The organism is Pseudomonas sp. M2(2023) (genome assembly GCF_030263955.1).
Lineage (GTDB): Bacteria > Pseudomonadota > Gammaproteobacteria > Pseudomonadales > Pseudomonadaceae > Aquipseudomonas > Aquipseudomonas asiatica.
In genome coordinates, this window is sequence record NZ_CP127114.1 from 2955715 (window position 1) to 3013207 (window position 57493).

The following is a 57493-nucleotide window of genomic DNA, read 5'->3' on the forward strand; positions in this document are numbered from 1 at the left end:
AAGAATATTACGCCATCGCTCCAGCTACATTTGATGCCTTAATGGACGACCCTGATTCGGCGCTGGCTTTCGTGATAAAATGCCGCAAAAGACAACTCGACGAATTACTGATCATCAAGCCAGGAAAAAATCGGGGCACGGCCATCTAGTGCCACATAGATAAATGCTGACGAAATCCGACATTGCATGAACGTTTGACCCTACCAACAAATGAGTGGCGCCCTCTTACGCTGCGGTGAAGTGGTGCAGTTCCTTATCCCAATCAGGACTGACCATGAACACCGAAACACTCAAGCAGAAATTACTCAAGCTTCGCTTGATCATCGACAGCCTGAAGGCGCAAGACCCTGCCGCGATGAAGCTGAGCGTCGAACTGGAGCTACTGCTGAAAGCCGCAGGCCAATAGCCCCATGCCTCCAAGTGAACACCGCCAAGAATCAAGCACATATCGATACAACTCATGCACATCACGTGGACCGAAATCCATTCCGTGGAACGATGCAAATAACCTGTACCGGAAATAACCTTTCAAACTAATATGAGTAGGTGAGAGATGAAACCAGCCACACCACTGGAGTATGTAGATAAAGCAATTGCGCTGGCGATTGACCGACAAATCGCATTCCTGGCTTTACGGTTTACGCGACTATAGTCGACCAGTTAAATTACATCAGGGCAGTTTTCGACGGTACCGAAAAGGATAAATCCAAGCTGCACAGGCTAACGATTGGAGCTATTGCATCGAAGGAGTTCGAGGAAAATGCCCCGGAGCTGGCCAGGGTATTGAAGGACGCTTACTACGTGGCCATTCAGTCGGCCCGCGGCTTGAAGATTCAACTACCTGATTGAACTCGGCCACTAGCGAGTTCATACCTTGGTTGATTACGAAGAGTACTATTGGACCGAACAGGCACCGTTCGATGCCTAGCTGCAGCGGCCGAGCACCGCCCCTGCGATGGTCAGCAAGGGCCGGAAACGCCAGATGGACCATGAGTTGATCTACCCGCAAGCGCCAATCGAGGTCGAGCGCGCAGACTCTCAATGCGCCAAGCTATGGCATCCAAAAACATCGCGGGTAAAATTGCCGATGCCCTCACTGCCATCGCCCCCACGTTCAACCTGCCCAAGCTCTGCGAATGAATACACGCTCCTCACAAATGTCACCCGGGCTTACGCCTCTCAAGATGAGGCTGCTGGCCGTCGGCATGTTCATCGCATTGCTCCTGGTAGGGGCCATCTCGCTTTATGCCTATACCAACTACCTGTTCCCGCTGTACGGCAGGCTGCTTCGTGGCGCTCCGGTCGTGGAAACACCGTACCTCGCGTTCGGCCTGCTCATGGCCCCACCGGCACTCGCCATCCTGCTCGTTGGCAGCGCGATCTGCGCCTGGACCGGCAAGAAGTTCGACCCACCCCCTGCATCCCGGCTGCACCGCTTCCAGGCGTTGATGTTCGGGATATCGATTAAAACGCTGATCCATGTCGTCCCAGCGGTGATGATTCTGACTACGGGGGCTTTGCTGGCCAGGGGTTATACGCCCTGCTCGAAGCTGCTGATTTCGGGTTCTGCCTGGCAGTTGTACTGGGTCAATGATGATCGGGTGTGCTTCAAGCCGGATCACTACATCAACGACAACTGGCCATGCAAGGTCATCGACGGCAAGGACGTTTGCATCCAGCTCGATGGGCGGTGAGTTGCCTACCTTGACCAGGCTCAAAGCGAGTACGGCGGAGAAAACCGACAAGGTGACAGTTGATAAGCCGCAGAAACCTGGAGACGGGGTGACGTGGACGTACAGCGGCGCACCTCTGGGCTATGCATACTCGGGCATTAAATGGACAAGCACACACTGAAAATTACAGCCAGAGTGCTTCGCGAAAAGCTTGAAATTATCAAGGACCAAAATCCTGACGCCATGACCATGCTCAACCTACTTCGCGACCTGCTATTTTGCCGGGCTGCAGTTGACGCGTTAAGCGCCATTACCTGATCAAAGGTGCTATCACTCACTGCCAAATAGCAGCTCGTCCATTTCATCCCCCTGAGGCGCGAGTTCAAACAACCGGCTTGCCAGTTCACAAATGTGCCGCGACCAGGCAACCTTGGCCACCCACTCCGGCGGCATGCCCGACACCCCATACAAGGCGCCGGCGATCTGCCCCGCCGTCGCCGCCACGCTGTCGGCATCATCGGCAAGGTTGGCAGCCAACAGAATCGCATCCCTGAAGTTGTCCGTATTCCACACAGCCCAGAGCGCCGCTTCCAAAGTATCGACTACATACCCTGACGAGCGAATCTGCTCACGGGTTTTGTGCTTGTACTCCCCGGCATTGATGATCAAGGCCCGGGGCTGCAGGGGGCGCACCTTCGGCGACAACGCCTCTTCCTTGTCCGCGCCATTGAGCGCCAGATGCAGCTGTGCCCCGAACAACTTGCAGCACTCCGAGACCTCGATCGCGCGATGGGTCACGCTGCTCTGCGTCACACTCTCCCACCAGGTTGCCAACAGCGAGTGGCGTCTGAAAATGGCCGTAGGCGCGAGCCGTATCAACGAACCATTGCCCGCTGTCGAGGCTTCGAGATTGCCCATCCACGCAAGCCCTTGGGCCTCCCACCCTTCCAGGGCTCGGCGGGTGACATTGCCGATGTCGAAGCAGCGGCCATTGGCGCTATTTTCACCCTGCCGGTACCAGCGCACCATGGCATCGGCAAAGGTCGCGAAATCGAACTTGCCTTGGCTTGCGTAGGTGTCTGCCAGGCACAGGGCCATGCTGGTATCGTCGGTCCACTCACCCGGCGCGAGGCGGAACGGCCCACCGCCGACCATGTCGCTGACCTGCCCCTGATCGCGGCGCTGGAACTCCAGAGTGGTGCCTACCGCATCGCCAATCGCCAGTCCCAACAGTGCACCCTGAGCGCGGTCTAGCGCCTGGCCTGGTGTCAAGGTACAGGATCGGTCGTTCAGCCAGGCAGGCTTTGTCCGCGGCAGCCTTGGTGCGTCGGCCTCCGGCATGTAGGCCATGCGTTGTTGCAACTGCGGCGATGTTCGGGGAGCAGATCGGCGTAACGCTTTGCATAGTCGCTCAGGATTGCATCCGGGCTTCTCAGGTCGATCATGCTGATTCCTTGCAGTAGGTTGCTCTCGTCCATGCGCTCATTTTGCTTGACCTGCACTACCCCGGCAACGACCCGAGCAAGTCGCCGACCATGAGGATGGCACCGGCTACGCCGGTGTTCGCGGGTGAACCCGCTCCCACAGGGGCCGTGCAGGCATCACGGTTTTGGCTGAGGCAATTGTTGCTGCAGGCAGGGCACAAACCCTGGGGCCGGCGCTCCCACAGGGATCGCGCACGTTTTCAAGGTTTTTAGCGAGACCGTTGCCTCTGCAGGTGCGGCATAGGCCCGGGGCCGACGCTATTTCCGACGGAGCGCGCGAGCTTTCAAAAGTCACTATCCAAACGGATGGATCGCGCTTGATAACACCCTTTCCGCGCGGCACATTCCGTCGCATTGCCATCATCCTGAGGCGCCTCGCCAATACCTCCGCGAGAAAGCGGTCAGCGCAAAAAATGAGACCGGATTCACTTTTTGCAAAAAACTTTTGCCAAGGATTTTTATCGCATTCCCGCCCCTCGCACACCCACGTTTTCGGGCCTGAACCCCGATTTCCCGTGCCCGAAACCCCTAGTCAACATCACGACGCCATCATTGCGTCACATCACAAAACAGGGAAAAAATCGCCCCCCTCGCGGGAACTTCTTCCGCAGCGAGGTGCCCTACTCGGCATTGCTGGCAACACGATATTCATGTGCCAGCACTCAGGTTTGCCGCCGTCGAGAGGCGCAATTTCAGGTCCACGCCATTGGCGTTTCAGGACGATCAAGCAGGCACATGGACGATCCACCGATGACACAGACATTCGATGTCGAAGCACTGATCAAGCTGCGTAGCCAGACGCGGGCGATCTCCGATGCGCTGAAGGCGCAGGCGGCGGATTACCTCGCCACCGTGGCACCGCTGATCCGTCCGCAAACTCTGTTTGGCGAATACCTGCAAGGCGCCCAGCGCAGCAGCGGGCGCGAAACCCAGGGCCACTTCCAGGCCCTGGTCGAACTCTACGAACGTATCGGCTCGGCCGCGCCGTTCCAGCTGGTCACCGAGCTGGAAGTACCGCTGAACCTGATCAGCACCACCCCCGAACTGTTCCCGCTGGAATACGACAAGGCCCTGGAACACAGCGGCCAGGTCATCCGCATCACCAGCCCGACCCGCTGGGTGGTGGGCTTCCACGCCTTCGACCTGGCGCGGTTTCGCAACGTCATCAAAGACCCCAACCGCAGCAGCGCCGAGCTGTACCGCTTCGTGGTGCACTACCTGGTGCTGTTCTACTGCCTGAGCAAGTCGCCTGGCCTTGGCCGGCTGTTCGAGGGCCTGCGCTACAGCCTGAGCTTCGAGCGCCTCAAGGGCTTTGGCGACCTGCCGTTCTGCGTCATCAGCTCGCCGGTGCGCTCTGAACTGCCCGACGACTCGGTCATCCGCAGCAGCACGCAGATTGCCGGCAACACCAGCTTCGAAGAGCTGGTGGGCCGCGACAACATCCTGGAAATGAACGACGAAATCCGTCAGCGCCTGCTGCTGACGATCGAAGGACTGTAACGCGCTGCGCCCGGTCACGGGCCGCGCATTGTTTCGCAGCGAATTGCTCGCACTGGAGAACACGATGGCGAAGAAGGAAAGCACTCAGCACAAACTCGACCGCGTTCGCGCGCCTCGGGTCCATATCACCTACGACGTGGACATCGGCGATGCCATCGAGAAAAAGGAGCTGCCCTTCGTCGTCGGCGTACTGGGCGACTTTTCCGGCAACCCGCTGGAGCCGCTGCCCAAACTCAAGGACCGCAAGTTCGTCTACATCGACCGCGACAACTTCAACGGCGTGCTCAAGGGCATCAAGCCGCGCCTGACCTACCGCGTCGACAACACCCTGGCCAAGAACGGCACCCAGCTGGGCGTGGAACTGAACTTCAACAGCCTCGAAGACTTCGAGCCACAGAACGTGGTCAAGCAGGTCGAACCGCTGCGCAAACTGCTGGAAGTGCGCAACAAGCTGGCCGACCTGCGTAACAAGATGGGCGGCAACGACAAGCTCGAAGAGCTGCTGATGGACGTGCTGCAGAACACCGAGAAGCTCAAGACCCTGGGCAAGGAATTCGGCCGTGAAGCCGAAGTGAAAGACCCATCCAGCAGCGATCGCGCCTGAGCAGGAGCCCGAACATGACCGACAAGCAAACCGCACCGCAACAGGCCGGCGACCTGGTCGAAGTGGAAAACTTCGCGCCACAGGCATCGTTGCTCGACAGCATCATTTCGCAAAGCCGCGTGGCCCGCTCCGACACCGAGCGCAACCGCACCCGCGACCTGATTGGCGAACTGGTGAACCAGGTGCTCGAGGGCGAGATGACCCCGAGCAAGGACCTGATCGCCGTGCTCGATTCGCGTATCGCCGAAATCGACGCGATGCTTTCCGAGCAGATGAACGAAATCATGCACGCTCGTGAGTTCCAGCAGCTGGAAGCCTCCTGGCGCGGCCTGAAGTACCAGGTAGACCAGACCGAGACCAGCACCACGCTGAAGATCCACCTGCTCAATGCCTCGAAGAAAGACCTGGTACGCGACCTGAAGGCCGCCAGCGAATTCGACCAGAGCGCACTGTTCAAGAAGGTCTACGAAGAAGAGTACGGCACCTTCGGTGGCGCGCCTTTCGGCATGCTGATCGGTGACTACGAGTTCAACCGCAACCCCGAAGACATGTACCTGCTGGAGGAGATCTCGCACGTCGCCGCGGCCGCCCATGCCCCGTTCATTTCGGCCGCCTCCCCCGAGCTGTTCGGCTGGGACTCGTTCACCGAAATGTCCGGCCCGCGTGACCTGGCAAAGATCTTCGACACCGTCGAATACGCCAAGTGGAAGTCGTTCCGCGCCTCGGAAGACTCGCGCTACGTCGGTCTCACCCTGCCGCACGTGCTCGGTCGCCTGCCGTATGGCCCCGATACCACCCCGGTGGAGGAATTCAACTTCGTCGAAAGCGTCGATGGCCGCGACCACAACAAGTACCTGTGGATGAACGCTGCCTACGCCCTCGGCACCCGCGTTACCGATGCCTTCGCCCGCTACGGCTGGTGCGTGGCCATCCGCGGCGTGGAAGGTGGCGGCCTGGTCGAAGGTTTGCCAACCCATACCTTCAAGACCGACGACGGCGAAATCGCCCTCAAGTGCCCGACCGAAATCGCCATCACCGACCGCCGCGAAAAAGAGCTGTCGGACCTGGGCTTCATCCCTCTGGTGCACTGCAAGGGCACCGACTATGCCGCGTTCTTCGGCACCCAGTCGGCGCAGAAGCAGAAGCAGTACAACACTGACATTGCCAACGCCAACGCGCGCCTGTCGGCCCAGCTGCAGTACATCTTCGCCACTTCGCGCATCGCCCACTACATGAAGGCCATCATGCGCGACAAGATCGGCAGCTTCGCCTCGCGCATGGATGTCGAGCGCTTCCTCAACCAATGGCTGGCCAGCTACGTGCTGCTCGACGACACCGCCAGCCAGGAAGCCAAGGCCAAGTTCCCGCTGCGCGAAGCCCGCGCCGAGGTGTTCGAAGTGCCGGGCAAGCCAGGTGTGTACAAGGCCGTGACCTACCTGCGCCCGCACTACCAACTGGATGAGCTGACCGCTTCGCTGCGCCTGGTTGCCGAGCTACCACAGGGCGCGCGCGGCTGACAGGCCGGTGTGTACAGGGATGACACATGAGTAACCAGGCCCGCCTGCTGCCCTCGCTGCTCGACCGACTGCTGGACGACCGTCCGTACCAGTCGGCCGAGCCAGCCGTGCAACGCACCTGCTCGTTGAGCGAGTACAAGGCCAGCATCGTCCGTGACCTGGAGGTACTGGTGAACACTCGCCAGAGCCTGGTCGCCGAAGAGCTGGAGGGCTACAGCCAGCTCGGTGGTTCCATCCTCGAATACGGCATGCCCGACTTCATCAGCCGCAGCGTGCTCGACCCGCATGATCGGCGCCTGATCCAGCAGCAACTGGAACGGGCGATCAGCACAGGGGACCGACGTTTTCGCCGTGTCCGCGTGCAGCTGCTGGCCCAGCAGAACGGCCACCGTATGTTGACCTTCCGCGTGGACGCCGTGTTGCGTCTGCAGGACATCAGCCGCCAGGTGTCATTCGACGCCGTGCTGCAGGTCAACACCCAGGAATACAAAGTGCAGAACCTCAACTGATGCTCGACGAACTGCTGCCCTACTACGAAAAGGAACTGTCGCACCTGCGCTTCCTCGGCCAGGAGTTTGCCGCGCAGTACCCGAAAATCGCTTCGCGGCTGTTGATCGAGGGCGACAACTGCGAAGACCCGCACACCGAGCGCCTGATCGAGGCGTTCTCGTTCCTGTCTGCGCGGGTGCACAAGAAGCTCGATGACGAGTTTCCGGAAATCGTCGAATCCTTCCTCGAGGTGCTGTACCCACACTACCTGCGCCCTACCCCATCGATGTCGATTGCCGAGCTGAGCCTGGGCAAGCACGAGAAAGTCACCGAAGCCTACCGGGTGGCGCGTCATACCGAGATGCATGCCAATGCCGTGGAAGGTGTGGTGTGCAAGTTCCGCACCTGCTACCCGGTAGAGCTGTGGCCGATTGCCGTGCAGCAGGCCTCGTTCGCCGAACTGGAGCGTTCGGCCTTCAACGGCCACAGCGCCGACCTGGTCGCACGCCTGCGCATCCGCCTGGCAGCCACCGGCGATGCCCTGTTCGGGCAGATGGAACTGGACCGCCTGCGGTTCTTCCTCGACGGCGAGGCGACCCTGATGCTGCAGTTGTACGAACTGCTGTTCAACAACCTGGCAAAGGCCACCCTGAGCTTCCAGGACCAGGGCCGCAGCCGCGAAGTGGCCTTGCCGGCCGATGCCCTGAAAGCCGTGGGCTACGCCCGTGACGAAGGCCTGGTGGACTACTCCGAGCGCTCGTTCCTGGGCTACCGCCTGCTGCACGAGTACTTCACCTTCCCCGACAAGTTCATGTTCTTCGACCTGAACGGCTTTGCCCGCATTCTGCAGGGCAAGGCCATCGAGCAGGTCGAGATCAACTTCTATTTCTCCGACTACGACCTCAGCGAGCGCCTGGCGCGGCTGACACAGAACATCGGGCGCAACAACTTCAAGCTCAACTGCACACCGATCATCAACCTGTTCCGCCAGCAAGCCGAGCCGATCAAGCTGACCCACACCCAGCACGAATACCCGGTCACTCCCGATACACGGCTGCACAACGCTGCCGAAGTCGTCTCGATCGACCGCGTACGGCGGGTGCGCAAACTCGGCGGCATCGACCAGGTCGCCACCTGCCACCCGTTTTTCGAACCCCGTGGCGAGCAGGACCCGCACAGCAGCTTCTGGGTGGCGCGCCGGCGCATCCAGGGTGACGCCACCGCCATGAGCATCCGCGTGGTCGACCGCGACCTGGAGCTGATCGACGCCAGCAGCGACACCCTCAGCATCGGCCTTACCTGCAGCAACCGCGATGTACCGCTGATGCTGCCGTTCGGGGGCGAACGTGGTGACTTCAACATTCCCGCCAACTCGGTGATCAAGGATATCCGCTGCCTGCGCAAGCCCACCGCCACGGTGCGTGTGCCCCTGGGCAAGGGCCTGATCTGGCGGTTGATCGCCCACCTGTCGCTGAACCATATGTCGCTGGTCAGCCAGGGCCGTGAAGTGCTGCTGGAGCTGTTGTCGCTGTACAACTACCGCAATGTTTCCGCCATTCGCAAACAGATCAACGGCATCAAGGCGATCAGCAGCGAGCCGGTGGTCGCACGCATCGGCCACCCGCGGCCGAACTTCGTACGTGGCGTCGGCATCACGCTGACCCTGGATGAAAGCCAGTTCATCGGCAGTGGCGTGTACCTGTTCGGCATGGTGCTGGACCACTTCTTCGGCCAGTACTGCTCGATGAACAGCTTCACCCAACTGACCCTGCGCACCCAACAACGAGAAAAGAGAGTCGTCCAATGGCCAGCACGCACCGGCGATCAGCCCCTGGTCTGATCGATCAGGCCCGAGCCGAGCCGCACCGATTCGAATTCTTTCAATTGGTGCGCCTGCTCCGCCTGCACTACAGCCGTACCGGGCGCATGGACCTGGCAACCCGGCCGCACGAAGACCCGCTGCGTTTTCGTACCCAGCTGTCGCTGGCGTTCCCGGCCAGCGAGGTCAGCGACCTGCACTTCGAGCGCGAAGGCAAGGTGTCGCCGGCCGGCTTGCCGCTGTCGGAAGTGCAGGTCACCTTCATGGGCCTGGTCGGGCCGTCAGGCGTACTGCCGCGCCCGTATACCGAGCTGCTGCTGGAGCGCCACGTGCAGTATCGCGACGATGCCGCCCACGCGTTTCTCGACATCTTCTCGCACCGCATGACCACGCTGTTCTACGAGGCCTGGCAGAAGTACAAATTTCATATCGAGCACGAACGCAATGGCACTTCGGGCTTCGATGGCTACCTGCTCAACCTGGTCGGCCTCGGCCCGCGCGCGCAGCAACTCAAGTTCGAGCAGCAACCAACCGCGCTGCGCCGCGAGCTGTTCAGCTACTTTGCCGGCCTGCTCAGCCAGAAGCCGCGCAACGCGCTGAACCTCGAACGCATGCTCGGCTTCTATTTCTCGCTGCCGATCAAGGTCCGCCAGTTCGCCGGGCGCTGGCTGCACCTGCAGCCCGAACAATGCACCCAGCTCGGCCGCCGCAATGTCCAGCTCGGCCACAGCGCCGTAGCCGGCAACCGGGTCTGGGACTACCAGTCGTGCATCCGCATCGAGCTGGGCCCGCTAAGCCTGGCCGATTACCAGCGCTTCCAGCCGGGCACCGCGTGCTACCGCAAGCTGGTGGAGCTGGTGCGCTTCTATATAGGCGCCGAACTGGATTTCGAAATTGCCCCGCGCCTCAAGCGCGAGGCGGTGCCACGCGCCCAGCTGGGCCGCAGTGGCAATGTCGCCCTGGGCTGGCTGGGCTGGCTCAAACGCCCTGGTCGTGACGCGGAGCCTTCGCGTTGCGCCGTCTTCCACATTCCTTACGATGGGGTCGCCTTGTGAACCTGAAGTCTCTGTTCGCCAAGCTCAACGAAACCAGCCGCACGGCCACGGAAAGCGCGGCGGCCCTGTGCCTGTCGGAGCACCATTACGACGTGGAGGTGGAACACCTGCTGCTGCAGTTGCTCGACAACAGCGACAGCGACCTGGCGCCGATCCTGCGCCACTACGAAGTAGTCGCCGAGCGCTTGCAGGCGCAGCTGGTCACGGCCCTGGGCACCTTCAAGAAAGGTAATACCCGCACCCCGGCGCTGTCGCCGCACATCACCCGCATGATCGAGCAGGCCTGGCTGCTGGCGTCGATCGAATACGGCGTCGGCCAGGTGCGCAGCGCTCACCTGCTGCAGGCCCTGCTCGACGATGCCGAACTGCGTCGCGTGGTGATCGCCTCGGCGCCGGAGCTGGAGAAAATCAACGCCGATGACCTGCGCCTGAACCTTGCCGCGCTTGTAGAAGGCAGCGCCGAGTCCAGGCAGGCCAGCCCGCTGGCCAGCCCGGCAGCGCCAGTGAACAGTGCGAGCAAGGCCGGCGGCAAGACTCCGGCGCTGGACCAGTACACGGTCAACCTCACCCAGAGCGCCCGCGAAGGCCGCATCGACCCGGTGCTGGGCCGCGAGTTCGAAGTAAGGCAGATGGTCGATATCCTTACCCGCCGTCGGCAGAACAACCCGATCCTCACCGGCGAAGCCGGGGTCGGCAAAACCGCCGTGGTCGAAGGCCTGGCCCTGCGCATCGCCCAAGGTGACGTGCCGGCGGTGCTCAAGGATGTGGCCCTGCACACCCTCGACCTGGGCCTGCTGCAGGCCGGCGCCGGGGTCAAGGGCGAGTTCGAGAACCGCCTCAAGGCAGTGATCGAAGAGGTCAAACGCAGCCTGCACCCGATCATCCTCTTCATCGACGAAGCCCACACCCTGATCGGTTCCGGTGGCCAGGCCGGGCAGAACGATGCCGCCAACCTGCTCAAGCCGGCCCTTGCCCGTGGCGAGCTGCGCACCATCGCCGCCACTACCTGGGCCGAATACAAGAAGTACTTCGAGAAGGACGCGGCCCTCGCCCGCCGCTTCCAGGTGGTCAAGGTGGAAGAACCCGACGAGGACAAGGCCATCCACATGCTGCGCGGCCTGCTCGGCAAGATGCGCGAACACCACAAGGTAGCAGTGATGGACGAAGCGCTGGTGCAGGCCGTGCGCCTGTCCAACCGCTACATCACCGGCCGCCAGCTGCCGGACAAGGCGGTCAGCGTGCTCGACACCGCCTGCGCGCGCATTGCCCTGGCGCAATCGTCGCAACCTGGCGCCCTGGAGGACTGCCGCCGCCAGATCGACAACCTGCAGGCCGAGATCGCCGTGCTCGGCCACGAAGCCGGCAAAGGCCACGACCACACTCGCCGCCTGGGCGAGCTGCAGGCTGCCCTGCAGGCCGAGCAGCAGCGGGAGCAGCAGTTGAACACGCAGTGGCAACAGGAGCTGGAACTGGTCGAACAGCTCAAGGCGCTGGACGCCGCCAGCGAGGCCGATGCCAAGCAGCTCAACGCCCTGCGTGCCGAACTGGCCCGCGTGCAAGGCGACCAGCCCCTGGTCCATGCCCTGGTCGACAGCGGCGCCATCGCCCAGGTCATCAGCGGCTGGACCGGTATCCCGCTGGGCAAAATGCTGCGTGACGAGATCGACACCGTGCAGCGCCTGCCGGCCCTGCTTGGTGAGCGCGTGCTGGGCCAGGACCACGCCCTGCACGAGATCGGCAAGCGCATCAAGATTTCCCGCGCGCGCATGGAAGACCCGAACAAACCGATCGGTGTGTTCCTGCTGCTCGGCCCCAGCGGCGTCGGCAAGACCGAAACCGCGCTGGCCCTGGCCGATACCCTGTACGGCGGTGAACGCAACCTCATCACCATCAACATGTCCGAGTACCAGGAAGCCCACACCGTTTCGAGCCTCAAGGGCTCGCCTCCCGGCTATGTCGGCTATGGCGAAGGCGGCGTGCTGACCGAGGCGGTGCGTCGCAAGCCGTACAGCGTGGTGTTGCTCGACGAGGTGGAAAAAGCCCACCCCGACGTGCTCGAACTGTTCTTCCAGGTATTCGACAAGGGCGTGCTGGACGATGGCGAAGGCCGCGAGATCAATTTCCGCAACACGGTGATCATCCTCACTTCCAATACCGGTACCGAGCGCATCATGCAGACCTGCCTGAACGCCACCGAGCTACCGACGCCCGCAGCGATCGTCGAAGACCTGCGTGACCAGCTCAACCATGTGTTCAAGCCGGCCTTCCTCGGCCGCCTGAGCATCGTGCCGTTCTACCCGGTGCAGGACCAGATCCTCGAGCGCATCGTCGCCCTCAAGCTCGAACGCATCGCCAAGCGCTTCGCCCGCAACCACCAGGCCGAGCTCAGCTACGACCAGGCGTTGGTCAAGGCCATCGCCGCGCGCTGCACCGAGGTCGACAGCGGTGCGCGCAACATCGACAACATCCTGTCCCAGACCCTGATGCCCGAGCTCGCCCAGCGCGTGCTCGAGCGCATGGCCCAGGACACGCCGATCCAGCGTCTTGCGATCGAGCTGGGCAGCGATGGCGATTTCGCCTATCGCGTGGCCTGACGAGTACACGGAGGTTTTGCCGTCATGCAACACAAGCACACCGCCCTCAAACGCCTGACCACAGCGGCCTTGCTAGTGGCGCTGGCCGGCTGCGGGGTCACCGACCGTATCGGCAAGCGCATGGAAGACAGCTGGGCGGCCGACATGCTGGCCGACAGCGAAAAGGTCATCCTGACCTCCGACGGCGGCAACCAGCTCAACCCCGATGCCGAGGGCAAGCCGCTGTCGGTGGTGATGCGCGTGTACCAGCTGACCGACCTCGAACGCTTCGCCGCGACCGATGCCGAGACCCTGTGGGACACCCCGGAAAAGGCCTTGGGCAACACCCTGGTGGAAGCCCGCGAGATCACCCTGCTGCCGGGCATCGGCCAGATCGACCAGTGGCCACTGGCCAAGAGCGCTCGCTACGTCGGCGTGGCAGCGTTCTTCCGCAACGAACAGGACGCGCGCTGGAAGGTCGCCTTCGACGCCAACTCGCTGCGCAAGGACGGTATCTGGTTCTCTTCCGACGGCCTGCGGGTGCTGGTGGACAACACCGAAATCAGCGCCATGCGTGGCGTCGACGTACTGAACAAACCGCCGACCGCCGACCAGCTGGCAGCCGCGCAGAAGGCCCGGGACAACGCACCGACGCTCACCGACAAGGTGCAGGACGCCGTGCTCGACAAGGCCAGCGATGCCGCCGGCAAATCGGCACAGAACACCATGGATTCAACCTTCAACTCTTTAGTGGATAGCGTCAAATGAGCAAGCAGAGCCGGGTGATGTGGTCGGAAGGCATGTTCCTGCTGCCCCAGCACTTCCAGTACCAGGATGAGTTCCACCAGCACCAGCTGGCCGAGGCGACCTTGCGCACCACCCCATTCCATTGGGGTGTGCAGGTACTGCAGGTGGATGAGGACGCCCTGGCCAACGGTTCGCTGCAGCTCAAGCGACTCAAGCTGGTGTTCCCTGACGGCAGCCTTTACGACGCACCGCAGCACGACCCGTTGCCGGCTGCCCGCGACCTCAAGGACCTGCTCAAGGCCAACGACCTCAAGGTTCATGCTGCCTTGAAGCTGCCCGAGCCATTCGGCCTGAACTATGTCGAGGATGGCCAGGAACACAAGGCCGCGCGGCGTTTCCGCAAGCAGTTCGATACCCTGCCCGACCTCAATGAAGGCGAGCTGGAAAACGAAATCACCAGCCTGCGCCTGAACGTGGTGCTGCTGGTGGACGGTGACAGCCTGGACGGCTACAGCCACTGCCCGCTGGCCAGGCTGACCCGCAACAGCATGGGCGGTTTCAATCTCGACCCGCATTTCGTCCACCCCACTCTGCATCTGGGCAGCCACGAGACCCTGGCCGGCATCGGCAAGCGCCTGCTCGGCGCCCTGCAGGCCAAGAGCAAGGCCCTGTCCGGCCGACGCCGCGAACGCGCCGACCAGATCGCCGAGTTCGGCTCCAGCGACGTAACCCTGTTCTGGCTGCTGAACACCGTCAACCGCGCCCACCCGCAGCTGGCCCATCTGCTGGCGCACCCGCGCCTGCACCCCGAGCGCCTGTACCTGTTCCTTGCCGACCTGGCGGGTGGCCTGCTGACGTTCACCCTGGACACCCAGCTCAGCGACATCCCCGAATACGACCATCACGACCCGGCCGCGTCGCTGGTCAAGCTCGACGAGATGATCCGGGTGATGCTCGACAACGTGGTGCCCAACCAGTGCATCGTCATCAACCTCAACCAGACCAAGCCGTCGTACTGGCAGGGCCAGTTGCACGATCCACGCCTGACCGAGGCCGACTTCTATATCTCGGTCCATGCCGACATGCCTGGTGCCAGCCTGCTGGAGCTGGTACCGCGGGCATTCAAGGTCGGCTCGCCGGAAGACATCGAGGTGGTGGTCAACAGCGCGATGCCCGGCGTCACGCTCAACCATGCCGCACGGCTGCCCAACGCAATTCCGGTGCGCCTGGACAACCAGTACTTCGCCATCGAGCCGCATGGCCATGTCTACGAGCGAATGATGAATGCCCAGACCATCTGCTTCTACGCGCCCAGCGCCTTTACCAACCTCAAGCTTGAACTGATGGCGGTGCTCAAATGACCGAAGCCGTATTGCAACAGGGCGCCGTCGCGGCCGCCAACGACAAACCGACGCTCAAGGACCTGGTCCAGGACTTCATCAGCATGGCCCTGATCGTGCGACGTGGTCGTCAGGTCACCTCGGTGCCGGCCTTCGAAGCCAGCGTGGAACGCTTCTTCGCCAACCTGGAACGCGACGCCCGCGCAGCCAACTACAGCGCCGAACAGGTCAAGGACACCCAGTACGCGCTGTGTGCCTTCCTCGACGAGAGCGTGCTGCGCGCGAGCGACAACCAGCTGCGCCAGCACTTCGAGCTGCAGCCGCTGCAGTTCCGCTACTTCGGCGTGCACCTGGCGGGTGAAGGCTTCTTCGAGAAGGTCGATGCGCTGCGTGCCGACGTCAAGCAGAACATCGATGTACTCGAGGTCTACCACCTGTGCCTGGCCTTGGGCTTCGAGGGCAAGTTCAGCCTCGGCCAGAAAGACCAGCTGCGCTACCTGGCCAATACCCTGGGCCAGGATATTGCCCGCTACCGCAAGGCGCCCAAAGCACTGTCACCGGACTGGGCACTGCCCGACCAGGTGTCGCAGATGCTGCGCCACGAGGTGCCGCTGTGGGTTTACCTGGCGCTGATCGCGCTGGTCTGCGTCGCCGTGTACCTGACGCTGGACTGGTTGCTGGACAAGGACGTCGCCGCCCTTTCCGAACAAATCCGCCAGCTGTTCAGTGCCTGAGCAAACGTCAGGTAGCCGAGTCAGGAAGACATGAAAACATTATTGCGCCTTTTGAAGAATTTCTGGTTTCTCCTGCTGCTGCTGTGGCTGGCGAGCCTGTTGACCTGCTGGTTGGTCGCCCCGTTGCTGCCATGGCTGCAACAGCACCTGCCCGAAGCACTGGCAATCATCAGCGCCTGCTTCCTGCTGGTGATCGTGCTGCGCCAATACCAGCGCATTCGCGCCGAGCACAACCTGGAGAACCTGCTGCAGATCGAGGTTGATCGCTCGTGGAATGCCACTGGCGAGTTCCGTGACCAGCAGGTGCTGCGCGAACGCCTCAAGCATGCCATTGCCATGTTGCGCACCGACCGCTCCGCTGGAGGCGGTGGCAAGGCGGCACTGTCCGATTTGCCCTGGTACCTGGTGGTTGGCATGTCGGCAGCCGGCAAGACCTCGCTGCTGACCCATTCCGGCCTGTCGGCCAGCATTGCCACGGCCAACGACAGCGAAAGCGGCACCCAGCACTGCGACTGGTACTTCAGCCCCGACGCGGTAATGATCGACACCGCCGGCCGCTATTTGCGTGATGACCAATCGGCCAGCGAGTTCTCGGCCTTCCTGCGCATGCTGCGCAAGCAGCGCGGCAAGGCAGCGATCAATGGCCTGGTAATGGTGGTCAGCCTGCCCGAGCTGCTGGCGGCCAACAGCGACGAACGCAATGCCCTGGCGGCCCAGCTGGTGGCGCGGGTGGAAGAGTATGCCGAGTGCCTCGACGCCAACCCGCCGGTCTACCTGATGCTGAGCAAGACCGACCAGTTGCCGGGCTTCAGCCAGGCGTTCGACGGCCTTGACCTGCATGAACGCCAGCAACCGCTGGGCATGACCTTCGGCCTGTCGGAAATCCGCAACAACGGCCTGCAGGCCGTGCTGCAGACGCGCCTGGGCAACCTGCAGAACCACATTCGCCAGCATGTCGACGCGCAGGTGATCGCCCTCGGTGCCGAAGCCGACAGCACCCTGCTGAACTTCCCGCAATATTTCGCCGCACTCAGCGGTGTCCTCGAGCAGTTCCTGGAGCACTTCACCCGCGGCCATCGCGGCGGTGCCCCGCTGCTGCTGCGCGGCCTGTACTTCACCAGTGCCCTGCAGACCGGGCAGCAGCTGGGGCAGGTATACGAAGACGTCATCGCCGACGAATTCGCCCTGCAAGCCGCCTACGATGAGCACACCGAGAACGTCGGCAAGGCCGCGGGCAACCGCAGCTACTTCATCACCGACACCTTCCGCCAGGTGATCTTCCCCGATCGCGACCTGACCCTGTACCAGTCGCGCCTGGGCCGCCAGGCTGCGTTCAGCCCGCTGCTGCTGGGCCTGGCCGCCGCCACCGGGTTGCTGTTCATCGGTTGGCAGGCACTGTCGTTCACCAATAACCGCCAATGGCTGGACAGCCTGCGCGGGCAGCTGGCGCAGATCGAGCAGGCAGAAGACCGCGAGCAGCAGCTGGCCGCAGGCAAGGGCCTGGAAGTGCTGCGCGAACAGATGGCCCGCGTCGAAACCCATCGCCTGCAGGGTGTACCACTGCCGTTGGGGGGTGGCCTGTACCATGGCGAAGCCATCCACCAGGTGACTCGCACCGCCTACCTGGCGCAACTGCGCAGCCAGGCGCTGGAGCCGATCGCACGCAGCCTGCAAGTGCAGATGCGGGCCTTCAACACCTTTGCCAACGGTATCAACCAGGAGCTGGAATTCACCCCGGCCCCGACACCGAAAAAACGCAACGGCAAGCCGCTGGCCCCGGCCATTGCAGCCAAGGCCCAGGCTGCGCTGGGCAACAGCCGCGCCGGTGCCTATGCCGCCAAGGTCAACCTGGCCACCGCCAGCGATGCCGCCGAGCTGTCTGCCACCACCGGTGGCCTGTCACTGTCCGAAGAAATGCTCGGGCGCCTCGACGAACAGCAGGTGGCCTCGATCATCGATGCCTACAACACCCTCAAGCTGTACCTGTTGCTGACCGAGCCCCAAGGCCATCCGGACCCGGCCTTCGTCGCTGCCAACCTGCCCCAGGCCTGGACCAACGCCGCCACCGAAGGCACTCCGGCCGACGCAGCCGTGATCGCAGAAAATGCCCCGCTGTACGTACAGTTGCTGGAACAAGGCCAGGCGCCGTCGTTGCCGCGTAACGAACAGCTGATCAACGAAACCCGGCAAAACCTCAAGTCGTTCATGATCTCCAGCTCGCTGGTCGATCGCGAGTACCTGCGCCTGCAACTCGAGTCGAGCCGCCAGTTCCCGGCCCTGAGCCTGAACGACCTGGTGCCGCAACCGGGCCGCGCGTTGCTGTATGGCTCTGCTGGCGTACCGGCAATCTATACCCGCCAGGGCTGGGATACCTTCGTCAAGCCGGAACTGATCAAGCTGGTGTCGGGCAACCTGCGCAACGAGTCGGACTGGGTGCTGGACGGTGAAGGTGGCGATGCCATCGTGCAAAAGGCCAACTTCGTGCGCGAGTTCATGACCCGCTACAAACGCGACTACACCCAGGCCTGGTACAAGATGGTCAGCAGCGTGGGGGTACGCCACTTCGCCGACCTGGCCTCGGCCACCCAGCAGCTGGGGCTGCTCAGCGATGTGCAGAACTCGCCGGTAAAGAACCTGCTGGCTGCGGTCAATGACAACACCCAGTGGGACCTGCCGGTCAAGCACGCCATCCCGGCCCCCGGTAGTACCCGCGATGACGGCTTCTGGAGCAAGGTCTCCGGCCTGCTCGACACCAAGGACGCCCTGCCCGCCAATGTCGCCCCGGCCCTGCCGGCGGTGGACGACGGCAGCCTGGCCAAGCGCTTCGAACCGGTGGCGCGGGTATTTGCCGTAAACAACGCCGAAGGCGCCGACAGCACCATCATGGACCGCTACCTGGCCGCCTTGCGCAAGCTCAAGGTACGCATGAACAACATCCAGCGTTCGCAGGATGTGGGCAAGAGCAGCAAGCAGCTGATCAGCGAGACCCTGGAAGGCCAGCCGAGCGAAGTCACCACCGTGCGCAACTACGTGGAAAGCAGCGTCGACACCAGCCAGGACGGCCTGTCGCGCTCGCTGCAGGGGCTGTTCAGCCTGCCTATCCAGTATACCTGGGCGACCCTGCGCGACCCGGCCGGCCAGCAGATCGCCAAGGCCTGGGCCCAGCAGATCGCCAAGCCTTGGGAACAGGTCATGGCACACCGCTACCCGATTGCCGGCAGCAGCCGCAACGAGGCGTCGGTAAAGGACCTGCAGCGCTTCGTCGACCCCGACAGCGGCCTGCTGCCGGCCTTCAAGCGCAACGAAATCGGCAATCTGGCCGGGGGTGAAGGCCTGGGTGTGGGCGACGGCAAGGCACCGGCGCTGGTCAACCCAGGCATGCTCAACAGCATCGACAAGGCCAGCTCCGTGGGCCAGGTGATCGCCAGCCTGTCGGACCGTGACAACGGCTTCGAAATCATGCTGGAACCTTCTGCCAACTTCACCGACATCGTGTTCACCCTCGATGGCCAGGAACAGCACTACCGCAACGGCCGCAGTAGCTGGAACCGCTTCGCCTGGCCGGGCACCAGCAACGCTCCGGGTGCCCGCCTGGATGTGGTCACCCTCAGTGGCGCGCGGGTCACCGTGTTCGACTTCCCCGGGCGCTGGGGCCTGCTGCGCATGAACGAAAGCGCCCGGGTCGAGGACCTGGACGGCATTCAGCAACGCTTCAGCTGGAACACCGCCAGCGGCCGCGTGAGCCTTGTAGTGCGTAACTTCGGTGGGGTGAAACTGACTGACCTGGGTGATGTCAAGGCGCTGAGCGCCCTCAACGACAGGGGCGCCCAATGATCGGTTGCTTCGGCAAGCTGCCGTCGAGCGCAGACTTCGTCAGCCTGCATGGCGCGGCGGAAGAAGTCTGCGAGTTCGACGCCTGGCTGCAGTCTGCGTTGGCGGCCATGCGCCACCGCGAAGACTGGCAGGCATTGTTCGACGCACTGCCGATGTGCTTCTTCAATTACCGCGCGAGCAACGGCAACTGGCTGCTGGGTGGCCTGCTCAGCTCGCGGGATGCCAGCCAGCGACGCTACCCGTTCTTCATCTTCCAGTTGCTCAAGGGCGAGGGAGCCACGATGCTGGTGAACCCGTTCACCCTCGGCGAGCTGTTCAGCGCGCAGATCAAGCCGATGCTGCACCAGGCGGTGCAGGGCGCTGACTGCGCCAGCCTGTTCGAACGCATCAAGGCCCTGCGGCCGCTGCAGGCCCAGGACCTCGACCTGTTCCGCCAGGTGCACGCCAAATTCCTCAAGGATTTCAGCTTGGCCGATGTCGCCCGCGCCCTGCTGCGCTCCTGGCCGGACTTCAAAAGTGACAAGGCGCTTGCGCTACTGCAGGCAAGCCGAGCCGTGCTGCACAACGATTTCGCCGGTGGCATCGAGCTGCCCTTGCCGGCCGAACGCGGCCTGAAAAACCCTACCGCCGACCTCTGGCTGACCTGGCTGACCCGCATGAGCCGGCAGCCCGGCGTGCCGGCGGTGAGCCTGCTGGCCGACGATTTCATGAAGCCACGGCTGTACTGCCTGCCGTCGCGCCACGCCAACTGTGCCTACCGCCTGCTCAGTGGTTGCGCCGAAGCAGGTCAGCATCTGGAGCCGCTCGACCCGCTGACGGTAGCGCCACGGCTGCACGATTACGACCGATCTCTTGAACATGTCATCGGCCAATTCGTCGATGCGCTGGATGCGACGCCTGTATGAACAAGATCAAGTACTACTGCCTGCGCTACCAACCCTACCTGCTGGGAGTGGCGTTCTTCCTGGCGATCTTCCTGGTCTGGGCCATCGGCTGCGCCCTGGGCTTCGCCTCGCTGCATAGCCTGCTGGCCGGTATCGGCGTGTTTCTGCTGCTGTCGGCAGGCTATGTACTGCTGCTTTATCGCGGCGCCGGCCAGCACCACAACCTCGAAGGGTTACTGCGCGACGATGCCGACCAGGCGGTACTCAACGCCACCCCCGCCGACCGCGAAGAAGTAAGCCTGCTGCGCGAACGCCTGCTGCAGAGCATCGAGCGCCTGCGCAGCAACACACCTCGCGGCACCTCGGCCAAGGACGCGCTGTACGCCCTGCCCTGGTACCTGGTGATCGGTCAGCCGGCTGCCGGCAAGAGCACGATGATCCTGCAGTCGGGCCTGAACTTCCCCTATGCCGAACGCGAAGGCGCACGGGTTGCGGGGCTTGGCGGCACGCGCAACTGCGACTGGTTCTTCAGCTCCGAAGCCGTGCTGCTGGATACCGCCGGGCGCTACATGAACAGCCCCGAAGAAGCCGGCAAGTGGCGCGGCTTCCTGCAGCTGTTGCGCCAGCATCGCCAACGCCGCCCTCTCAACGGCTTGATCGTCAGCGTCAGCATCGCCGACATCCTGCATGGCTCGGCCGAGGACCAGGACCGCGTGGCCAAGCGCCTGCGTGAACGGATCCAGGAAAGCTGCGCGCTGCTGGAAGTGCGCCTGCCGATCTACCTGGTGTTCACCAAGTGCGACCTGATCCCCGGCTTCACCCCGTTCTATCGCCAGCTTGACGACGCCGCGCGTGGCGAGGTGATGGGCAAGACCTTCTCGCACAAGGGTTACGAACAGGCCGACTGGGGCCAGCGTTTCGGCAAGGCGATGGACGAGCTGACCGGTTACTGGCAGCAGGTGGCGAACCAGCAACTGGTGCAGCAAGATATTCAGGTAACCCGGCAGAACAATGCGGCCTATCGCTTCCCGCTGGAGCTGGCCGCACTCAAGCCGCGCCTGCAACAATTCGTCGACAGCCTGCTGCGCGCCAACCCGTACCAGAACGCCGAAATGCTGCGCGGTTTCTATTTCACTGCCGCACTGCAGGCCGATGAAGCCCTGTGGGGCAGCCACGGCCAGCATGTGGCCGAACGCTTCGCCCTCGAACATGCCGAAGGCACCGCCACTGCCGTCAGCCAGCCGGCGCCGCTGTTCATCAACAGCCTGTTCCGCAAGGTGATCATCCCCGACCAGCACCTGGTGGCGCTGTACACCAGCAACACGCGGGAGCGCCGGCGCAAGGCGGGCTGGGTTGCCGCCACCGGCCTGGCAGCCCTGGTGCTGTGCAGCCTGTGGGGCTGGTCGTACCTGAACAACCGCGCCACCCTGGCCAGCATCGCCGGAGAACTGGCCCAGGCCAAGGCCGACGACCAGGCTGCCCGCGGCCAGTACGCCGCCTGGCATAGCCTTGACCGCTTGCGCTTCTGGGCCGAGCACTACTATCGGCAGCACCGCGAACAGGGCGTGCCGCTGGGCATGCGCCTGGGCCTGTACCAGGGCCATGAGGTCGAGCCGCTGCTGCGCAGCCGTTACTTCGCCACGCTGCAGAACGTGATGCTCAAGCCCACGGCAGACAACCTGACCCGCACCCTGTACCTGCTGACCACGATCAAGGTGTACCAGCGCAACACCCGCGAACTGCAGCCTGTGAGCGGCGTGGACAGCGTCGAGGCCGAGGCGCTGCCACATGACAACCGCGCGCAGTCGATCGCCGACTTCGGCAAGGCGGCGCTGGATACCTACGTGATGCTCTCGCCGGCCCGACGCGAAAACGCCGACCCGGCGTTTCTCAAGGCGCACCTGCCCGACTACTGGTACCCGGCCATCGCCCGCCATACCGGCAAGAGCATGGCCGCGGCCGCCAGCGAGGCTGGCGGCAACCAGAACTATCTGTACGCCAGCCGCCAGATCACCTTCTACAGCGACCAGATTCGTGAGCCGGATGTGCCGCGTATCCTCGACAACGCCTTCCTGATGTCCAGTTCGCGCAATTACATCGACAGCCTGCGCGCCCAGTCGCTGCGTTCGATCGAGACCATCACGCTGGAGTCCGACACCCTGTTCGCTTTCGGCCGGGCCGACTTCCAGAGCCTGAAGAGCGAGGGCCAGCGCCAGCTGAGCGCGATCGCCAGCAAACTGCTGAACACGCCCGACATCGGCAAGATCATCATTTCCGGCCACGCCGACCAGCTCGGCGACAGCCAAGGCAACCTGCAGGTTTCGAAACAGCGGGCGCAGACCATTCGCACCTACCTGGTCGGCAAGGGCGTACCTGCCGAACTGGTGGTCGCCCAGGGCGAAGGCAGCCGCAAGCCGCTGGTCAACTGCGACCTGCAGCAACCGCGAGCGCAACTGATCAAGTGCCTGGAGCCCAACCGCCGGGTGGAAATCGAAGTACGCGGGCTCAACTGAAGCCCGCTGCAAGAACCGGCTACCCGGGCCTCACAGGAGGAGGCCCGGGTGGCGGAAAGCTACCTCTGCCGACAGGTTCGGCGAGGTCAAAACCAAGGGGCGCATGAGCAACCCTTTAAATGTTGTTAATGGAGAGTTTCACAATGGCATTTGACGCGTATATCCAAATCGACGGCATCCCGGGCGAAGTACTGGATGCAAAGCACAAGGACTGGATCGAAGTGCTGGGCTACGAGTACGGCGCCACCCAGGCCACCTCGGCTACCGCCAGCTCCTCGGGCGGTGCGTCGTCCGAGCGTGTTGCCCTGAGCGACTTCAAGATCCGCAAGGCGGTCGACAAGGCTTCGGCCAAGCTGTTCGAACACTGCTGCACCGGCAAGCACATCGCCAAGCTGAAGCTGAACGTGAACCGCGCCGGTGGTGACAAGGTCACCTACCTGACCATCGACATGGAAGAAGTCGTGGTGTCCTCGGTGCGCTTCATCGCCGGTGGCAACCAGAACGGTGAAGACAAGGCTGTGAGCGACCTGCCGGTCGAAGAAATCAGCTTCAACTTCGCCCGCATCAAGACCACCTACACCCAGCAGAACCGCACCGACGGCCAGGCTGGCGGCAACATCGTCGGCGGCTGGGACCGCACCGCGAACAAAGTGTTTGCCTGATAACCTGCGTACCCGGGGGCCGCTACGGCGGCCCACATCCCACAGCGTGCCAGGTGACCTGGCACGCTGTTCATCTGCCATGACCAGAGTGTTTTATGCCTGAAATCCTCAATGACCTTTCGCTGGCAACGCTGACCGCACCCATCGAGGGTGGCAGTGGCGAAGACTTGAGCTTCTCTGCCTTGTTCGACCAGATCAAGGAGGCACGCCGGGCAGACCCTGACTACCTGACCCAGGGCGACTGGCAAACCGACCTGAAGACCGCCGACTGGGAGCAGGTGGTCAACCTGTCGGCCCAAGGGCTTGCGCAGCAAAGCAAGGACCTGATGCTGGTAGCCTGGCTCAGCGAAGGGTTGGCCCAGCGTGAACATTTCGAAGGCATCACCTTTGGCCTTCGGCTGACCGAACAGGTACTGGAAGCATTCTGGGACACGCTGTACCCAACACTCGAAGATGGCCTGGACGAACGCGCTGCGCGGCTGTCCTGGCTGAAGACCACGCTCACCGACATTGCCGGTGGCTTGCCCATTACCCAAGGGCAGAATTTTGGCGTGTTGCGCTATGACGAATCACGCTACGTAGAAAACCTTGCCTTGCAGAACCCCAAGGCAATGCAGACCGCGCTGAACGAAGGCAAGATCAACGCCGAAATCTTCCAGCGCTCGGTGGCGCTCAGCGACACCGAACACCTGCGCACCAAGGCCCTGCAGATCGCCGCCAGCCTGGAGGCCTGCAAAGCCCTGCAAGCCAGTGCCGACCGCCTGTTCGGCCATGAGGCGCCCAGCTTTGCCAGCCTTGCCGACATGCTGTCGCGCGCCAGCCAGCTGGCTGAAAAACTGCTCAAGGACCGCGGCGTCGAACTGCACCCCGCCACTGCGGCAGCGGCAGAGCCCGAAGCCACTGTTGCCCCCACCAGCGAAGCAGGTGAACCGATGAACACACCCGTCCAGGCCACCACGCCTGCGCCGATGCGCACGACGCCACTGACCCGCGACGAAGCCTTCACCATGCTTGCGGGTATCGCCCAGTTCTTCAAGCAGAGCGAACCGCAAAGCCCGGTGCCTTACCTGATCGAACGCGCCATCAAGTGGGGCAACATGCCGCTGGAAGGCTGGCTGAGCGATGTGATCAAGGACAGCAACGTGGTGGACAACATTCGCGACGTGCTGGGCACCCGCGAGCCAAGATCCTGATGCTGTATCGGCTACACCGGCCTGTTCACGGGTAAACCCGCTCCGCCCAGGTTGTACGCGGTCCCTGTGGGAGCGGGTTTACCCGCGAAGAGGCCGGTACAGGCACCACAAATACTGCTAACGTGAGTGCTCTCAACCGCCAAGGACCGCTCAGATGCCGCCACGTTCACCCGCCCCCACCGGCTTCATTCGCGTTCGTGGCGCCCGCGAGCACAACCTGAAGAACATCGATGTGGATATCCCTCGCGACGCGCTGGTGGTATTCACGGGGGTGTCCGGCTCGGGCAAGTCCTCGCTGGCCTTCTCCACCCTCTACGCCGAAGCCCAGCGCCGCTACTTCGAATCGGTGGCGCCCTATGCCCGGCGCCTGATCGATCAGGTCGGCGTGCCGGACGTCGACGCCATCGAAGGCCTGCCGCCTGCCGTGGCCCTGCAGCAGCAACGCGGCACGCCGAGTGCACGTTCCTCGGTGGGCAGCGTGACTACCCTGTCCAGTTCGATCCGCATGCTCTACTCCCGCGCCGGCAGCTACCCGGCCGGGCAACCGATGTTGCATGCCGAGGACTTCTCGCCCAACACCCCGCAAGGTGCCTGCCCGGAGTGCCATGGGCTGGGGCGGGTCTATGAAGTGAGTGAGGCGACCATGGTCCCCGACCCGTCGCTGACCATCCGCGAGCGGGCCGTAGCGGCCTGGCCGATGGCCTGGCAGGGGCAGAACCTGCGGGACATTCTGGTGACCCTGGGCTATGACGTCGATACCCCCTGGCGCGACCTGCCCCAGCAGCAACGCGACTGGATTCTCTACACCGATGAAACACCCACGGTGCCGGTGTATGCCGGCCTGACCCCGGCGCAAACCCGCGCTGCGCTCAAGCGCAAGCTCGAGCCGAGTTACCAGGGCACCTTCAGCGGTGCCCGGCGCTACGTGCTGCACACCTTCATGCACTCGCAGAGCGCGCAGATGCGCAAGCGTGTGTCGCAGTACATGCGCCCCAGCCCATGCCCGCAGTGCCAGGGCAAGCGCCTCAAGCGTGAGGCGCTGGACGTAACCTTCGCCGGCTGCGACATAGGCGAGCTGTCGCGGTTGTCGTTGCAGGCGCTGGCCGAGGTGTTCCGTCAGGTTGCTGCCCCAGGCTATCTGGAGCAGCACGACGGCAACCTGACCCTGGAAAAACGCCTCGCCGCGCAACGCATCGCCAACGAACTGCTCGAACGCATCGGTCCCCTGCTCGACCTGGGCCTGGGCTACCTGGCCCTGGAGCGCAGCACCCCTACCCTGTCCTCTGGAGAGCTGCAACGCCTGCGCCTGGCCACCCAGCTGAACTCGCAATTGTTCGGCGTGATCTACGTGCTGGACGAGCCGTCGGCCGGCTTGCACCCGGCCGACAGCGAAGCCCTGTTCGAAGCGCTGCAGCGACTGAAGCAGGCAGGCAATTCGGTGTATGTGGTGGAGCACGACCTGGATACCATGCGTCGCGCCGACTGGCTGGTGGATGTGGGGCCTGCCGCTGGCGAGCATGGCGGCACCATTCTCTACAGCGGGCCGCCCGCCGGCCTGGCCCGGGTCGAGCAGTCATGCACCCGGGCCTACCTGTTCAGTACATTGGCCCAGGCCACGCGCACACCACGCCAGGCCCGCGACTGGCTGAAGCTCGAAGGCATCAGCCGCAACAATCTGCACGACCTCAGTGCCGCATTCCCGCTGGGTTGCTTTACCGCCGTCACCGGTATTTCCGGCTCGGGCAAGTCGAGCCTGGTCAGCCAGGCTCTGCTCGAGCTGGTGGGGGCGCACCTGGGCCATGCCGACCTGCGCAGCGAGCCTGAGGAGCAGAGCCTGGAAGATGAACCGGAACAGGCCAGCGGCGGGTTTGTCAGCGCCGGCCTTGGCAGCATCAAGCGCCTGGTGCAGGTCGACCAGAAACCGATCGGCCGCACGCCTCGTTCCAACCTGGCCACCTACACCGGCCTGTTCGACCATGTACGCAAGCTGTTCGCTGCCACCGAACAGGCCAAGGCACAAGGCTTCGATGCCGGGCGTTTCTCCTTCAACGTTGCCAAGGGGCGCTGCGAGAACTGCGAGGGCGAAGGCTTCGTCAGTGTCGAGTTGCTGTTCATGCCCAGCGTCTACGCGCCCTGCCCGACCTGCCATGGCGCTCGCTACAACCCGGAAACCCTGGCGGTGAGCTGGCAGGGCATGAACATCGCGCAGGTGCTGCAATTGACCGTCGACCAGGCCCTGCAAGTGTTCGCCGAGCAGCCAGCGGCTCGCCGCTGCCTGCAGGTGCTGCAGGACATCGGCCTGGGCTATTTGCGCCTGGGGCAGCCGGCCACCGAACTGTCCGGCGGCGAGGCGCAGCGCATCAAGCTGGCCACCGAGCTGCAGCGCATGGCCCGCGGGGCGACGCTGTATGTACTGGACGAACCTACCAACGGCTTGCATCCGCAAGACATCGATCGGCTGCTGGTGCAGCTCAACCGCCTGGTCGATGGCGGGCACAGCGTGGTGGTGGTCGAGCATGACATGCGGGTGGTCGCGCAGAGCGACTGGGTGATCGACATCGGCCCTGGGGCCGGGGATGCCGGGGGCCAGGTGGTGGTCAGCGGCACGCCACAGGTGGTGGCCGGGTGTGCTGAAAGCCGCACTGCGGCGTTTCTGGCCAAGGCCTTGTAGCGCCTGCACCGGCCTCTTCGCGGGTAAACCCGCTCCTACAGGTACTTACACAGCTTGCAAGATCTGTGGTGAACAGAGATGCCGTCTTGCCATGATTGCGCCGCTCTAGCCCGTAGGTTCTAATCGCGCACGACCCGTTTGCCTTTGTCACCCAAGGAAGTGTCACCATGTACAGGAAGATCGTGCCGCTGGCGCTGTTGGCAACCCTGGCCGGTTGCTCGAACAGCGAGGAAACCAGCGAGGCCAGTTTCCAGAAGGCCGCCCAGGCCTACCTCGATACCCAGTACCCACACTGCTTCGTCATCAGTTCATTCCCCACCAGAACCCAGGACTTCGACGTCCATAGCACCAACAAAGCGTTGCATGCCCTGGCCCAGGTAGGTGTGGTCAGCGAAAAGGAGATCTCGCGCACCGAGGTGCCCGCCCGCCTGTGGCAAGCGGCACGCACGGACATCTACTACGCCTATGACCTCACCGACGAAGGCCGCAAGTATTACAAGGCAGATAACGGGCTGTGCTTCGGCAAGGCGCAGGTCACCGCGATCGAGCAGTTCAGTGAGCCGAGCGAGGTGACCGGGCAGAAGATGTCGAATGTGACCTATGCCTACAAGATCACCGGGTTACCGGCTTGGGCCGGGGATGACGGGGTCAAGGCCAGCATTGCCGAACTGGGCAAGGCGGTGGCCAGCAATGACGCACCGCTCAAGGAAACCCGGGCGATGGTGCTGACCAGCCAGGGGTGGCGGTTGCAGGAGAAATAGCCGTTTGCCGTGCCGGCCTCTTCGCGGGTAAACCCGCTCCCACAGGTCCATCACAGGCCTTTAGACCTGCGCAGTACCTGTGGGAGCGGGTTTACCCGCGAAAGGGCCGGTACAGACTTACATCCACCAGGCCAGCACCACCGGCAACCAGGCAAACGACAACACCGTAGAACACATCACCAGGTTCGCCACCTGCTCCGGCTCGCGGTTGGCGCGCACCGCCATCAGGTAATTGAAAACCGCCACCGGCATCGCCGACTGCACCACCAGCACCGCACGCTCCAGGTTGCCCATGCCCAGCGCCGCACCTACCGCCCAGCCTACAGCAGCCCCCAGGCCAATGCGCAAGCCGCCCAGCAGCATGCCGCTGCCCACATGGCGCAGGCGAATGCTGGCCAGCGACACGCCCAGTGTCAGCAACATCAGCGGGATGGTCATGCCGCCCAGCAGGTCTGCGGTATTGGCCAGCCAGCGCGGCAACTCGAAATCGAGAAAGATGATCGGCATGGCGCCGGCCAGGCTGATCACGATAGGGTTGCGCAGCAGTGCCTTGAACGAAGCCGCAGTACCGGAAATGGCCATGCCGAGGGTGAACTGGACGATCGACAGTGTCAGGAAGAACGCCACGGCCAGGGCCAGCCCGTGTTCGCCAAAGGCATAAAGGCTGATCGGCAGGCCCATGTTGCCGGTGTTGGGGAACATGAACGCCGGCAACAGCACACGCCAGTGCATGCCCGAAGCGCGGCACACCAGCAAGCCGGCCAGGGCCATGCCCAAGGTGCACAGCAGGCAGGCCATGGCCATGCTGGTGAAAGCGTTCGGGTCCAGCTCGGTGCGGCTGAGCGTGGACAGCACCAGCGACGGGGTGCCGACGGTCATCACCACCCGGGCGATGAATTCGGTGGGGTAGTCCAGGCCCTTGCGGGCCCAGGCATAGCCGATGCCGGCGACGATGAAAACCGGGGCCAGGACGGCGAACAGCGAAGCGAACATGGGGGCCTTCCTTGGGGGTGGGCCCCGCATTATGCCGCAGTCTTCGGTATTGCCGGGGCTGCTTTGCGGCCCCGGGATGTCCGCCCAAGACGCATTCGTGTCGCCCACAGACTGCGGCGTCTCGTCGCACACCCAAGCCCCTTGGGCAAAACCGCGCAAGCCCGTAGAATCGCGCTTCCTTTTCGCCCGTCGCCTTGAACGGTGGCAACCGGCAACGTCGCATCCAGCCCAGGCACATCCGTGCAGCCACTCGGCCCCGTTCGGGTCGAGCCGGTGTGCGCGTCCGAAAAGGCGCTCATTCCGCTCATCCAACTAGAGGTACCTATGTCTCCGCGTTTGCTGGCCATGGCGCTGGCGCCCCTGCTCGGGCTGTTCATCATTGCCCTGGGCAACGGCTTCATGTCTTCCCTCACCACCCTGCGCCTGGGCGCTGCCGGCGAATCAGCCACCACCATCGGTGTGGTCTCCTCGACCTACTTCATCGGCCTGACCCTGGGTGCCATCTTCAACGACCGGCTGATCCTGCGCATCGGCCATATCCGCGCCTATACCAGCTTCGCCTCGCTGATCGCCGTGACCATCCTGCTGCAAGGCCTGTTCTACGACGTCACCTGGTGGTCGGTGCTGCGCCTGATCAACGGCTGGGCGGCAGTGGGCGTGTTCCTGGTGATCGAAAGCTGGCTGCTGCTGGCCGGTGACGCCAAGATCCGCGGCCGCTTGCTGGCGCTGTACATGATTGCCTTCTACGGCGCCGGGGTCATCGCCCAGGCCGGCCTTGGCGAAATCACCCAGATGGGTGACACCGCACCGTTCATGCTGGCCGGCGTGCTCGCCGCCCTGTCGGTACTGCCCATCGTGATCCTGCCGCGGGTGTCGCCACTGCTGGACCAGGTCGAACCGCTCAAGCCGCGCCAGTTGCTGGGCGTTGCGCCGTCGGGCCTGGTCGGCTGCTTCGGTTCGGGTGTGGCCATTGCCGGCATCTATGCCCTGCTGCCGCTGTACCTGCAGCGCATCGGCCTGGATGTGGGCGAGGTCGGCAACATGATGGCCTGGGTAATTCTGGGTGCCATGCTGCTGCAATACCCGGTCGGACGCTGGTCTGACCGCAAGGACCGCCAGGATGTGCTGATCGCCCTGGCCGGGCTGTGCGTGCTGCTGTCGCTGGTCACGGTGTTCCTGCCGTCTGACTCGATCCTGCTTCCGGCCATGCTGTTCTTGCTGGGCGGTGGCGTGTTCACCCTTTACCCGGTGGCGGTCAGCCATGCGGCCGACCGCGCGCCATCGGATGCACTGGTGCCGATGATCCAGGGCCTGCTGCTGATCAACTCGCTGGGTTCGGCCATGGCGCCGGTGGCGATTTCGCCGATGATGACCGAGTTTGGCGAGGCCGGGTTGTTCTGGGCCTTTGCCGTGGTCAACCTGGCCATGGTGTGCTTCTTCATGTGGCGCCGAGGCAAGCGCCCGGCGGCAGAACACCCGGCTCCGTTCACAGCTTCGACCACCTTCTCGCCGACCGGTGCCGAGCTGCGGGTGACCGAAGACCTGATGCACGCGGCGCAGGAGCACCCACCGCTGGAGCCGGTGGAGAGTGCTGCGCCAGCGCAGGCGCAGCGTTCAGAATCGCATTGACTCCGGGGGCTGCCCTGCAGCCCTTTCGCGACACAAGGCCGCTCCCACAGGGACCCCACCAGCTGAAGGAATGCGCCATACCTGTGGGAGCGGGCGCGCCCGCGAAATTAGCCATTCACCAGGTTGGCCGGGCGCTCACCAGCCAGGGCACTGAGCAGGTTGTCCACCGCACAGCGCGCCATGGCCTGGCGGGTTTCCTCGGTCGCCGAGCCGATATGCGGGGTCGCCACCACGTTGTCCAGCTGCAACAACGGCGACTGCGCCGGCAACGGCTCCTGCACGAACACATCCAGGCCGGCGCCGCGTATGCGCCGGGCACGCAACGCTTCGATAAGCGCTGGCTCATCCACCACGCGCCCGCGGGAAATGTTCACCAGAATTGCCTGGGGCTTCATCAGCGCCAGCTCCCGCGCGCCGATCAGGCCTTCGGTGCTGGCACTCAGCGGCACGGTCAGGCAAACGAAATCCGCCTGCTGCAACAGCTCGTCCAGGCTGCATTGACGCGCAGCATGGCGCGCCTCCACCTCTGGCTTTGCACGCTGACTGTGATACAGCACACGCATGCCAAAGCCGGCCGCGGCGCGCCGGGCCAGGGCCTCGCCGATGCGGCCCATGCCGACGATGCCCAGCGTCTTACCGTGCACATCACTGCCGAAATGCGCCGGGCCGAGGTTGGCCTGCCAGCTCCCGTCTCGCACCCAGTTCGCCAGCTCCACCACCCGCCTGGCGGTGGCCAGGATCAAGGCGAAGCCCGTGTCGGCGGTGGTTTCGGTCAGCACGTCGGGAGTGTTGGTCAACATCACGCCACGCCGGCTGAGTTCGGCGATGTCGTAGTTGTCGACACCGACCGAAACGCTGGACACCACTTCAAGCTGTGGCGCCAGGTCGAGCAGGCTGGCATCCAGGCGCAGGCTGGCCCCCAGCAGCCCGTGCGCCCCCGGCAAGGCATCGCGCAGACGGGCCAGGCCATCGGGCTGGGAGGTATCCACCCAGGTCACCTCGACGCGCTCTTGCAGGCGTGCCATCAAGTCGTCGGACAGGCGTTTGTACAGGACGATTCGCTTCTTCATTGCACAGGTTCCTAATGGTTCATGGCCAGACGCGAGTTGCCGCGCTTGGCCCGGCCGGATGTCTGGGAAGTATTGAGTGCGGCGGTAAGCGCCACTGCGGCCAGCAGCGCACCGCACATGAACAGGTAGGAGGCACCAGGCCCGCCGGTGACGCCATTGAGGTAACCCACCAGCCACGAGCCACCGAACGAGCCCAGCGCGCCCATGCTGTTGATCAGTGCCATGGCACCACCGGCGACGTTGGCCGGCAGGATCTCGGGCACGATTGCGAAGAACGGGCCATAGGGTGCGTACATGCAGGCGCCGGCGACCACCAGCAACGCGTACGACAGCCAGAAGTGCTCGGTGCCCAAGGCGTACGAGCCATAGAACGCGACGGCGGCGATCAGCAGTGGCGGCCAGACGAAACGCTTGCGCTTCTGCAGGCGGTCGGACGCCCACGACACACCGACCATGCCCAGCACCGCCGCCAGGTAAGGTACCGACGACAACCAGCCGGCCTGCACGATGTCGAGGTTGGCCGCCTGCTTGAGGATCGACGGCAACCACAGCACGAAGCCATACACACCGATGCTCCAGCAGAAGTACTGCAGCGAAAGGATGATCACCTGCGGCGAGCGGAACGCCTCGCGGTAGTTCTTCACCGGCTTGATACCTTGCTGCTCGGCAGCCAGCGCCTGTTCCAGGGCGGCCTTTTCCTGCTCGCTCAGCCAGTTCACCTGGGCCGGGCGGTCATCCACCAGGCGCCACCAGAAGAACGCCCAGATGACGGCGGGCAGGCCTTCGATGATGAACATCCAACGCCAGTCGTAATGCTTGACCAGGTAGCCCGACACCACCGACATCCACAGGATGGTCACCGGGTTGCCGAGGATCAGGAAGGTATTGGCGCGCGAACGCTCGGCGCGGGTGAACCAGTGGCACAGGTACACCAGCATGGCCGGCATCACCGCCGCCTCCACCACCCCGAGCAGGAAGCGGATGGCGATCAGCATGTAGACGTTGCTGACCACGCCGGTGAGCGTGGCAAGGCCGCCCCAGAGTATCAGGCAGACAAAGATCAGCTTCTTCACACTGCGCTTTTCGGCATAGATGGCACCGGGCACCTGGAAGAAGAAGTAACCAAGGAAGAACAGTGCCCCCAGCAGCGAAGACAGTGCGGGGGTGATATGCAGGTCTTCAGCCATGCCGGAAGCGGCGGCGAACCCGTAGTTGGCGCGGTCCAGGTACGCCAGGCTATAGGTGAAGAACACGATCGGGATGATGTACCACCAGCGGCGAGGTGCCAGGCTTTGGCTTTGCATGGTTCGTTTCTCCTGAGCTTGTTGTTTTTGTTGCAACAGGTGTTTCGGGTCAAGTGTTCAGGCGCTTCTGCGCAAGTCGTGGGCTTGCAGCTCATGGCGCAGCGGCAGCCCTTCCATGTCGCCACGCGACTGCACGGCGCGGCTGCCGCACCAGTTGCCACGCGCCACTGCCTCGGCTACCGGGTGGCCCTCCAGCAGCGCACTGAGCACGCCGACGGCAAAGGCATCGCCAGCGCCAACAGTGTCTACCACCTGGCTGACCGGCACTGGCGCCACTTGGCCTTCGCCCTTGGCGCTGCGGAAGTAGGCACCGGCGTCGCCCAGCTTGATCACCACCAGTTCCACCCCTTGGTCGAGGTAGAAAGCGGCGATGTCTGCCGGGGTGTGCTGCCCGGTCAGCAGGCGGCCCTCTTCCAGGCCTGGCAGCACCCAGTCGGCCTTGGCCGCCAGGGCATTGACTTCGCGCACCATGCTGCTCTGGTCAGGCCACAGCGAGGGGCGCAGGTTGGGGTCGAACGAGATGCTGCGCCCGGCGGCACGCATGGCGTCCATCAACGCATGGGACAGCGCCCGGCAGCCGTCCGACAGCGCCGGCGGGATGCCGGTGGCGTGCAAGTGGCGGGCCTGCAGAGAACCCGGGCGCAGCAGCGCCGGCGACAGCCGGCTGGCCGCCGAGCCACGGCGGAAGTACTCCACCGCCGGGTCGCTGCCGTCATCGCAGCGGGCCTTGAGCTGGAAGCCGGTGGGGTAGCTGCCATCTACCTCGACACCAGAGCAATCCAGCCCTTCGCGGCGCAGGCTGTCGAGCACGAAACGGCCCAGCGAATCGTCGCCCACCCGGCTCAGCCAGCGGACCTTGAAGCCCAGCCGCGCCAGGCCGATGGCCACGTTGCTGTCGGCGCCGGCAATGCGCTTGCCGAACTGGCCGACACTGGCCAGGTCGCCGGCCTGCTCGGCGACGAACATGGCCATGGTCTCGCCGAAACACAACACGTCATGCTCATGCATGGCTCAGCTCCTCGCTCGATACGCCCTGCCCCAGCGCCGCCAGGTCGCGCACCTGGGCACGGGTCAGCGCCAGCAGATCGTCGCTCATCAGCGGGTACTCGACAGCGCGTACCACGCCAGGGGTGAGCTCGGCCATCAGCTCGGCCCACTCCTGCAGGTCCGATGCCTCTGGCGGTACGGCAACCAGGCGCCCATCGGCCCGGCACTGCACGGCCTTGCAGTGCACATAGCGCACCCAGCGGCCCAGCTGGCGTGCGGCATGTCGGGCAGGCTCGCCCTGCCACTGCCAGTTACCGATGTCGAAGGTCATGCCCAGGGTCAGCCCGAGCTCGTCGGCGCGCTGGAAAAACTGCTGCAGGGGTTCGATCCGTCCACCATGCGCGGTCTGGTCGTTCTCCACCAGCAGCAATGGCCCATGCGCCGGCAACAGCGTCGCCAAGGCCGCGACGTCACAGCCCGCATGGTAGTGGCCCAGGGAAACCTTGAGCGCGACCGCGCCAAGGGCGCGGGCAGTTTCAAGCTTCTGCGCCAATTGCGGGTCAGGCACGCCTTGTGCGGTCCACAGTTCCAGGGGCGTGGAATACAGGCACTCCAGGCGTAGCGCGGCAATGGCTGCAGCCAGCGCTGCAGTGTCCGGCGCACAAGTGAACAGTTCTTCGCGCAGCTCCACGCGGGTAACGCCGGCGGCAGCCAGCAGGTCAAGGAATTGCTCCTGGCCACGCTGCCGGACAAAGTCGGCACCGTAGCTGGAGAGGCTGATGGAAACGGGGTTCGAGTGCATTGTTCTTGTCCTTATGAAACCGGTTTCATTTTTTTGATGACAGCAGGCACGCAGGTGCCTGCCTGTGATTACTGTGGCTGGGTTGAACCTCGGATGATCAGCTCGGCCTTGAAGTCGATGCGCCGGGCTGCCCCGCTGTCGCCGCGCAGGCGGCCAAGCAGGCTCTCGAATGCCGCCACGCCGATTCGCTCGGTGGGCTGGGCCAGTGCAGTGATGCCGCTGCCGACCAAGGGGTACCAGTCGAGGTCGTCGAGGGCGATCAGCCCGACGTCCACGAACAGATTGCGCCCTGCTTCGTGCAGGGCCCGGGTCACGGCCAGGGTGGCGACACCGTTGAAGGTAAAGATGGCCTGCGGGCCATGGCCGTTGCCGGCAAGGAACGCAGCCAGCTGGTCATCCAGCCCGGTGCCGGTCTCCAGCACCTGCTGGCGCATGCCGGGGCGACGGCTGACCGAGGTGCCGAACGCCTGTACTCGCTCCAGGCGCGAGCTGGTGCCATCGAGGGGTTCGGTTACCGCCAGGATGTCGCGGTAGCCTTGAGCTTGCAGGTGGTCGAGGGCCTGCTCGACCGCGTCGGCATTGTCCAGGCCAACCAGGTCGACATTCAGTTCGGGCAACTGGCGGTCGACCAGCACCATGGGGATGTCGCGCTGCAGGTTGAGCAATTCGCCGGGGTGATGGCCAAGCGTGTTCACGATCAGCCCTTCGACGTTGTAGGACTGCAGGGCCACCAGATGGTGACGCTCCTGCTCGTCGTCGCGGTTGGTGTTGCACACCACCAGGCTGTAGCCATGCTGGCGGCAGGCTGTTTCCACGCCATGCATCACGGCCACTGAATAGGGGTTGAGGATATCGGCCACCAGCATGCCGATCAGGCGCGTCTGGCCGCGCTTCAGGCCACGGGCCATCTGGTTGGGGCGGTAACCGAGGCGCTCGATGACCTCTTCCAGGCGCTTGGCGGTGGCTTCGGCGAGCAACTGGCGGTCACCGCCGATGTAACGGGAGACGGTGGCCTTGGAAACGCCAGCGACACGCGCTACTTCGCTGATGGTGACCCGTTCGCGGGCATGGGCAGGCGCGTCGGTCATGGGCTGTCCTTATGATTGTTGTGATAGCGATGAAACCGGTTTCAATACAGCAAAATCGCACGCGCTCGTCAACATGCCGTTGGTCGGGAGTGCGTTATCCATGCATAGTAAATGTAATAAGAATGCTCTTTAACTAACTGATAAATAAAGAAAAGTAAATGCAAAACTCTGTGAGAGCGGGTTCACCCGCGAATGCGATTTTGAATGTGCAGACGCATTCGCGGGTAAACCCGCTCCTACAGTGGATTGGGGGGGCAGACAGGGGAATGCAGTTAACGGAGGGATTTCACGTCACTGGCAGTGACGGCACTGCTCTGGTTACCCCAACTGGTGCGAATGAAGTTCACCACCTCGGCAACCTCCTGGTCACTCAGGCGCCAGCCGAACGCCGGCATGGTGAAGTTCGACGGTGCCGCGTGCGTCGCTGGCACCGTGCCCCCCGCCAATACCACCTGGATCAGCGATGTGGCATCCGCCGTCTGCACCACCGGGTTGCCGGCCAGGGCCGGGAACACGCGGGTATAGCCCTGGCCATCGGTACGGTGGCAGGCCGCGCAATTGTCGATGTACACCGCCGCCCCGGGCTTGCTGTCGTCACCCTTCCATAGCGCATCCGCCACCTGTTTGTCGTACACGTGCGGCTGGTCGTCAGGGTTGCTTGGCGGCAACGTCTTCAGGTAGCGGGCGATAGCGGTCAGGTCGGCGTCGCTCATGTGTTGCATGCTGTGCTCGACCACGTCGCTCATGCCACCGAACACGGCACTGCGGTCGCTACGGCCAGTCTTGAGAAACTGCACCAGCTGCTCTTCGCTCCAGCTACCCAGGCCGTCCTTGTGGTCGCCACGCAGGTTCTTGGCAATCCAGCCTTCCAGCGGTGCACTGCCAGCCAGGAACTGCTCGCCCTCCTGTGGGCTCAGTGCCTTTTCCTGCATGGTCAGTGCCCGCGGCGTATGGCACGCGCCACAGTGCCCCAGGCCCTCGACCAGGTAGGCACCGCGGTTGACCACCGGGTCGGCTGCCGCCGATGCCTGCCAGGGCTTGGCCTCTGGCGCGAACAACCCGCGCCAGACCGCCAGCGGCCAGCGCATGCTCAGCGGCCAAGGGATATCGGTGGCCTTGTTCGTCTGCTCGACCGGTTCCACGCCCTTCATGAAGTAGGCATACAGCGCCTGCATGTCCTGCTCGCTGACGCGCGCATAGGACGGGTATGGCATGGCGGGATACAGGGTGCTGCCATCCTTGCCGATGCCCTTGCGCACCGCCTGGTCGAAGTCTTCGAAGCTGTACTGGCCGATACCACTGGCCGCCGGGGTGATGTTGGTGGAGTACACCGTGCCGATCGGTGTTTCCATCGGCAGCCCACCGGCGAACGGCTTGCCGCCCTTGGCGGTATGGCAGGCGACGCAGTCGCCGGCGCGGGCCAGGTACTCGCCCTGGCGCACCTGCGCATCGTCATTCGGCGCAGCCTGAGCAGCCACGCTGGCACCCAGCAGGGTTGCGATCAACATTGTCTTCATGCGCATCGCTCCTCAAGCCTGAACCAGCGGGCCAGGGTTTTTCAGGTACTGCTCGCGGATGGCGCGGGCTGACCAGTAGGTCAGCGCAGCCACCAGCCCGGTCGGGTTGTAGCCCAACCCTTGGGGGAACGCCGAAGCCCCCGGAACGAACACGTTGTGCACGTCCCAGCTTTGCAGGTAGCGGTTCAGGGCACTGGTCTTCGGGTCGGTGCCCATGATCGCGCCGCCGTTCAGGTGGGTGGTCTGGTAGCTGGCGGTGTTGAAGTGGTCCTTGACCTTCTTGCCCAGCACGGCAATGGTCTTGGGGTTCATCGCCTGGGCGATCTTGCTCAGCTTGTCGACCATGAACTGGTTCATCCTGATGTCGTTTTCCTGCCAGTCGAAGGTCATGCGAAGCAGCGGCTGGCCATAGGCGTCGCGGTAGGTCGGGTCGAGGTCCAGGTAGTTGCCACGGTAGGACTGATGGGCACCATGCGCGTCCATCGACACCTGGTGGGTGTAGTAATCGGCGGTGGCCTTCTTCCAGGCGCTGCCCCAGGCCGGTGTGCCAGGCGGGGTGGCGCCGCCGGCAATCGGCCGTGTGCCGGCCTGGTTCACCCACATCGGCGAGCCACCGACGAAGCCGTGCGGGCCATGGTCGAAGTTGTCGGCGTTGAAGTCATCGATGGCGATGCCGTTGCCACCGGCGCCGATGAAGTTGTTGGTGTAGGTGTCCTTGTCGAAGAACGCCTTGACCGTGCCCATGTTCTGGTAGGCGAAGTTACGCCCGACCACGCCTTCGTTCCTGATGGGGTCGTACGGTTTGCCGATGCCGGACAGCAGCATCAGGCGTACGTTGTTGAACTGGAACGCCGCCAGGATCACCAGGTCCGCCGGCTGCTCCACTTCCCGCCCCTGGGCGTCGATGTAGGTGACGCCGGTGGCCTTGCGCTTGCTGTCGTCCAGGTTCACCCGCAGCACATGGGCGTTGGGCCGCAATTCGAAGTTCGGCACCTGGCGCAGCGCCGGCAGGATGTTCACGTTGGGCGAGGCCTTGGAGTACATGTAGCACACGTAGCCGCTGCAGAAACCGCAGAAGTTGCATGGCCCCATCTGCGCCCCGTACGGATTGGTGTATGAGCCGGAGGTGTTGGCCGAGGGCAGGTTGTAGGGCTTGTAGCCCAGGCTGGCCGCCGCCTTTTCGAACAGCCTGGCCGACACCACGTTTTTCTGCGAAGGCAGCGGGAACGGGCTGGAACGGTCTGGCGCATAGGGGTTGCCGCCCTTCCCTTCGCCAACGACCTGGCCGTTGACGGTCCAGGCCTGGCCAGAGGTACCGAACACCTTCTCGGCGAAGTCGAAGTGCGGTTCCAGTTCTTCGTAGCTGACCCCGAAGTCCTGGATAGTCATGTCTTCGGGGATGAACTTGCGCCCGTAGCGTTCTTCGTAGTGGCTGCGCATGCGCAGCTCCATCGGGTCTACCCGGAAGTGCACGCCAGACCAGTGCAGGCCTGCGCCACCTACACCTTTGCCCGGCAGGAAGGCACCGAGCTGGCGATTGGGCAGCGCCACGTCGTTCATGCCGTGGCGGATGGTGACGGTCTCTTTGGACACATCGACGAACAGCTTCTTGCGCACGCTGTAGGTCAGCTCGTCGATCACCTGCGGGTAGCTGCCTTCCGGGTAGGTGTCCTGCATCGGCCCCCGCTCCAGGGCCAGCACTTGCAGCCCCGCCTCGGTCAGTTCCTTGGCCATGATCGCGCCGGCCCAGCCGAAGCCCACGATCACCGCGTCCACTTTCTTCATCACGGTCGTCATGCCTCAGGCCCTCTCGCCACGGATCGAAACAGCGGGGAACGGGTAAGGCTCGTTGCGCTCGACCCAATCCATGAAATCGGCACGGGCGCCGGGGAAGCCGATCTGGGTCCAGCCGACCATGCCTTTGTTGCCGCCATGGATCGGGTCGCAGAAGAACCCTTCACGGGTGTTCTGCACCAGCAGGCTGAAGAACACCTTGGCTGGCACGGCGTCGAAAACCAGCTCTCCAGCCTCGATCTTGCTGAGAATGCGGTCTCGGGTAGCGCTATCTTGCGCAGCAAAAACTTGCCCGGAATTGGCCTTGCACCAGCCATCCACGGCGGCGATGCCCAGGCGGTAGATCTGTTGCGGGCTGAGTTGCAGCTGGTACCCCAGTTCGGGCGCGGCGTCGGCCTTGAAAGGGCCTTGCATGTACCACTGCGCGCCAGTTGCGTAGGGGGTGTTCATCTGCCGGTCGATGAATTCGGCAGCGCCGGCTTCAAGTGCGCCAGGGCCAAGTTCGTCGGCCGGGATGATGCGCGAGACGGCAGCCTGCACGAAGGCCCACTCCTCGGCAGTGAAGAAAGTCGGCTGGTAGTTGCCCACAGGCGGCGTGGCCGGCACTTTGGGCTCGTGTTGCGGGGCCGCAAGCAGCTGACTGGCACCCACGCCAAGCCCCGTGCTGGCCACTGTGATCACAGGGATCAAGGTCAAGGTCTTGCGCAGAAAGTCCCTGCGCGGATTGTCGGGGGCATGCTCAGGCATTGCGAATCCTCATCGGCTGTGTGCGGCCTTGAAAAGCGCCATCTGATTTTCAATATGGGGGGGTCTTGATGGGCCATCAAGAAAACAGCCGGATAATCTAGCGCGTTCAGAAATGTTTTGAAACCGGTTTCAGGCTTGATTTCAAAGGGCTGCCCGGGCTTTGCGGCCGGCCGGCCTTGGCTGGCTACATGGGTATTCGCCGCAAGACCGCACCTACAGGGCCGCGTTCACGCAATTGATTGGGTCGGTACCACCTGCCCCAGTCCCCAACCTTGGGGACACGGTACCCAACGGCCCACCCCCTGCAATCGCCCTTGCAAGAGAAATGGATCCCTTGCCCTGCAAGGGCTGCAGCACATTTTTTCTGCCTTGGCACGCCTATTGCCGATCTCCTGCCAGACGCCCCAAGTCCATGGGCCCGTTTGCAGGAGGAAATGTCTCATGCACCGACCGATACCCCACCCGCTGGCATTGGCCATTTTCGCCGGCATGCTCCAACTCCCGGCGCAGGCTGCCTTGAACGCTGTCGATCCAGGCGCCTATGTTCCCGCCAACGGTGGCTTCCCAGCCTGGTACCAGGACAGTCACGGTCGTACCCTCGACCTGTGCCTGACAAAGGCGGTCAGCTCGCGTGTGCCTGGCGCACCCGGCGCACCTTCGTACATGTGCACGCTGCTGCCCACCCCCGGCGTGTTCGACGATACCCAACCCATCGTATTCCCCACCAACTTCCCTGACGAAGCTTTCTGGTTCACCGCCGATGCCGCCATCGTCGACGCCACTCGCGGCATCGACCTCAGCTACGGCACCGCGATCGAAGCGGCATTTGCCGCCGAAGAACCGGTCGACGGCGACCAGGTCAGCTTCGCCCGGGTGCGTATCCGGGTCGACGTGCCAACCGCCGGCACCTACGTGGTCACTCACCCGTACGGCGTCGAAGTGTTCGACGTACCTGCGCCCGGGCGCCGGGCGATCAATATGACCCGCGACATCGGCATTGCCGGCGCAGGCGACTTCACCGGCGCCCTGAAAGGCGATGTCGGGCCGTTCCTGCGCAGTGTCAACGGCCCCTACACCGAAGGCAGCGAGCGCTTCATCGGCGACCCGAACCTGGAAGAACGGGTGACCGGCAGCCCCTTCAATACCAACTACGTGCGCATCGAAGGCCCCGGCGGCATCGACCTGCGCACCGAGCTGTTCGCGGTTTCGGGCAAGCTTTCCGAAGTGACCCTGCCAACCCCGCTGATGCCGCAACGCAGTACCTACTCGCGGCATACCGAGAACGGCGACCTGCGCGCCCAGCAGGACATCTTCGTGATGGCCCCGCCGCCACCGGCCAGCGTCACCCTGACCAGCCAGACACCCAACCTGAACCTCACCGAGGCCAACGGTACCGGTGCCTGGTACGCCCAGTCGGTGCTCGACCCGGCCGCCGGGACGATTCTGACGCTGACCGCCGACAACAGCGTGGCGATCCCTGCCAGCAGCCTGACCACCGCCAATGTACCGCTGACCGACCTGGTCGTTATCACCCAGGCCCAGTTCCGTCTGTCCACCGGCGAGCTGACCTTGGTGGCCAGCACCAGCGACGAAACCACGCCGCCAGTGCTCACCGCACACACCGGCAACGGCGCGCTGATCGGCAACCTGAGCGGCACAGGCGCCGTGAAGACGCTGAGCACCAGCCTGTCGCCGATCCCGCCGGCCAAGGTGCAGGTCACCAGTACCAACGGCGGTAGCGACACCGAAGACGTGGTGCTGGTGCCATGAACAGACAAAGGCTCAGCCTTCAAGGAGGCAGCATGAACACTTGGTCGCGCCGTGCGCTGTTGGCCGCCGGTTTCTCCCTTACCGTTACCAGCGCCGCGTTTGCCGCGCTGTCCGATGTCGACCCGGGGCCCTACACCTTCGCCACCGGTGGCTATCCGATGTGGTACAAGGACAGCCTCGACCAGTCCCTGGAGCTGTGCCAATCCCGTGCTACCAGTACGCGTGCGCCAGGCGCGCCGGGGGCACCGGCCTACATGTGTACCTTGTTGCCCGAGCCTGGTATCTATGACGATACCCTGCCGCTGGTGTTCCCGGACAACTGGCCGCCCGAGATGTTCTGGTTCCTGGCGGAAACCACCATTCCGCAGGTCGGCAACAGCGGCTATGAACTGGAGGTTTATGTAGCCGGGGTGGAGGCTGCCTTCGCCGCCGAAAACCCTGTCGATGGTGACCAGCAAAGCTTCGCCCGGATCCGCATCCGTGCTTCGGTCCCAAGTACCGGTACCTACACCATCACCCATCCCTACGGGGTGGAGACGGTCAACGTCACCACGGCGGGGCGTCGGGCGATCAACATCACCCGGGACATTGGCATTGGCGCACCAGGCAACTTCCGGGGAGCGCTGGCGGGGGCGATCGGCCCTTGGCTGAAGGGTGTTGGCGGGCCTTACACCGAGGTCAACCCCGATACCGGCGCCATCGAAACCTACATCGGCGACCCCAATATCACCGAGGCGGTGACCGGCAGCCCCTTCAATACCAACTTCGTGCGCATTCAAGGCCCCGCTGGCACCATCCAGACCAACACCTTCACTGTTTCAGGCAAGGTACTCGACCAACGGGCCCAGACCCCGGTCAGCCTGGAACGCGCCACCTATTCGCGCAATGCCACCGGCACCCGTACGGAAGTGTTCGCCAAGGCGCCCAGCGCAGCCAGCCTGTGCATGCGCAATGGCATTGCCCTGGTCGGCACCCCGCCTTCGCCGTGCCAGTACACCCTCACCGCCGACAACAACGGGCTGTTCTTCCACCAGCAGTTCGGCCAGGAAGCACCGCCTACAGTGGTGGTGGTCACCGCCAGCGACAGCGCCGGCGGTACCCAGCCGACCGCGCTGTCGAGCAAGCTCACCGACGTGGTCAAGGTCGGCACCGCACGCTACGACTGGGCCAACAAGCGCCTGTTGATAGAGGCCAGTTCCAGTGACGAAGTGGCGGTCCCGGACCTGATCGCCCAAGGCTACGGTCGCCTGTCCAAGGCGGGCACGCTGCAGAGCCTGACCGTCAACGACGTGCCGCAGCCACCAGCCACCATCACGGTGAAATCGGCACGCGGCGGCAGCGATGTCGAACCGGTAGTCGTGGTCGGCAACGCGCCGGTCGAGGCGGCCAACCAGCCGCCGCTGGCCCAGGCCGATACCGGCAGTACCAGCGTGGGCATCCCGATCACCCTCAACCTGCTGCAGAACGACAGCGACCCGGATGGCAACGTACCGCTGACCATCAGCGACCTTACCCAGCCCGGTACCGGTCTTGGCGGCGTGGTGATGAACGGCACCACCTCGGTCACCTACACCCCGCCAGCCGGGGCCACGCAACCCGTGGTGGCCACCTTCAGCTACCGGGCGGTGGACGCCAAGGGCCTGAAGTCGGAACCAGCCACGGTCACCATCAACGTGGCGCCCAACCAGGCCCCGACCGCCAACCCGGAAACGGTCGCCACCCTGGGCGTTCCTTTGACCATCAACGTGCTGGCCAACGACACCGATCCGGAAGGCAACGTACCGCTGAGCGTTGCTGCCGTCACCCAGCCGGCTGCCGGCCGGGGCACCGTCAGTACCGACGGCACCACGGTGACCTACACCCCACCGGCCACGGTGACCACGGCCTTCACCACTACCTTCACCTACCAGGCTCGTGACTCGCTGGGGGCCCTGTCCAACGCCGGCACCGTCACCGTCAACGTATCGCCACGGCCCGCCGCCGAAACCTTCACGGTCACGACCGCCACGGTCACGGCACGCTCCAACAACCGTTACAACTGGGACCTCAGCGGTACCTCGTCGGTCACCACCGGCAATACCGTCACCGTGCGGGTAACCACCACTACCGGCGTGCAGACCCTTGGCACCGCCACGGTGGCGCTGACCGGCCGCTGGCGCCTGGCGGTGAGCAACAGCACCACGATCATCCCGACTGCGGCACCGACGGCGACGATCACCACCAGCCAGGGCACCACACGCACCGTCAACGTAACCGTGCAGTAAAGGCCGGAGGTTGCAATGAGACGCCTGTACTCCCTGCTGCTCGGCCTGGCTGTGGTGGGCCAGGCCTGCTGGGCCGAGGACCTGCTGGACAATGCCGACCTCGCACCCGGCAACGACCTCGGCGAACCGGTGATCATCCGCCTGCTGCCGGCCAGCGCCGGCCAGGCTGCGGTGATCGAGCAGCAAGGCGCGGGCAACCGCGCCGCCCTCGACCAGAACGGCCAGGCCCTGTTGGGCCGCATCGTCCAGGCCGGTGGCACGCAGGAAGCGTACATCTTGCAGGAAGGCAGTGACCTGATGGCCTTCATCAGCCAACAGGGGAATGGCAACAGCGCGTCGATCCGCCAGACCGGCAGCAGCAACAGTGCGGCCATCGAGCAGATCGGCAACGACAACAGCGCCAGCATCGTGCAGTCCGGCACCGGCCTGAACAGCTCCGTGACCCAGGCCGGCAATGGTCAGCACGTGCAGATAACCCAATACCGATAGACCTGGAGGCACCCCCATGTACAAGCTCGCTCCGTTAAGTGCCGCTATCGTCCTGGCCCTCGCAGGTCAGGCCATGGCTGCTGACAGCACCTCGTCCCAGACCCAGGATGGCAAGGAAAACATCGCTGAAGTCAGCCAGTCCCTGGCGCCATTCGCTTCGGCTACCCAGACCCAGACCGGCAAGGGCAATAACCACCTGGCGGTGCAATCGGATAGCACCAGCGATATCCAGCAGAGCGCCAACGGCCAATACAACGCAGGCTACGCCGACCAGCTGTTCGAGAACGGCAGCCAGGTCACCCAGCACGCAAGCGGCAGCTACAACGATGCCTTCGCCAGCCAGTCACTGGGCTTGGGCAACCAGTCGCTGCAAACCCAGCAAGGCGCGCAAAACGCCTCGACCGTATGGCAGGAAAGCCAGGAAGGCAGCAAGGCCACCACCTGGCAATCCGGCCAGCGCAACGAAGCTTTCATCGAGCAGATCTTTGGTGGCAGCAACAACCGCAGCAGCATCAACCAGACCGGCCAGGAAAACTACGCCGCCGCCGAGCACCTGAGCCACGTCGATGGTGATATCCAGGTCTACCAGGACGGCACGGGCAACTGGGCGTATGGCGACCAGCGCGACGGCACCGGCGGCACCATCGGCATTGGCCAGTACGGTGGCGGCAACTCGGTGGAAGTGTGGCAGGACAACCAGACCGCCAGCCAGGCATCAGTGACCCAGTCCGGCCAGATGAACGAAGGCTATATCGACCAGAGCTTCGGCATGAACAACAAGGTCAGCCTGTCGCAACAGGGCACGGCCAACGCCAGCTGGTCGGACCAGTTCGAGACCAGCAACTCGACCACCACCATCACCCAGACTGGTAGCAACAACGTGCATTTCACCTACCAGAACGGTGAAAACCTCAACCTGACCATCAACACCAAGGGCACTGGCAACAGCGTCACCGCCAGCAACTGGAAAGGCGCCAAGATGGGCGGCCAGTTCGGTACCAACCAGACTGCCACCATCAACCAGAATGGCAATGGCAACGGCGTCAACCTGACCCAGAACGGTGACAACCAGCTGGCCACGCTGACCCAGAAAGGCACCGGCAACCAAATGGAGACCAAGCAGGCCGACATGAACAACGAGCTGTACTTCGAACAGAACGGCACCGACAACATCCTGATCGCCGACCAGCGTGGCACCGACAACTATGCCTACGGCAACAGCCAGGGCAACGGCAACGTCATCAACCTGGACCAGTCCGGCTACAGCAACCAGAGCTACACCAACCAGCTGTACGGTAGCGGCAACGAAGCCAACATCAAGCAGGTTGACAGCTACAACATTGCCTACGTGACCCAAGGAGGCCAGGGCAACAAGGCGTATGTCGACCAGAGCGGTGTGACCCAGACCGCGACCATCAGCCAGCTGGGCAGCGCGAACGTGGCCACTGTGACCCAGCAGTAGATCGCTCCCCCCTTGAACCGCGGTGCTCCTCTCCCTGGTGCCGCGGTTCCTTTTTATTCCTGTCAGAATCTTTTCTTGCCGACCTGTCCGCGGGCACGCCCGCTCTCACAGGTGCTCCACCGCCGTCAAAGCTTGCGCCAACCCTGTGGGAGCGGGCATGCCCGCGAATAGGCCAAGCCTGCCAAGCGCATTACAATGGTCCACACCCCAACCGATGCCTGCCCCATGATCCAGTCCGACCTCGACCTGTTCGGCACCCAGCCGCAACGCCTGGCCAGCCACACCGTGCTGCTGCCCGGCTTCGCTCTGGCCGAGATCGAGGCCCTGCTCGATGCCCTGCGCCCGGTGCTGCGTGCCGCGCCGTTCCGGCACATGCACACCCCGGGCGGCCTGCGCATGGCGGTAGGGCTGACCAACTGCGGCACGTTGGGTTGGGTCAGTGACCAACACGGCTACCGCTACAGCCCCTGCGACCCGCTCAGCGGCAAACCTTGGCCCGCCCTGCCCCCCGTGTTGCTCGAACTGGCCGCCCGCGCTGCGAGCATGGCCGGGTTCGACGGTTTCGTACCAGATGCCTGCCTGGTCAACCATTACCTGCCGGGCACCCGCCTGAGCCTGCACCAGGACCGCGACGAGCAGGACTTCGGCCAGCCGATCGTGTCGGTGTCGCTGGGCTTGCCGGCGGTGTTCCTGTTCGGTGGCCTGCAGCGCACCGACAAGACCCAGCGCATCCCGCTGAGCCACGGCGATGTGCTGGTCTGGGGTGGCGAGGACCGCCTGCGCTTTCACGGCGTGCTCCCGATCAAGCCTGGCGTGCATCCGCGCCTCGGTGAACGGCGGATCAACCTGACCTTGCGCAAGGCCGGTGGCTGAAGCGGCCAACGGCCCGTAACCGGCGCAAACAGGATGAACGCGCATGAAACAGGTTGAACATCTTGGCCAGGCAAGCTTCAAACGATATGCCATGCCCTGTTCAGCCTGGAGCCCGCCATGCCCTACCAGCCCTGTTACCCGCCCTCTCAAAGCGGAGCCGCGCGCCTATGAAAATGCCCTGCCGCGCGCCCAATGCCTCACTACAGCTCGATTACGTACGCGACACCCTGTTCGGCCCGGTGGCGCAAAGCGTGGAGTGCCAGTGCCAACTCGCCGCCCTCGACCTGCAAGGCCGCCCCGGCCTGCGCCTGCACATTTGCCCGCCCCTGCCCGACAAGGTCGACCGCGCCCACAGCGTGGCCTTCGTCTGGGACGGGCGCAGTTACCACGGAGTGGTCCGCGACCAGGGCAAGTGCGGTGATGGCGGCCTGAACCTGCTGCTGGAACTGCTGTAAGACGATCAACGGCGATCAACCCGGCTGAACCCACCGGGCGCGTCACGTCTCCATAGCAAAAGGGCCCATGCCTGCCGGAGAACGCGGAGAACGTCAATGAACAGTCCGTTGCTCAAACTCTTCACTCACCCCGCCGACGCCTGGCTGGAAATCCGCCGGGCCGAGGAAGACCACCCGCAGCAATATCTGCCGCGCCTGTTGGTCCTGGCACTAATCCCCGCTGTGTGCCTGTTCGTCGGCACGACCACCTTCGGCTGGAGCCTGGCGGCCGAGGAACGGGTGCGCCTGAGCATGACCAGCGCCGCCCAACTGGCGGGCTTGCTCTACGCCACAACGGTCGTCGGGGTAATGTTGATGGGCACGATGATCCGCTGGATGTCGCGCGGTTTCGATGCACAGCCCAGCCTCAACCAGTGCATCGGCTTTGCCGCCTACTGCGCCACACCATGGTTCTTTGCCGGGGTGGTCGGCCTGCTACCGATCCGCTGGCTGGCGCTGGCGGCACTGCTGGCTGCCTCGGCGTATGCCAGCGTGTTGCTGTATGGCGGATTGCAGACCTTCCTGCGGCTGAAGAAGGAACAGGCCATGCTGTTCGCGACCTGCGTGTGGGGGGTGGGGTTACTGCTGCTGGTCACCATCCTGGTGGCGATGATCCTGTTCTGGTTCAACGGCCTGATGCCGGAATATGTGCGCCCGGCCAACGTGGGCTGACCGGGCGCGGCAGGCGCCTCAGGCAATCGCCTTGAGTGTCGCCGGGTGGCTGTCACGCAGCGCGTGCAGCTGCCCCACCAGGTTGACCAGGTCACGGCAACTGTTGAGGCTTTGCAGGGGGACCCCGCTCAGGGTCACGCCCTCGTCGAGGCTCTGGCCCTGACCCAGGCGTATGGTCAGGTTGGCGCCATCCGTGCAGCTGACTTCGCAACGGTCGGGCAGGCAGGCCTGCTCGATCATCTGCCGCATTTCTAGCATCGAAACTCCTATCAACGACATGGTACGACCCTCTCTTTGGGATGGCCTGTTGTGTGAGTACGCCTTTGTCGGGCGAGGTGCCAATTGATATTGCGCATGCCGGGGCAGGCGCTCATGCGCCTGGGCAATGATCATGCAGGGAATCCTCTAGCACCTTAGTGGAAGATTGCCTGCGCGGGCTGCGCGTTCGAACGCAATGGCAGACTTAGCGACGAGCGGTCCCGACAGGCCCTAGCGATGCCCAAAGATGCTGTGCCGCATAGGCTCGCCACGGTCGCCAGGCAAGGGCTCGTTGCGCAAGTTGGGCGTCCTCGCCTTCGAGCAGGCGCAACGCCTTGATCAACGCCACATCGCCCAGCGGCAAGGCATCGGCCGCGCCGGCCTGGCGCAATGCCAGGTAGTGCGCACTCCAGGGGCCGATACCCTTGAGCTGGCACAGGTTGCGCAGCAGTTCATCCAGCACCTGCCCGCGGCGCAGCAACCTGGGCTCGGCGAGCAATGCATTGGCCAGCGTGCCCAGGGTGGCGGCGCGCGCTCGCGGCATGCCCATGCCATCGAACTTCGCAACTGCCAATACCGGCAACGCCGGGAATACGTGGCTCAGGCCAGGTGCGGGCCAGCGCAAGGGCACGCCGTGGCGTTGCACCAGGCGGCCGGCCAGGGTCATGGCCCCGGCCACACTGACTTGCTGGCCCAGCACAGTGCGCATGGCCTGTTCGCAGGCGTCCCAGCCTTGTGGCACGCGCAGGCCTGGGCGCTCCTGTAGCAGGCGGGCCATCAGCGGATCGCGGGACAGTTCGGCATTGATGCGCGCGGGGTCGGCATCGAGATCGAAGGCCCGCCTCAGCCTGGCGATCAGGCCGGGTAGCGCGTCAGCCGGGACGCCTTCAAGGCGGACCCGCAGGTACTGGGTGCCCGAAGGTGTGGCGTGCAAGACGGCGTGTCGGCCGGCAATTACCAGGGTACGGCGGTAGGTGCCGTCGAGGCAGGTCTCGATGCCGGGGATGCAGCGGGCAGCGAGGAAGGCCAGGGTCGAGGGCCAGTGGTAAGGGGCACGGTAGCGCAGCCACAAGGTGTGGTGACCGGGGGTGGGCAATGATCGGCGTACGGCGTGCAGGGGGGTGAGCTTTGGCATGGCTGCATCATGCCAGCAAATGTAATAGCTGTACCGGCCCTATCGCCGGCAAGCCAGCTCCCACAGGTACAGCGTTGCTCTCGAGATTGTCGCTGTACCTGTGGGAGCTGGCTTGCCGGCGATAAGGCCGGACAATCCATTCAATCAGCCAGAATCAATGCGCCGCACCGTCCCGCGCTTCCTGCATCTGCCCGAACCGTCCGGCATGGAAGTCGTCGAACGACTCGGCAATTTCCGCCTGGCTGTTCATCACGAACGGGCCATAGCCCACGATCGGCTCATCGATCGGTTCACCGCTTAGCAGCAGCAAGCTGGCACCTTCCAGCGCTTCGATAGCGACATCCTCGCCGCCCCGGTCAAACAGCACCAGGCTGGATGGGCCGGCTTCTCGCTCGCCGTTGATCCGCACGTTGCCGCGCAACACCACCAGCGCCGCATTGCGCCCAGCGGCGACCGGCAGTTGCAAGGCTGCACCGGCATTCAGGCGCAGGTCCCAGACATCCATCGCAGTGAAGGTCCGCGCCGGCCCCGAATGCCTACGATAGTCACCGGCAATCACTCGCAGGCTGCCGCCCTCGCCGTCCAGCGTCACCACCGGGATGTCCTTGGCCAGCAGCGTCTGGTAGCCGGCCGCTGCGCGCTTGTCCCGCGCCGGCAGGTTGACCCACAGCTGTACCATCTCCAGCGTACCGCCAGTACGAGCGAAACCTGGGGAATGGAACTCTTCGTGGATGATGCCATTGGCAGCAGTCATCCACTGCACGTCGCCAGGGCCGATCAAGCCGCCAGCGCCGGTGGAGTCACGGTGTTCCAGTTCGCCTTGGTAGACGATAGTCACGGTCTCGAAGCCGCGGTGCGGGTGCTGGCCAACGCCGCGCCGCGCACTGGTCGGGGTGAAGTCATGAGGGCCGGCATAGTCCAGCAGCAGGAACGGGCTGATCTTGCTGGCCAGGTTGTCGTAGATGAACAGGCTGCGCACCGGGAAACCATCACCTACCCAGTGGGCGTGGGGGCTGCGGTGAATACCCAGAATCGTTTTCATGAGAAGGCTCCTCTCTTGGTTGAGATAACCTTACCAGTGAGACCAATCAGGCAATAGCCGGCTAAAATGGCATGCATCGTCTCATTTAAAGGACAATCAAAAAAAGACGGCGTGAAGTATCGGATGCCCCGCGTACTGCGACCTCAACCAATGCTCCAGCTTCAACGAAAAGGCTTGTCCCCGCCCCCTGAGTTCCCGATAGACCGGATCCGCCATGGCCTGGCCGGGGGTCAGACTATCCAGATGGCGGCGATTTTCCACCGAGGATATCAACTTGAGGAACACTGCGTAGTCTTCGAACACAGAAGCGCTGTAGGGGTTGGAGTCACCGAGCAATGCCAGGCGTTGCAGAGGGGTGAGGGCCAGCAATTGTTGAAGTCGCATGATCTTCGACGGCGCAGCGAGGCCGTGGACTTCGGCAATCGCCACGATACCGCCTGCAAAAAGCAGTTTTCGCGAAAATTGCAGTTTGATGTTGCGTACTCCCCACGCCTTGCCTTCGGCCCTCTTTTCCTCGAAATTCGCCATGAGGGTGCGGTAGTAGCGGATCAGGTCGTTAAGCAGGAACCTGGCAAGCCCGCTTCCATGATCATCAGGAATATAACGGCGCAGCAGGTCATTCTGCCACCAGGCAAAGGCCTTATGCCCGAAGAGGGCGCGGCCCTCGAGCAACATCAGCATTCGCCTGGTCAGCGCCGTATTGTCTTCGCATTTCCAGCCTATGTGTTCGCTAACGTCTGAGTACAGCGCCAACGCCCCTCGGCCGAATTTCGCCTCGTCGCTTTCTCCCGGATGGCTGATGGGCCGGACAAGGTCGCTGACCTGGCACAATATGTCGTCCAGACGATCCGCCGGCAAACTGGTGTCATGCACGATGAAGAAGTCGATGTCCGAAACAGGCGAAACCTCGCATCGGCCATAGGAGCCCACGCTGACCACAGCCAGAGGTGAACGCCCCGCCAGCGGTGCAAGCGTGCTGTACAGGGCCTGCCTGAGTGACTCGATTGACTTGCAGGAGTAGTCGTAGCGTTTTTGCAGATACGATGGCTGTAGCAGGGTCTTGCTGGTCATGTTCGTACGCTCGGGCAAAGCCCAAGATTACTCACGCCTTTGCGCCCGGTGCTGTCTGGAAAAACTATCCCGCCGGTCCCTGCAGCAGGAAGGCCTGCACTTCTTCGGCACACGCCTCAGGATGCTCCTGCATGAAGCAGTGCCCACCTGCAACCTGCCTGCCGCTGACCTTAGGGTTGAGCGCCACCAGGCGATTTACCGAATGCGGTACGAAGGGGTAGGTGTGCTCGCCGTACAGCACTTGCGTGGGCGTACGGATTGCCGCCAGGCTCGCCCACATGCGCTTGGGGAACGAACTGAATATTTCCACTTCGCGGCTGGGCCGGCACTTGAGCACCACCGCTTCGCCACAGTCGCCAATGGCATGCTCCACGTAGGCCCGCAGCGCCGCATCGGTCCACCCCTTGAAGATACCCCGCCCATGCAGCGAAGCCAGGGCTGCCTCGCGGTCGGGCCAGTGGCTGCGACGGCTGGCAGCCTTGCGCGCCAGGGCATGGCGCTGGTGCAAGCCGACCAGGGCTGCCATCCCCATCACGCCCAGCATGCGCCGGCTGAACAGTACCGGGTCGAGCAGCACGGCACGCGCGAACAGTTGCGGTTCACTGGCCAGGATCAGGCCGGTGAGCACGCCACCGAAGCTGTGCCCGACGGCAAAGCGCGGTACGTCACCATACTCGCCTCGCCCGGCTGCAAAAGCCTCCACCGCCAACGCAGCGGTCCGGTTCCAGCCACGGAACACCCCGCCATGGTCGCTGTCACCATGGCCCTGCACATCGCTGAGCCACAGGTCGAAATGTTCGCCCAGGCGCATCAGCAATGGCTGGTAGGCCAGGCAGCAGAAGCCGTTGCCGTGCAGAAAATGCAGTAACGGCTTGCCACTGGCCGGGGTTCGCCAGCCCCGCAGGGTGAAGCCTTCGGCGCATTCGTGAGACCAGGGAATCAACTGCATCGGCTTACTGTACTCGCGGGGTCAGGAAAACGCTGATTCTACAAACAGCAGCGGGTACAGTGAAATCACCAGCAACAAGGCCATCAGGACATTGAACAGCATCAGCCAGCGCGGGTTCTGCAACAAGTTGCGCAGGGCGCTGCCGAACATCACCCACACCCCGACGCTCGGCAGGTTGACCAAGGCGAACAAGGCGGCAATGACAATGACGTTGGTCACATAGCCCTGCGCCGGCGTGTAGGTGGTGATTGCCCCGACTGCCATCACCCAGGCCTTGGGGTTGACCCACTGGAATGCCGCTGCTCCCCAGAAGCCCAGCGGTTTGCGGGCACTGGACGAAGCTGTGCCAACCGGCCCGGAGGTGGCGATCTTCCAGGCCAGGTACAGCAGGTAGGCGGCACCGGTATAACGCAATACCGTATACAGCGCCGGCCAGGCCTTGAACACCTCGCCCAGGCCCAGGCCGACAGCCAGCACCATCACCATGAAACCGACACTGATGCCCAGGGCGTGGGGGATCGAGCGACGCACACCGAAATTCACCCCAGAGGCAAGCAGCATGGTGTTGTTGGGGCCAGGAGTGATGGAAGACACGAAGGCGAACAGCACGAAGGCGGTCAGCAGGTCGGCAGAGGCAAGCATGGCAGGCAATCCACTTTTTTTATGGGTGCTGTCACACTAACGGAGTCGCCCTCCTCTGCGACCGGCACAGTTTAACGAAATTGTATAGATACACATCTCTGTACCGTTACCATCAGATCAAGGAAGCCGCCCCATGAGCCTCACCATCCGTCCTGCCGTTCGCGCCGACGCCGAGCAGATACTTGCCTTCATCACCGAGCTGGCAGAGTACGAACGCGCCCGCCACGAGGTGATCGCGAGCGTTGCCGATATCGAGCACAGCCTTTTTGGCGAGGGCAGCACCGTGCATAGCCTGATGTGCGAGCGCGATGGCCGGGCAATCGGCTTTGCCGTGTATTTCTATAGCTACTCGACCTGGCTCGGGCGCAACGGCATCTACCTGGAAGACCTGTACATAACGCCCGAGCAGCGCGGCGACGGTGCCGGGCGGCAATTGCTGCGGCACATCGCCCGCGAGGCGGTGGCGAAGAATTGCGGACGGCTGGAATGGAGCGTTCTGGACTGGAACGAGCCGGCTATCGGCTTCTATCAGAAGCTGGGGGCCGAAGCGCAGGATGAGTGGGTGCGCTACCGACTGGACGGGGACAAGCTGGTGGCGTTTGCCCGGGGCTGACCGGGAGCGCTTCGCAATCCCTGTGTAGGCTTGAGCCGCGAACACTGGCGCAGCCGGTGCCATGCACAGAGTACCCGAGGTGCCGGCAAACTCGATTCTGGCAATTGACGGCAGCCCCGCCCCATGGTCTCCTTATGCCTCGCGTTCAGGTGCCCCCGATGGGGGTGAAACGGGAAACCGGTGCGTCACAGGCCCTCCAGCAGGGCCGGACAAGGCCGGTGCTGCCCCCGCAACGGTAAGCGAGCGAAGCGTCTGTACCACTGTGCCTGATCCCCGGCATGGGAAGGTGACGCTTTCCAGGAGCCTGGCTCCTCCTCGCAAGCCCGGAGACCGGCCTGGCGTTCATGAACACCCCGCGGTGGGCGGGCGCTGTTGCATTCCCCTGGGCTGCCACGCTCGGGGCTGCCGCGCTTGCCCGTTGCCCACAAAAAGCAGAGGAACGCGTCATGCCCGTCACCAGCGCCAAGCAACACAGCATTACCACCCCCGTCACCCTCAGCCAGCGTGTCGTCATCGCCATCGGCGCCAGCCTGCTGGGCCTGTGCCTGGTGTACTTCGCCGGCTTTTCGCACATCGAGGCCGTGCACAACGCCGCCCACGACACCCGCCACAGCGCCGCATTCCCCTGCCACTGAGTACGCCCGATGATCACACGCATTGCCCGCACCGCGGGCTTCAGCGGGTTGCTGGCGGCCTTGCTGCTGACCCTGCTGCAGAGCTTTTGGGTCGCCCCTCTGATTCTCGAAGCAGAAACCTACGAATCCTCGGCCCCCATCGCCGAGCACGAGCATGCTGGCGAAGTGGCAGCGCATGAGCACAGCGCCGAAGCCTGGGCACCTGAGGACGGCTGGCAGCGAGTGCTGTCCACCACCGGCGGCAACCTGGTGGTCGCGGTCGGCTTCGCCCTGATTCTCACCGCCCTGTACAGCCTGCGTGAACCCAAGCGAGCCGGCACCGGCGCACTCTGGGGCCTGGCCGGCTTCGCCGTGTTCTGCCTGGCCCCGACCCTGGGCCTGCCGCCGGAACTGCCAGGTACTGCCGCAGCCGACCTGGGGCAACGCCAGGCTTGGTGGATCGGCACCGCCAGTGCCACCGCGCTGGGCCTGGCCCTGCTGGTGTTCGCTCGCCACTGGTTGCTGAAGGCGCTGGGCGCTGTGCTGCTGGTCATTCCCCATGTGATCGGTGCGCCGCAACCCGAGGTGCACGAGAGCCTGGCCCCCGCCGCCTTGGAAACCCAGTTCAAAGTGGCCTCCTGGCTGACCAACGCCGCATTCTGGCTGGCCCTGGGCCTGCTCAGCGCCTGGCTGTTCCGGCGCTCCAGCCAGGCCTGATGCCTGCCTTCTACGCCGGCTTCGGCTGTCGTCGGGGTTGCCCGGCGGATACGCTGGAAATCTTGCTACGCCAGGCCCTGACCAACCAGGGCCTGGCGTTGGCTGACCTGCAAGGCATCGCCAGCATCAGCCTGAAGGCCGACGAGCCCGGCTTGCAGCAACTGGCCGAACGCCTCGGTCTGCCTTTGGTGTTGTACGATACCGCGCAGTTGCAACCCTACGAACTCCAGCTTAGCCACCGTTCCGCCGCTGCCCATGCCCACTGTGGCTGCTGGGGCGTGGCGGAGAGTGCGGCACTGGCCCTGGCCAGCCAGCGGGTTGGCACCGCCAGGTTGCTGCTGACGCGCCAGGTACTGGGCCCGGCTACCCTCGCCCTGGCCTGTTGAACGTTTCCCTTCTTTCCTGCAAGGACTTTCCATGACGGTCTACTTCATCGGCGCCGGCCCCGGCGACCCGGAACTGATCACAATCAAGGGCCAACGGCTGATCCGCCAGTGCCCGGTGATCATCTATGCCGGCTCGCTGGTGCCGGCCGCCGTGCTCGAGGGCCACCAGGCCGAGACCGTGATCAACAGCGCCGAACTGCACCTGGAACAAATCATCGCCGCCATGCGCAGTGCGCATGAGCAAGGCCAGGATGTGGCTCGGGTACACAGTGGCGACCCCAGCCTGTACGGCGCCATCGGCGAGCAGATCCGCCATCTGCAAGCGCTGGGCATCGATTACCAGATCATCCCCGGGGTCACCGCTACAGCGGCCAGCGCCGCCCTGCTCGGCTGCGAACTGACCCTGCCCCAAGTAGCTCAGACCGTTATCCTCACCCGCTATGGTGACAGCTCGCCGATGCCGCCCGGCGAGCAGCTGGGCGACCTGGCGCGCCATGGCAGCACCCTGGCGATTCACCTGGGGGTCAAGCACCTGTCGCGTATCGTCGAAGAACTGCTGCCGCACTACGGCACGCACTGCCCGGTGGCGGTGGTGCATCGTGCCACCTGGCCGGACCAGGACTGGGTGCGCGGTACCCTCGGCGATATTGTGGAACGCGTCGCGGCCAAGGATTTCCGACGCACGGCGCTGATCCTTGTGGGCCATGTGCTAGGCGACACACCGTTTGCCGAATCGGCCTTGTATCGCGCCGGGCACGCCCACCTGTATCGCCCTGGCGACTGAGCATTGCCAGGTTCGCCGCAGGCGTAGCAGACTCCGGTTTCCCGCCTGCAAACAGGAGTCACGCCCATGCTGGACCTACGCCCAAACTGCGAGTGCTGCGATACCGACCTGCCGGGTGACAGCCCCGATGCGCTGATCTGCTCCTTCGAATGCACCTTCTGCCGCACCTGCGCCGAAACCCGTTTCCAGGGCCGCTGCCCGAACTGCACCGGCCAGTTGGTGGCACGCCCGACACGGGTCGGCCAGGCACTGGCCAACAACCCCGCCTCAACCCAGCGCGTGAGCAAATCACACTCCGCCTGCGCATGACGACTACAAAAACAGGCATCGCCGCTTTGCCAGGGTGATGTCTTTCCCACTTTTTGTAGGACTTTTCAACATCAAGCACGTGGACTTTCAACACTTCTATACTCGGCATTACCAAATTCCGGGAATGGTCGTATCGTGCAGCGCTTCCGATAACCCCACTTGCAGACGTATTCCTGAGTGATCCAGGAAGCGGACCACATCCTGACAGGAGTTTTCTTCATGACTACCGTGCTGATCGTCGACGACCACCCCATCGTCCGGCTGTCCTTGCGCATGTTGCTCGAACGCGAGCGCTTCCGTGTTGTCGGCGAGGTCGGCAATGGCAGCGAGGTGGCGCAGGTGGCCCGCGACCTGCGACCGGATGTGGTAATACTCGACATCGGCCTGCCCGGCCTGGATGGCATGGAAGTGATAAAGCGCCTGCAATGCCTGGAGCCGGCGCCCAAGATCATGGTGCTGACCGGCCAGGCCACCGACCTGTATGTGCGGCGCTGCCTGGATGCTGGCATCGGCGCTTTTGTCACCAAGGAAGAAGACCACGAGGCGTTGCTGTTTGCCCTGAAAGCGCTGGTCAAAGGCTACTCGACCTTCCCTCAGATGTCGGTCAACAGCAACTCGCTGGAAAGCGAGCCAATGCGCCTGTCCAGCCTGTCCAACCGGGAAATGGAGGTGCTGCGGCGCCTGGCGCGCGGCGAGAACAACAAGAATATCGGCACCTGCATGAACCTCAGCGCCAAGACCATAAGCACCTACCGGGGCCGCATCATGGAAAAGCTCAAGACCGAATCATTGGTTGAAATGGTCGACCTGGCCAAGCGCAACAGCGTCTACTGAGCGCTCGATGACAATGAAGCGCCTGCTGGCAAGCGCCCTACTGGTCATCGGCCTGGCCGGTTCCGGCGCGCTGCTGGCAAACAGCGAACCTCGCCAGTTGCTGGCACGCTCGGTCAGCGCCGCGGCCCCGC

The 57493-nt window shown here is 63.8% G+C and carries 51 protein-coding genes, 2 pseudogenes and 1 riboswitch (2 of these 54 running past the window's edge); of the genes and pseudogenes, 37 read left to right on the forward strand and 16 right to left on the reverse strand.

The genetic code is table 11. The features are described 5' to 3' along the window. The 4 genes and pseudogenes from QN085_RS13715 to QN085_RS13730 form a co-directional block, all read left to right on the forward strand. Window positions 1–149: the 3' portion of a hypothetical protein gene (locus QN085_RS13715; protein WP_023661187.1), read on the forward strand. It extends 115 nt beyond the left edge of the window; only the last 149 of its 264 coding nucleotides appear in the window; its start codon lies off the left edge, out of view; its stop codon occupies window positions 147–149. Window positions 150–274: 125 nt separating this feature from the next. Continuing rightward, window positions 275–406, forward strand: coding sequence for a hypothetical protein (locus tag QN085_RS13720; protein ID WP_023661186.1), 132 nt, complete (start codon window positions 275–277; stop codon window positions 404–406). Between the two features lie 147 nt (window positions 407–553). Beyond that, window positions 554–849: pseudogene (locus QN085_RS13725) on the forward strand (immunity protein Tsi6 family protein). 335 nt (window positions 850–1184) lie between these two features. After that, window positions 1185–1694, forward strand: coding sequence for a hypothetical protein (locus QN085_RS13730; RefSeq protein ID WP_023661185.1), 510 nt, complete (start codon window positions 1185–1187; stop codon window positions 1692–1694). A gap of 309 nt (window positions 1695–2003) precedes the next feature. On the opposite strand, the pseudogene tri1 reads toward QN085_RS13730, so the two are convergent. Beyond that, a pseudogene (gene tri1, locus QN085_RS13735) lies at window positions 2004–3118 on the reverse strand (ADP-ribosylarginine hydrolase Tri1). Window positions 3119–3907: 789 nt separating this feature from the next. On the opposite strand from tri1, the gene QN085_RS13740 reads away from it, so the two are divergent. The 17 genes from QN085_RS13740 (at window position 3908) to QN085_RS13820 (ending at window position 28053) form a co-directional block, all read left to right on the forward strand. After that, complete coding sequence (locus tag QN085_RS13740) at window positions 3908–4657, forward strand: hypothetical protein (RefSeq protein WP_024087178.1); 750 nt, start codon at window positions 3908–3910, stop codon at window positions 4655–4657. A gap of 64 nt (window positions 4658–4721) precedes the next feature. After that, window positions 4722–5261 carry a type VI secretion system contractile sheath small subunit gene (tssB, locus tag QN085_RS13745; protein ID WP_024087179.1) on the forward strand — a complete coding sequence of 180 codons (540 nt, stop codon included), beginning with the start codon at window positions 4722–4724 and terminating at the stop codon, window positions 5259–5261. A 14-nt stretch (window positions 5262–5275) separates the two neighbouring features. Continuing rightward, window positions 5276–6778 carry a type VI secretion system contractile sheath large subunit gene (gene tssC, locus QN085_RS13750; RefSeq protein ID WP_013972748.1) on the forward strand — a complete coding sequence of 501 codons (1503 nt, stop codon included), beginning with the start codon at window positions 5276–5278 and terminating at the stop codon, window positions 6776–6778. A gap of 26 nt (window positions 6779–6804) precedes the next feature. Beyond that, window positions 6805–7287 carry a type VI secretion system baseplate subunit TssE gene (tssE, locus tag QN085_RS13755; protein WP_013972749.1) on the forward strand — a complete coding sequence of 161 codons (483 nt, stop codon included), beginning with the start codon at window positions 6805–6807 and terminating at the stop codon, window positions 7285–7287. Further along, the gene (gene tssF, locus QN085_RS13760; protein WP_013972750.1) at window positions 7287–9107 is read left to right on the forward strand and encodes a type VI secretion system baseplate subunit TssF; all 1821 of its coding nucleotides are present in this window, start codon (window positions 7287–7289) and stop codon (window positions 9105–9107) included. Before tssE ends, tssF begins: the two co-directional genes overlap by 1 nt. Continuing rightward, window positions 9071–10141 (forward strand): type VI secretion system baseplate subunit TssG, encoded by a 1071-nt coding sequence (gene tssG / locus QN085_RS13765; RefSeq protein WP_023661182.1) that lies wholly within the window; start codon window positions 9071–9073, stop codon window positions 10139–10141. The genes tssF and tssG overlap by 37 nt, the downstream gene beginning before the upstream one ends. After that, window positions 10138–12735, forward strand: coding sequence for a type VI secretion system ATPase TssH (gene tssH, locus QN085_RS13770; RefSeq protein ID WP_015270494.1), 2598 nt, complete (start codon window positions 10138–10140; stop codon window positions 12733–12735). The genes tssG and tssH overlap by 4 nt, the downstream gene beginning before the upstream one ends. A gap of 24 nt (window positions 12736–12759) precedes the next feature. Beyond that, on the forward strand, window positions 12760–13482 hold the full coding sequence (gene tssJ, locus QN085_RS13775; protein ID WP_013972753.1) for a type VI secretion system lipoprotein TssJ: 723 nt from the start codon (window positions 12760–12762) through the stop codon (window positions 13480–13482). Continuing rightward, window positions 13479–14822 carry a type VI secretion system baseplate subunit TssK gene (gene tssK, locus QN085_RS13780; RefSeq protein ID WP_013972754.1) on the forward strand — a complete coding sequence of 448 codons (1344 nt, stop codon included), beginning with the start codon at window positions 13479–13481 and terminating at the stop codon, window positions 14820–14822. Before tssJ ends, tssK begins: the two co-directional genes overlap by 4 nt. Further along, window positions 14819–15535 carry a type IVB secretion system protein IcmH/DotU gene (gene icmH, locus QN085_RS13785; RefSeq protein WP_023661181.1) on the forward strand — a complete coding sequence of 239 codons (717 nt, stop codon included), beginning with the start codon at window positions 14819–14821 and terminating at the stop codon, window positions 15533–15535. The genes tssK and icmH overlap by 4 nt, the downstream gene beginning before the upstream one ends. 30 nt (window positions 15536–15565) lie before the next feature. Next, window positions 15566–19369, forward strand: a complete 3804-nt coding sequence (locus QN085_RS13790) for a type VI secretion protein IcmF/TssM N-terminal domain-containing protein (protein ID WP_023661180.1) — start codon at window positions 15566–15568, stop codon at window positions 19367–19369. Next, entirely contained in the window at window positions 19366–20274 is a 909-nt protein-coding gene (gene tagF, locus QN085_RS13795) for a type VI secretion system-associated protein TagF (RefSeq protein ID WP_013972757.1), read from the forward strand. The genes QN085_RS13790 and tagF overlap by 4 nt, the downstream gene beginning before the upstream one ends. After that, window positions 20271–22766 (forward strand): type VI secretion system membrane subunit TssM, encoded by a 2496-nt coding sequence (gene tssM, locus QN085_RS13800; protein ID WP_023661179.1) that lies wholly within the window; start codon window positions 20271–20273, stop codon window positions 22764–22766. The genes tagF and tssM overlap by 4 nt, the downstream gene beginning before the upstream one ends. A 143-nt stretch (window positions 22767–22909) precedes the next feature. Continuing rightward, window positions 22910–23428 (forward strand): Hcp family type VI secretion system effector, encoded by a 519-nt coding sequence (locus tag QN085_RS13805; protein ID WP_013972759.1) that lies wholly within the window; start codon window positions 22910–22912, stop codon window positions 23426–23428. 95 nt (window positions 23429–23523) lie between these two features. Next, a complete protein-coding gene (gene tssA, locus QN085_RS13810; protein WP_013972760.1) occupies window positions 23524–24621 on the forward strand; it encodes a type VI secretion system protein TssA in 1098 nt (365 codons plus the stop codon). Window positions 24622–24775: 154 nt separating this feature from the next. Then, window positions 24776–27292, forward strand: a complete 2517-nt coding sequence (uvrA, locus tag QN085_RS13815) for an excinuclease ABC subunit UvrA (RefSeq protein WP_013972761.1) — start codon at window positions 24776–24778, stop codon at window positions 27290–27292. Between the two features lie 167 nt (window positions 27293–27459). Beyond that, window positions 27460–28053 carry an SEN1982 family lipoprotein gene (locus tag QN085_RS13820; RefSeq protein ID WP_013972762.1) on the forward strand — a complete coding sequence of 198 codons (594 nt, stop codon included), beginning with the start codon at window positions 27460–27462 and terminating at the stop codon, window positions 28051–28053. Between the two features lie 117 nt (window positions 28054–28170). Here the strand turns inward: QN085_RS13820 and QN085_RS13825 are convergent, their stop codons facing one another. Further along, window positions 28171–29046, reverse strand: a complete 876-nt coding sequence (locus QN085_RS13825) for an AEC family transporter (RefSeq protein ID WP_013972763.1) — start codon at window positions 29044–29046, stop codon at window positions 28171–28173. Between the two features lie 324 nt (window positions 29047–29370). Here QN085_RS13825 and QN085_RS13830 point away from each other — a divergent pair, with 324 nt between their 5' ends. After that, window positions 29371–30675: an MFS transporter gene (locus QN085_RS13830; RefSeq protein WP_023663517.1), complete on the forward strand. Its 1305-nt coding sequence runs from the start codon at window positions 29371–29373 to the stop codon at window positions 30673–30675. A gap of 107 nt (window positions 30676–30782) precedes the next feature. Here the strand turns inward: QN085_RS13830 and QN085_RS13835 are convergent, their stop codons facing one another. The 8 genes from QN085_RS13835 to QN085_RS13870 form a co-directional block, all read right to left on the reverse strand. Then, window positions 30783–31745, reverse strand: a complete 963-nt coding sequence (locus QN085_RS13835; protein WP_013972765.1) for a 2-hydroxyacid dehydrogenase — start codon at window positions 31743–31745, stop codon at window positions 30783–30785. Between the two features lie 11 nt (window positions 31746–31756). Beyond that, window positions 31757–33049: an MFS transporter gene (locus QN085_RS13840; RefSeq protein WP_023663526.1), complete on the reverse strand. Its 1293-nt coding sequence runs from the start codon at window positions 33047–33049 to the stop codon at window positions 31757–31759. Between the two features lie 57 nt (window positions 33050–33106). Next, complete coding sequence (locus QN085_RS13845; RefSeq protein WP_024087185.1) at window positions 33107–34057, reverse strand: sugar kinase; 951 nt, start codon at window positions 34055–34057, stop codon at window positions 33107–33109. Continuing rightward, window positions 34050–34838: an IolE/MocC family protein gene (locus QN085_RS13850; RefSeq protein WP_023662454.1), complete on the reverse strand. Its 789-nt coding sequence runs from the start codon at window positions 34836–34838 to the stop codon at window positions 34050–34052. Before QN085_RS13850 ends, QN085_RS13845 begins: the two co-directional genes overlap by 8 nt. A gap of 68 nt (window positions 34839–34906) precedes the next feature. Next, entirely contained in the window at window positions 34907–35926 is a 1020-nt protein-coding gene (gene ptxS / locus QN085_RS13855) for a transcriptional regulator PtxS (RefSeq protein WP_023662455.1), read from the reverse strand. 272 nt (window positions 35927–36198) lie between these two features. After that, window positions 36199–37443, reverse strand: coding sequence for a cytochrome c (locus tag QN085_RS13860; protein WP_023662456.1), 1245 nt, complete (start codon window positions 37441–37443; stop codon window positions 36199–36201). A 12-nt stretch (window positions 37444–37455) separates the two neighbouring features. Continuing rightward, on the reverse strand, window positions 37456–39240 hold the full coding sequence (locus QN085_RS13865; RefSeq protein ID WP_015270510.1) for a GMC family oxidoreductase: 1785 nt from the start codon (window positions 39238–39240) through the stop codon (window positions 37456–37458). Window positions 39241–39243: 3 nt separating this feature from the next. Beyond that, the gene (locus tag QN085_RS13870; protein ID WP_023662457.1) at window positions 39244–39984 is read right to left on the reverse strand and encodes a gluconate 2-dehydrogenase subunit 3 family protein; all 741 of its coding nucleotides are present in this window, start codon (window positions 39982–39984) and stop codon (window positions 39244–39246) included. A gap of 441 nt (window positions 39985–40425) precedes the next feature. Here QN085_RS13870 and QN085_RS13875 point away from each other — a divergent pair, with 441 nt between their 5' ends. The 7 genes from QN085_RS13875 (at window position 40426) to QN085_RS13905 (ending at window position 48008) form a co-directional block, all read left to right on the forward strand. Continuing rightward, window positions 40426–41754, forward strand: coding sequence for a hypothetical protein (locus QN085_RS13875; RefSeq protein ID WP_023662458.1), 1329 nt, complete (start codon window positions 40426–40428; stop codon window positions 41752–41754). Between the two features lie 32 nt (window positions 41755–41786). Further along, on the forward strand, window positions 41787–44018 hold the full coding sequence (locus QN085_RS13880) for an Ig-like domain-containing protein (protein ID WP_023662459.1): 2232 nt from the start codon (window positions 41787–41789) through the stop codon (window positions 44016–44018). A 15-nt stretch (window positions 44019–44033) separates the two neighbouring features. Further along, a complete protein-coding gene (locus QN085_RS13885; RefSeq protein WP_023662460.1) occupies window positions 44034–44507 on the forward strand; it encodes a curlin in 474 nt (157 codons plus the stop codon). A 16-nt stretch (window positions 44508–44523) separates the two neighbouring features. Then, window positions 44524–45969, forward strand: a complete 1446-nt coding sequence (locus tag QN085_RS13890) for a curlin (protein ID WP_013972778.1) — start codon at window positions 44524–44526, stop codon at window positions 45967–45969. 225 nt (window positions 45970–46194) lie between these two features. After that, a complete protein-coding gene (gene alkB / locus QN085_RS13895) occupies window positions 46195–46842 on the forward strand; it encodes a DNA oxidative demethylase AlkB (RefSeq protein WP_041506443.1) in 648 nt (215 codons plus the stop codon). A gap of 167 nt (window positions 46843–47009) precedes the next feature. Further along, on the forward strand, window positions 47010–47297 hold the full coding sequence (locus QN085_RS13900) for a hypothetical protein (protein WP_013972780.1): 288 nt from the start codon (window positions 47010–47012) through the stop codon (window positions 47295–47297). Between the two features lie 96 nt (window positions 47298–47393). Next, window positions 47394–48008, forward strand: a complete 615-nt coding sequence (locus QN085_RS13905; protein WP_013972781.1) for a Yip1 family protein — start codon at window positions 47394–47396, stop codon at window positions 48006–48008. A gap of 18 nt (window positions 48009–48026) precedes the next feature. Here the strand turns inward: QN085_RS13905 and QN085_RS13910 are convergent, their stop codons facing one another. The 6 genes from QN085_RS13910 to QN085_RS13935 all read right to left on the reverse strand — a co-directional run bounded on the left by QN085_RS13910 (window position 48027) and on the right by QN085_RS13935 (window position 53105). Continuing rightward, complete coding sequence (locus tag QN085_RS13910) at window positions 48027–48287, reverse strand: DUF1652 domain-containing protein (protein ID WP_024087193.1); 261 nt, start codon at window positions 48285–48287, stop codon at window positions 48027–48029. A 184-nt stretch (window positions 48288–48471) separates the two neighbouring features. Continuing rightward, window positions 48472–49401, reverse strand: coding sequence for a DNA-3-methyladenine glycosylase family protein (locus tag QN085_RS13915; RefSeq protein ID WP_052484796.1), 930 nt, complete (start codon window positions 49399–49401; stop codon window positions 48472–48474). Between the two features lie 154 nt (window positions 49402–49555). Further along, window positions 49556–50443, reverse strand: a complete 888-nt coding sequence (locus QN085_RS13920; protein ID WP_023662851.1) for a pirin family protein — start codon at window positions 50441–50443, stop codon at window positions 49556–49558. A gap of 96 nt (window positions 50444–50539) precedes the next feature. Next, window positions 50540–51514, reverse strand: a complete 975-nt coding sequence (locus QN085_RS13925) for a nucleotidyltransferase family protein (protein ID WP_023662850.1) — start codon at window positions 51512–51514, stop codon at window positions 50540–50542. 64 nt (window positions 51515–51578) lie between these two features. After that, window positions 51579–52463 carry an alpha/beta fold hydrolase gene (locus tag QN085_RS13930; protein ID WP_023662849.1) on the reverse strand — a complete coding sequence of 295 codons (885 nt, stop codon included), beginning with the start codon at window positions 52461–52463 and terminating at the stop codon, window positions 51579–51581. Between the two features lie 21 nt (window positions 52464–52484). Beyond that, a complete protein-coding gene (locus tag QN085_RS13935) occupies window positions 52485–53105 on the reverse strand; it encodes a LysE family translocator (RefSeq protein WP_015270522.1) in 621 nt (206 codons plus the stop codon). A 133-nt stretch (window positions 53106–53238) separates the two neighbouring features. On the opposite strand from QN085_RS13935, the gene QN085_RS13940 reads away from it, so the two are divergent. The 8 genes from QN085_RS13940 to QN085_RS13975 all read left to right on the forward strand — a co-directional run. Continuing rightward, the gene (locus tag QN085_RS13940; RefSeq protein ID WP_023662847.1) at window positions 53239–53718 is read left to right on the forward strand and encodes a GNAT family N-acetyltransferase; all 480 of its coding nucleotides are present in this window, start codon (window positions 53239–53241) and stop codon (window positions 53716–53718) included. 130 nt (window positions 53719–53848) lie between these two features. After that, a riboswitch (cobalamin riboswitch) is annotated at window positions 53849–54071 on the forward strand. Window positions 54072–54164: 93 nt separating this feature from the next. Next, window positions 54165–54353: a CbtB domain-containing protein gene (locus QN085_RS13945; protein WP_003258255.1), complete on the forward strand. Its 189-nt coding sequence runs from the start codon at window positions 54165–54167 to the stop codon at window positions 54351–54353. 9 nt (window positions 54354–54362) lie between these two features. Further along, the gene (locus QN085_RS13950; protein WP_013972789.1) at window positions 54363–55049 is read left to right on the forward strand and encodes a CbtA family protein; all 687 of its coding nucleotides are present in this window, start codon (window positions 54363–54365) and stop codon (window positions 55047–55049) included. Further along, a complete protein-coding gene (locus QN085_RS13955; protein WP_023663313.1) occupies window positions 55049–55435 on the forward strand; it encodes a cobalamin biosynthesis protein in 387 nt (128 codons plus the stop codon). The genes QN085_RS13950 and QN085_RS13955 overlap by 1 nt, the downstream gene beginning before the upstream one ends. 31 nt (window positions 55436–55466) lie before the next feature. Beyond that, entirely contained in the window at window positions 55467–56219 is a 753-nt protein-coding gene (gene cobM / locus QN085_RS13960; RefSeq protein WP_023663312.1) for a precorrin-4 C(11)-methyltransferase, read from the forward strand. A gap of 66 nt (window positions 56220–56285) precedes the next feature. Continuing rightward, the gene (locus tag QN085_RS13965) at window positions 56286–56528 is read left to right on the forward strand and encodes a DUF1272 domain-containing protein (RefSeq protein ID WP_013972792.1); all 243 of its coding nucleotides are present in this window, start codon (window positions 56286–56288) and stop codon (window positions 56526–56528) included. 219 nt (window positions 56529–56747) lie between these two features. Then, window positions 56748–57362: a response regulator transcription factor gene (locus QN085_RS13970; RefSeq protein ID WP_023663311.1), complete on the forward strand. Its 615-nt coding sequence runs from the start codon at window positions 56748–56750 to the stop codon at window positions 57360–57362. Window positions 57363–57375: 13 nt separating this feature from the next. Next, a protein-coding gene (locus QN085_RS13975; protein WP_041505909.1) for a transporter substrate-binding domain-containing protein crosses the window boundary here: on the forward strand, window positions 57376–57493 show its beginning. It continues 3155 nt past the right edge of the window; only the first 118 of its 3273 coding nucleotides appear in the window; it begins with the start codon at window positions 57376–57378; its stop codon lies beyond the right edge, outside the window.

Bases quoted from the DNA above. Each gene is read 5' to 3' on its own strand.
- ptxS (WP_023662455.1), bottom strand. From the start codon at position 35,926: ATGACCGACGCGCCTGCCCATGCCCGCGAACGGGTCACCATCAGCGAA.
- QN085_RS13920 (WP_023662851.1), bottom strand. From the start codon at position 50,443: ATGAAAACGATTCTGGGTATTCACCGCAGCCCCCACGCCCACTGGGTA.
- tssC (WP_013972748.1), top strand. From the start codon at position 5,276: ATGACCGACAAGCAAACCGCACCGCAACAGGCCGGCGACCTGGTCGAA.
- QN085_RS13840 (WP_023663526.1), bottom strand. From the start codon at position 33,049: ATGCAAAGCCAAAGCCTGGCACCTCGCCGCTGGTGGTACATCATCCCG.
- tssM (WP_023661179.1), top strand. From the start codon at position 20,271: ATGAACAAGATCAAGTACTACTGCCTGCGCTACCAACCCTACCTGCTG.
- QN085_RS13955 (WP_023663313.1), top strand. From the start codon at position 55,049: ATGCCTGCCTTCTACGCCGGCTTCGGCTGTCGTCGGGGTTGCCCGGCG.
- QN085_RS13890 (WP_013972778.1), top strand. From the start codon at position 44,524: ATGTACAAGCTCGCTCCGTTAAGTGCCGCTATCGTCCTGGCCCTCGCA.
- tssJ (WP_013972753.1), top strand. From the start codon at position 12,760: ATGCAACACAAGCACACCGCCCTCAAACGCCTGACCACAGCGGCCTTG.
- QN085_RS13740 (WP_024087178.1), top strand. From the start codon at position 3,908: ATGACACAGACATTCGATGTCGAAGCACTGATCAAGCTGCGTAGCCAG.
- tssF (WP_013972750.1), top strand. From the start codon at position 7,287: ATGCTCGACGAACTGCTGCCCTACTACGAAAAGGAACTGTCGCACCTG.
- QN085_RS13730 (WP_023661185.1), top strand. From the start codon at position 1,185: ATGAGGCTGCTGGCCGTCGGCATGTTCATCGCATTGCTCCTGGTAGGG.
- QN085_RS13900 (WP_013972780.1), top strand. From the start codon at position 47,010: ATGAAAATGCCCTGCCGCGCGCCCAATGCCTCACTACAGCTCGATTAC.
- QN085_RS13790 (WP_023661180.1), top strand. From the start codon at position 15,566: ATGAAAACATTATTGCGCCTTTTGAAGAATTTCTGGTTTCTCCTGCTG.
- QN085_RS13925 (WP_023662850.1), bottom strand. From the start codon at position 51,514: ATGACCAGCAAGACCCTGCTACAGCCATCGTATCTGCAAAAACGCTAC.
- QN085_RS13970 (WP_023663311.1), top strand. From the start codon at position 56,748: ATGACTACCGTGCTGATCGTCGACGACCACCCCATCGTCCGGCTGTCC.
- QN085_RS13940 (WP_023662847.1), top strand. From the start codon at position 53,239: ATGAGCCTCACCATCCGTCCTGCCGTTCGCGCCGACGCCGAGCAGATA.
- QN085_RS13910 (WP_024087193.1), bottom strand. From the start codon at position 48,287: ATGTCGTTGATAGGAGTTTCGATGCTAGAAATGCGGCAGATGATCGAG.
- QN085_RS13825 (WP_013972763.1), bottom strand. From the start codon at position 29,046: ATGTTCGCTTCGCTGTTCGCCGTCCTGGCCCCGGTTTTCATCGTCGCC.
- QN085_RS13830 (WP_023663517.1), top strand. From the start codon at position 29,371: ATGTCTCCGCGTTTGCTGGCCATGGCGCTGGCGCCCCTGCTCGGGCTG.
- QN085_RS13930 (WP_023662849.1), bottom strand. From the start codon at position 52,463: ATGCAGTTGATTCCCTGGTCTCACGAATGCGCCGAAGGCTTCACCCTG.
- QN085_RS13965 (WP_013972792.1), top strand. From the start codon at position 56,286: ATGCTGGACCTACGCCCAAACTGCGAGTGCTGCGATACCGACCTGCCG.
- QN085_RS13835 (WP_013972765.1), bottom strand. From the start codon at position 31,745: ATGAAGAAGCGAATCGTCCTGTACAAACGCCTGTCCGACGACTTGATG.
- QN085_RS13950 (WP_013972789.1), top strand. From the start codon at position 54,363: ATGATCACACGCATTGCCCGCACCGCGGGCTTCAGCGGGTTGCTGGCG.
- QN085_RS13860 (WP_023662456.1), bottom strand. From the start codon at position 37,443: ATGAAGACAATGTTGATCGCAACCCTGCTGGGTGCCAGCGTGGCTGCT.
- QN085_RS13905 (WP_013972781.1), top strand. From the start codon at position 47,394: ATGAACAGTCCGTTGCTCAAACTCTTCACTCACCCCGCCGACGCCTGG.
- QN085_RS13820 (WP_013972762.1), top strand. From the start codon at position 27,460: ATGTACAGGAAGATCGTGCCGCTGGCGCTGTTGGCAACCCTGGCCGGT.
- tssA (WP_013972760.1), top strand. From the start codon at position 23,524: ATGCCTGAAATCCTCAATGACCTTTCGCTGGCAACGCTGACCGCACCC.
- QN085_RS13915 (WP_052484796.1), bottom strand. From the start codon at position 49,401: ATGCCAAAGCTCACCCCCCTGCACGCCGTACGCCGATCATTGCCCACC.
- tagF (WP_013972757.1), top strand. From the start codon at position 19,366: ATGATCGGTTGCTTCGGCAAGCTGCCGTCGAGCGCAGACTTCGTCAGC.
- icmH (WP_023661181.1), top strand. From the start codon at position 14,819: ATGACCGAAGCCGTATTGCAACAGGGCGCCGTCGCGGCCGCCAACGAC.
- QN085_RS13850 (WP_023662454.1), bottom strand. From the start codon at position 34,838: ATGCACTCGAACCCCGTTTCCATCAGCCTCTCCAGCTACGGTGCCGAC.
- QN085_RS13870 (WP_023662457.1), bottom strand. From the start codon at position 39,984: ATGCCTGAGCATGCCCCCGACAATCCGCGCAGGGACTTTCTGCGCAAG.
- QN085_RS13845 (WP_024087185.1), bottom strand. From the start codon at position 34,057: ATGCATGAGCATGACGTGTTGTGTTTCGGCGAGACCATGGCCATGTTC.
- tssB (WP_024087179.1), top strand. From the start codon at position 4,722: ATGGCGAAGAAGGAAAGCACTCAGCACAAACTCGACCGCGTTCGCGCG.
- QN085_RS13885 (WP_023662460.1), top strand. From the start codon at position 44,034: ATGAGACGCCTGTACTCCCTGCTGCTCGGCCTGGCTGTGGTGGGCCAG.
- QN085_RS13945 (WP_003258255.1), top strand. From the start codon at position 54,165: ATGCCCGTCACCAGCGCCAAGCAACACAGCATTACCACCCCCGTCACC.
- QN085_RS13865 (WP_015270510.1), bottom strand. From the start codon at position 39,240: ATGACGACCGTGATGAAGAAAGTGGACGCGGTGATCGTGGGCTTCGGC.
- cobM (WP_023663312.1), top strand. From the start codon at position 55,467: ATGACGGTCTACTTCATCGGCGCCGGCCCCGGCGACCCGGAACTGATC.
- QN085_RS13935 (WP_015270522.1), bottom strand. From the start codon at position 53,105: ATGCTTGCCTCTGCCGACCTGCTGACCGCCTTCGTGCTGTTCGCCTTC.
- tssE (WP_013972749.1), top strand. From the start codon at position 6,805: ATGAGTAACCAGGCCCGCCTGCTGCCCTCGCTGCTCGACCGACTGCTG.
- tssK (WP_013972754.1), top strand. From the start codon at position 13,479: ATGAGCAAGCAGAGCCGGGTGATGTGGTCGGAAGGCATGTTCCTGCTG.
- alkB (WP_041506443.1), top strand. From the start codon at position 46,195: ATGATCCAGTCCGACCTCGACCTGTTCGGCACCCAGCCGCAACGCCTG.
- QN085_RS13805 (WP_013972759.1), top strand. From the start codon at position 22,910: ATGGCATTTGACGCGTATATCCAAATCGACGGCATCCCGGGCGAAGTA.
- QN085_RS13875 (WP_023662458.1), top strand. From the start codon at position 40,426: ATGCACCGACCGATACCCCACCCGCTGGCATTGGCCATTTTCGCCGGC.
- tssG (WP_023661182.1), top strand. From the start codon at position 9,071: ATGGCCAGCACGCACCGGCGATCAGCCCCTGGTCTGATCGATCAGGCC.
- uvrA (WP_013972761.1), top strand. From the start codon at position 24,776: ATGCCGCCACGTTCACCCGCCCCCACCGGCTTCATTCGCGTTCGTGGC.
- QN085_RS13880 (WP_023662459.1), top strand. From the start codon at position 41,787: ATGAACACTTGGTCGCGCCGTGCGCTGTTGGCCGCCGGTTTCTCCCTT.
- QN085_RS13720 (WP_023661186.1), top strand. From the start codon at position 275: ATGAACACCGAAACACTCAAGCAGAAATTACTCAAGCTTCGCTTGATC.